This is a genomic window from Ornithinimicrobium sp. INDO-MA30-4, from assembly GCF_021535045.1.
Taxonomy (GTDB): domain Bacteria; phylum Actinomycetota; class Actinomycetes; order Actinomycetales; family Dermatophilaceae; genus Ornithinicoccus.
This window is the reverse complement of sequence record NZ_CP091056.1, coordinates 1954091-2008059: the sequence shown is the minus strand read 5'-3', so window position 1 is coordinate 2008059 and position 53969 is coordinate 1954091. Positions and strand designations below refer to the sequence as shown.

Here is a 53969-nt window from a genome sequence, read left to right as displayed (position 1 = left end):
CTCCGGCGAGCGCCCAATCGCCTCGCACGCAGCTCGGACCCGAGCAAACTGCGCAGCCGCGACCTCCATCGACACAAACGGTAGGTTGAACTCCGAAGCGAACTTCGCGGCCAGCGCCGGGGTCCGTTTCTTGCCGCCACCGCCCATGACGATCGGCGGATACTGCTGCGTCGGCTTCGGCAGCGCAGGCGAATCCTTCACGCTCACCGCAATCCCGTCGTGGCAGAACGTTTGGCCCACGGGCGTCTTCCAGAGCCCCGTCACGATGTTCAGCGTGTCTTCGAGCAGGTCAAACCGCTCTGGGCCACTGCCAAACGGGATCCCGTATGCCTGGTGCTCGGCCTCGAACCACCCCGCACCGAGCCCCAACTCAAGTCGACCGCCACTCATCTCATCAACCTGGGCGGCTGAGATCGCCAAGATGCCGGGATAGCGGAAGGTCGCCGACGTCACGAGGGTGCCCAGTCGAATCGTCGAGGTCTCGCGCGCTAGGCCAGCCAAGGTGACATATGAATCGGTAGGCCCAGGTAGTCCGTCGCCGCTCATCGCCACATAGTGGTCGGAGCGGAAGAAGGCGCTATAGCCAGCGGCCTCAGCAGCCAGCGCTAGTCGCAACTGATCCGCATACGACGCGCCTTGTTGTGGTTCAGTGAAGATCCTCAAGTCCATGCGTTCATTATCTAACGATCAACCAGGATCAGCACTTCAACGAGCGAGGTTCCCATGACGACCACCACCCCCGACGAGGCTTTCGTTGCACGTGTTCGTTCATCCGGCCCAGACAGTGAAGCAGCCAACCTGCAGGGGTGGTGGGTCACCACACTCGGGCCAGACATCCTGGAGGCAGTGCTTGCTGGGGTGGCGACCCGACCCGATTGGATCGGCATCGATCTGGAGCACGGGGCGTTGACCGTGGCCGACATCTGCCCGATATTGCGGGTCACGTCGGCTGCCGGAGTGCCGGTGCTGGTGCGGATGCCGGGCCACGAATCCGCGGCCATCGCGCGGGTTCTGGACGCTGGTCCGGCTGGGATCATTGTGCCTGCCGTGAACTCACCTGAGCAGGCCGAAGCCATCGTCTCGGCAGCCTGCCCGCCGCCCGTCGGCGCTCGCGGGACCGGCTTATCGCGCTCAGGCTTGGCGCTCAACCCCGCTCCAGTCGCCGACCCATTGCTCCTGCTGATGATCGAAACAGCCGTGGGGTATGCGCAGCGCGCCGACATCGCTCGAGTCGCCGGAGTCGACGGCCTATTTGTCGGGCCTTACGACCTTTCCGTCTCCCTTGGCGAGCCCGGGCCAAAGAATGAAACGGTGCTGAACGCCATACGCGAAATTTTGTCCACGGCAGCGCAAGAGAAGGTCGCGAGTGGCTACTTCGCCGGCGATGCTGAGTTGATTCGCGCACTACCAGAGGTGGATGTCTTAGGTGTCGATAGCGATGTCAGCGCGATCCGAAAGGGCCTGGCCTCGCTCTTTAGCGGCGGCTGAGGGAATCTCAGCAGCCGACCAACCGTTGACATACGTGGTGCCCGGCGTCAGGTCGGGTCTCACATCAACGTAAGGCGAATCGATGAAGCAGTCCTGGACCACGTTCAACATTGGCAACCTCAGCGGCAAAACCGCCATTGTGACCGGTGGAAATGCCGGTCTGGGGCTCGCCACAGTGCACCAATTGCTGATGCACGGCGCCGATGTTGTGGTGGCTAGCCGCAGCGTCGAACGCGGCGAAAAGGCCGTCGCAGGCCTGGGTCCACAGCGCGGCACGGCAGAGGTCCTGCAACTCGACTTGGCCGACCTGGCTTCAGTTGAAGCCTTCGCCAATGCAGTTAAGGCTAGGCACGACAAGATCGACCTGCTGATCAACAACGCGGGCATCATGATGACCGATCCGGCTGTCACCAAGGACGGCTTTGAGTTGCAGTTGGCACCAACCACCTGGGCCACTTTGCGCTGACCGGCCACCTGATGGAGCAGATCACGAACACCCCGGGGTCGCGCATTGTCAATGTCAGCAGCCTGGCTCACCGCTGGGGCGACATGGACCAATTGCCTGACGCTGGCTTGGATGAGCCCTACAAGAAGGTCAAGGCGTATGGGCGCTCCAAGTTGGCCAACCTGCTCTTCACCTTTGAGCTGCAGCGCCGCTTCGCAGTGATGGGGGCCGACACGATGGCTATCGCCGCACACCCCGGGTCGGCCGGCACCGGGTTGGCTAACCACTTGCTTGATGGCCGCTACACCAGCAAATTGCAGGCACCCTTCAAGGCCCTGCTCACCCAGCCAGCCGAGGCAGGAGCATTGCCGACGCTGCGTGCAGCGACGGACCCGGGCGCATTCGGTGGCCAATACTATGGCCCTGACGGTATGGGCGAACAGCGCGGCGCCCCAGTCATCGTCGCGGCCAAGCCGGAGGCTTACGACCTCACGCTAGCTTCGGACCTGTGGTCGCAGTCGGAGCGCCTGACTGGCGTCTCCTACCTCAACTAGGCGATCAACACGCCTTTACTTCGGCGGCCCGCAGGGTGCGCAAACGTTGCCGCCGGCCAGTTTGATGAGGTCTTGCTCTGACCAGCCACGCTCACTCAACGCGCCGAGCAGCGCTGGGTAGGTCGAAACATCTTCAAGGCCGGTCGGCAGCGTGGGGGTGCCGTCGTAGTCGCCACCGAGACCGATGTGGTCGACCCCAGCGGCTTCGCGCAGGTGCTCGACGTGCTTGACCACATCGTCCAACGTCGCGATCGGCTTGGGGTGTCGCAGGGCGTAGTCGGCTGACCAGGGTTAAAGCTTTCCAGGTCGGTGGCTGTCACACCTGCCTCGGCAGCGGCCTGGCCAGCAGCAACGCGCCAATCCCAGCAGTCCTGATTGACGAAATCCGGGACGAACGTCGCCATGCAGGTGCCTTCGTTTTCGGCCAAGCGCACCAGGACGTCATCGGGCACGTTTCGCGGGCTGTCACAGATCGCGCGAGCGCTGGAGTGGCTGAAAATCACCGGCGCCAAGGTGACGTCAAGAGCGGCGTGCATCGTGGTGGCAGCGACGTGCGAGAGATCGACCAGCATGCCAATACGGTTCATCTCACGCACAACCTCTCGGCCAAAGTCGTTGAGCCCGCCAACAGCGGGTTCGTCTGTCGCCGAGTCAGCCCAGGGAGTGTTGTCGTTGTGGGTGAGCGTCAAATAGCGAACGCCCAAGGCATACAGCATCCGCAAAACTCCGAGCGACTCGCCAATTTGGTGGCCACCCTCGGCTCCGAGCAGGGAAGCCACTTTGCCCGAAGCCACCACCCGCTCGACATCATCAGCGCTGCGAGCTAACTCAAAGTCGCCCGAATAGCGCTTGATCATGGCGTGCGCGGCATCAATCTGCTCCAGCGTCTGGATCAGCGCCTCATCGCGGGTCAACGTCGATGGCACATAAACCGACCAAAACTGAGCCGCAACTCCCCCTTGCCGTAGCCGGGGAATGTCAGTGTGGGTTGCGGTTGAGCCCGCAATGTCGAGTTGAGACCAGTCATACCCCGCACTTTGGCGCGCCTCCCACAACAAGTCATTGTGGCCATCAAAAACGGATAGGTGCTGTTCATGGGGCTAGTCTGCCGTGTCGTGACGTGGGTCGGCGTCAAGGGTTGCGCGTGGGCATGTTGTACCAACCAGCGCGCAGCGCAGCAATAGGCCTTGGTGTGCTGTGTGGCGCCGTGTCCTATCTCATTTCCGAATCCTTAGGAGTCCAATGAACAAGCAAATGTCATTGTCCCCCGGCGGCCTGATCGTTCGCGGCATCCTTGCCCTGATTCTCGGTTTCATCGCCATGACCTCGCCGTTCGCTACGTTGCTGGCGTTCGTCTTTGTATGGGGCTTCTGGGCTCTCATCGAAGGTATCTACATGCTGGTCGCTGCCTTCCAGACTGAGAGCGGCGCCTCCCACCGCGCCTACCTGATCATGGTTGGCATCTTGGCGCTTCTCGCCTCGTTCTTCGCCATCTTCCAGCCCGGTAAGAGCGCTGTCACGATCGCGATCTTGATTGGCTTCTGGCTGATTGCCCGCGGAGCCTTCGACTTCTTTGGCGCTTTCGCCGCCAAGCGTTCTGAGCCTCGCTGGTTGCTGATCACCTTTGGTGTGCTGTCCTTCATCACCGGTCTGATCTTCCTGTTCGGACCCGTCATCAGCATCGCGTTCCTCTCCGTATGGGTTGGCGCTTTCGCCTTCGCCTACGGCGTGATGGGCGTCATCGGCGGCATCATGCTCAAGGTCAAGAGCTAACAACGACCCTGCTCGTCCGCTCGGCCCGTCCCTTCTTTAGGGGCGGGCCGTAGTTGTCTCCGAGCTCTCATCCTGGGCGTCCTTGCGGCCCAGAAGCCGAGCGGCCAGCGGGAAGATCAGCACGCTGGCAGCCCCACTTGCGACCAAGATCGACGCAACACCAGAAGGCATCAGGTCGGTGCTGACGGCCACCGAGGTAACAGCGACGATGATCGGCAAGCCAGTTGCTCCATACAACGACAGCTGGACTCGTTCGCGGTTAGTCGTCAGCCCCGAGCCAGTGGAGGTGAAGCGCTCGACGAGGAAAATTGGCAATCCGCGAGCCCCTACAATCAGTAGCAACACGGCCAATAGCGTCCACGGTGCGGAGCTGACGGCTTCAAGGTCAATGTTGAGACCGGAACTGACAAAGAAGATCGGCACCAGCAGCCCGTATGCCAGGGTGTCCAGTTTTTCTTCGAGGTGTGGGTCCGCGTCTGGTCCGAGGCGACGCAAGATCGCCCCGGCTGCAAAGGCACCTAGCACCACGTCCAACTCGAAAGCGGCAGCCAAGGCCATCAGACTCATCAACAGCAGGACCACGGCTCGCACGATCATCTGCGAGGTGCCGCCCGAGCCGGCAGCCAGCATGCCGCCCAGCCAGGGGATCTTGCTCAGCAGGTGTTGAGGCACACGCCCCACCACTGCGGCCAAGATTACGAATAGCACCAGCACGATGGCTGCGGAGCCGATGCTGTGGCTGCTCAGCAGCAGCGCCATCGCGATGATCGGCAGCAGTTCGCCAACCGCTCCGTGCACAAAAACAGCCTGGCCCATCGGAGTGCCCAACATGCCCGTGCTCTTCATGATGGGCAACAGAGTGCCCAGCGCAGTCGAGGTGATGGCAATAGCGACCGCGACTTCGGCGGTGAACACATCACCGGGGACGATGAACGAGGCAATCGCGTAGCCGATGATGAGGCAGGCAATCCAGGTGCGGACCGCCGAAGCGCCTTGCCGACTCTTCAAAACCAAAGGGTCAAGCTCAAAGCCCGCCAGCAAAAGAGCATTCCGAGCCCCAGCTCGCTGACTAGGGCAACCCCGCCTTCAGTGCTTGCGAGTCCAGCGACATCGGGACCGAGCAGGACACCAAACACCAGTAGCAAGACCACGTCGGGGACATAGCCCCTTGTCAGGCGACTTAGGACTGGTGAAACGAAGGCGGCCAGGAGGATCCAAAACAGCGAGAAAATCTCAGCGTCGATAGAGCTCGAAGTCTCGAATGGGATGACGGTCATTAAGTCATTGTGGTGGTTTGTCGGGGGTTTGCGACAAGATCGACGTGATGACGCCGCCAGCAGGTGTCACTGACGAGGATGTGGGGCAACGCAATGCCAATTCGTGAAGAGGCTTGGGCACAGGGCACTCCGGCGTGGGTGGACCTGTCTGTGACAGATATCGAGCGTTCGAAGAAGTTCTACTCCGCATTGCTGGGGTGGGAGTTCGAAGGAGGCGAAGAAGAGTTTGGTGGCTACCTCAACGCAACGGTGAAGGGCCAAACCGTCGCAGGCATGGCCCCACCCATGGAAGGCATGGACGAGCCAGTCCACGCATGGACGACCTACCTCGCAGTCGATGACTCGGCAGCAACTGAGGCTGCTATTTCAGCGGCTGGGGCACAGGTGCTTTTGGGTCGATGCAGGTTGGCCCGATGGGCACGATGGCGGTCTATGCGGACCCCACTGGTGCCGTGTTTGGGACCTGGCAATCGGGCACACACCGGCTACAACCTCTACAACGAGCCTGGTGCCGTGCTGTGGAGCGAAGCGATGGTCGGCGACTTTGATGTTGCGCGCGAGTTTTATCCTCCGTCTTTACCTACGTCTACCAGGACATCCCCATGGAGAATGTGAAGTACGCCATGGTGGGAGTGCCAGGCCACGACGACCCCGTTGCTGGGATCGGGCTGAGCGAAGGCATGCCACCGCACTGGGCATTGACCTTCGCTGTCACGGACGCAAAGGCGGCGGTCGAGGTGGCGACTGCCCACGGTGGTGAAGTTGTTGCCCCTGTTGCTACGACCGAGTTTGGCCAACTAGCGGTCTTACGTGGGCCCGATGGCGAGATGTTTGCGGTGATGGGCTCGGCGACTGAGTCGGCCACGGCTAGCAAAACTGAACGTTCGCTGAAAGATTCGTCATCAGTTAGTCATATTTTCTCCCCTGAGGTAGGGCTAGGGTCGAAGTTGTGAATACCGTGCTGGTTGTCGATGACGACGACACTGTGCGTGAGGTGGTCGTGGCGTACTTGCATCGTGCAGGCCTGCTGACGACGCAAGCCAGTGATGGTCTGCAAGCCGTCGCAGCCCACGCAAAGGAGTCACCGAGGTTGGTGATTCTCGACGTGATGATGCCGGGCATCGACGGGCTTGAAGCTTTGAGTCGCATGCGCCAGCAAGCCCCAGAGGTGCCGGTCATTTTGCTTACGGCCAAGGCCACCGAAGACGACCGGGTAGCGGGCTTGAAGTTGGTGCGGACGACTACGTCACCAAACCGTTCAGCGCGCGTGAGTTGGTGCTCAGGGTCCAAGCCTTGCTGCGTCGCAGTGAAGACGGAGGCTCAGTGGGGGCTGACGTTGGACCGGCTTTAGCCATCCGCGACGGGGATCTGACCCTCGACCGGCGGGCGCGTACCTTGCATCGTGGCGGGCTGGCGCTCAACCTGACGACTCGTGAGTTTGACCTTGCCGCGTTCCTGATGAGCCACCCAGGTGTGGTGGTCGGTCGCGATGAGTTGATGGAGCGGGTCTGGGGCTGGGATTTTGGCGATGACTCCACGGTGACGGTGCACGTTCGCCGGCTGCGCAACAAGATTGAGGTTGATCCGGCTTCTCCGCGCCGACTGGTCACGGTCTGGAGCAAGGGGTATCGCTGGGGACAGGCGGCCTGATGCCGGAGCTTGAGGCACTTGCACTGGCAGGCGGGATGGCAGCAGTTGTCGGCATCGTCGGCGCTTTTCTCACTATTCGTCTGGCCCAGCGGTCCGTTGCTTGGGCAACGTTGATTGCACCCTTGGTCGTGGTCGCGAGCCTCGCCGCCGGGATCTGGGTGACGGCCCGGGCCATGTTTTTGTCTCCGCACGACTTGGCTCTGGTGGCTTGGCTCCTGGTGGCTTCCATCCCGATTGCTCTGGCCTGCGGGTTTGTCGTTTCCCGCGCCGTGCGCAAGATCGATCGACAGGTGCTTGTGGCTGCGGCCGAGCGTGATCGAGAGCAGTCTCTAGCCAAAACGAGGACTCAAATGGTCACCTGGGCGTCGCACGATCTGAAGTCGCCGCTGGCTGGGATTCGCGTCATGGCAGAAGCTCTCGAAGACGGTGTGGCACCTGACCCAGATGCCTACCACCAGCGGATTCGCAGTGAGAGCGATCGGATGGCTGCCATGGTGGATGACTTGTTGGAGATGTCGCGGCTGCAAGAAGCACCGTCGCCCGGGAGCCTTGAGCGGCTAAATCTGGTCGAAATCGCCCGAGATGTCGTGGCTGCTCAATCTCCGGTGGCGGCCGAACGGGGGGTTTCCTTTGCCGTGGAGACCCCGCATAGCGTGGTTATCGAGGCAGATAGCGCTCGGCTGAGCCGAGCCCTCACCAATGTGGTGCGCAATGCAGTGCTGTATACCCAGCACGGATCACGGATCGCCGTGAACGTGAGTGCGCCGACAAGTGATGGCGGTAGCGCCAGCCAAGCCAAAGTCGACGTCACCGATGGTTGCCAGGGGTTGAGCGATGAAGACTTGGCGCGCATGTTCGAGCCGGGTTGGCGCGGCAGCGTGGCGCGGACACCCGGGTCCGCCTCGGGGACAGGCGTGGGGCTGACGATGGCGCGTGCGATCGCCCAAGAAGCAGGCGGTGACGTCAGCGTGCGGCGGGCCAGCGCCGGAACGGGCTGCGTCGTCACCCTGGTGTTGCCGACGGCCGACTCACATTAGTTGGGGCACTGAATAAGTCCTGACTCACCACCTGTGAGAAAACGCTTGCACTATCAGCAAAGATGCTGGGAGCATAGCCTCAGATCCACTAATGGGGTTGGGTCTTTCACCAGGGAGAATCATGACAACCAGGACTACAAGCGCGGCCTCCACGGCAGTGCCTTTCTCCACCCAGGGATGAAGGTGCCCTTCATCATGGTGGTGACCTGTTTCGCCGCATGGGGTATAGCGGCAAACATGACGGACCCGATGGTGGGTGCCTTCAAGTCGGTCTTCGACATGTCGCTGCTGCAGTCGGCGTTGGTGCAGTCGGCTTACTACGGTGCCTATTTTCTGCTTGCTATCCCGGCAGCCTTCTTGAATTCTCGTTTCTCCTACAAGGTCGGTGTGCTGGTCGGCCTTGCTTTGGCCACGGCCGGTGGCGCGCTCTTCGTGCCAGCAGCGTCCGCCATGACCTTCAACTTCTTCCTGTTGGCACTCTTCACCTTGGCCGCTGGCCTGTCGGTGCTAGAGACCTCAGCGAACCCGTTCGTGCTTTCGATGGGCCCCCGCTCCAACGCCACCCGGCGGTTGAACTTCGCACAGTCGTTCAACCCGATCGGCACGCTCTCGGGCAGTGCCATCGCCGCTATCTTCATCTTGCCCGCGATTAGCAGCCCTGAAGACCGAGAAGGCCTTTCGGCCGAGGCAGCGCAGTCCCAAATGCAAGACGAATTGCTCGCGATCAGCACGCCATACGTGGTGCTGGCTGTGGTGTTGGCGATCATCTTGGTTGGCATCTTTTTGACCCGGATCCCGGGACAAAAGGCCTCCACGAGTTTTGAGGTTGATCCTCGCGGTTCTGGGTCGCGGATCAGCCGCCTCTGGGCCAACAAGCCCTACGTGTTTGGCGTCGCTGCTCAGTATTTCAACGTGGCGGGTCAGACCTGCATCTGGACCTACACCACCGTCTATGTCGTCGACACACTGGACAAGTCCCAAGGCGAAGCCGGCCGCTGGCTGATTGCCAGCCTCATCATCTTTGGCATCTCGCGCTTCTTGATGGTGTTCTTGATGGGCTTCATCGACAGCCGCAAGCTGATGATCACCATGTGCCTGATCGGCATCGTGCTGACGATGACTGCGGTGCTCTTCCCCAGCGTCCTAGGCGCGGTCGCGGTCGTGGCCAGCTCGGCCAGCCTGTCGCTGCTCTTCCCAACGATCTACGGCTTGGCCTTGCAGGACCTCAGCGCAGAAGATCAGAAGTTCGGCGCTGCCGGCCTGGTGATGGCAATCGTCGGTGGCGCCACGCTGCCCCTGGTGGCCGCCGCGATCGGCGACGCTTCTGCGGTCAACTACAGCTACATCATCCCGGCGGTCTGCTTCGCGCTCATCGCTGCCTATGGCGTTTACACGCTGAAGGCGATCGACATCAACGTCAAGGATGACGTAGACCCAGCCGCTGGTCCGGCGCCCCGAGTGCTCTGAGCCTAGACACAAAAATCGCTCATCCCGCCATGGTGGGATGGGCGATTTTTGTTGCCGCTAGGTGCTAAAAGCCAAACTTGCGCGCAGTGTTCTTGATCGACTCCGCGCTCGCGTGCAATCGGGAAAGCTCATCAGGCGACATCGGTAAGACCAATCGCTCATCGGCGCCTTGCTTGCCGACCACGGTCGGCACCGAGAGGCACACGTCTTTGACCCCCAGGTAGTCATCAACCCAGGTCGAGACGGATAGCACCCGGTTTTCATCACGCAAAACGGACTCCAAGATCCGCACGCAGGCCAGGGCAACGGCGTAATTTGTGGCGCCCTTGCCCGCGATGATGCTGTAGGCCGAGTTCAACACGTTGTCGGCAATCGCGTCGCGCTCGGTGATCGTCAGTTTGGCGTGATCGCGCTGCCATTCCAAGAGCGGGACACCACCGACGCGTGCAGCGGTCCACAACGGAAATTCAGTGTCTCCGTGCTCGCCGACAATATAGGCGTGCACGCTTTGGGCGGCCACGTCGATGTGCTTGCCGATCTCATAGCGAAAGCGCGCCGTGTCGAGCACGGTGCCAGACCCAAAGACTTGCTGGCGTGGCAGACCGCTCACTTTCAGTGCAGCCATCGTCACCACATCGACCGGGTTGGTCACCATCAGGTATGTCGCATCCGGTGCCACTTCAAGTAGTTGCGGCATCAGTGTCTTGGTCAGGTTGACCGTTCCCTCAGCCAACTCCATCCGGCTCTGGCCAGGCTTCTGCTTTCCGCCAGCGGTGATGACGACGACCTGAGCATCACGGCATACCTCAATGTCGTCGCTCCCGACGATCTCGCCCACCGGGCTAAATGCCAGGCCGTGCGAGATGTCGGCGGCTTCGGCCTCAACCTTGGTCTTGTCAATGTCGTATAGAGCGATCCGGCGAGCGATGCCTCGCAAGAGCGCGGCGTAGGCAAGGGTCGCACCAACGGATCCAGCGCCGACGATGGCGACCTTGGGAGGGCCTACTGGCGGGAAACTCATGCCCTCAGTGTCGCAGGTCAGTGTTGACTCTGCCCTCGTGCGCCACTGTGAGGTGTGGTTAACCCATAGAGTGGGGTCAAGCAAAGGTGATTGACCCCGTGTGTGGTAGGAAGGCGTCGAGTGGGCGTGCAAAAGTTGAGCAGAATCGTCTGCGCCGCGCGCTGATCTTTGGGGCTGGAGAAGGCGGCGAGCAGATTGCCCGATCAGTGCAGTCAGCGCAGACCGCCGAGTGGCAAATCGTTGGTTTTTGGACGATGACCCGGTCAAGTTAGGCACCAGTGTTTCCGGAATCGACGTTGTCGGCGCCCGATCCGACCTGGCTGAGATCGCTCAAGCTGAAGCCATTGACGTGCTCATCATCGCAGCGCCCGGGCACCCCGATCTGACGAGCGATCTAGCCCGGTATGCCCGTCGGTTTGGACTGGCCGTCAAGATCGTTCCGCCGCTGGAAGAACTGCTGCGCGACTGGGTTGATGTCCGAGATATCCGAGAGCTGAGCTTTGACGACCTTCTGGGGCGTCGACACGTCGAAATCGATCTCGAGATTGCCCGGCAGTCCGTGCAGGGTCAGACGATCCTCGTGACCGGTGCTGGCGGGTCGATTGGGCGTGAATTATGCCAACAACTGATGTCGATGGGGCCAGCGCTTCTGCTCATGCTTGACCGGGACGAGTCGGCATTGCACGGCACGTCCTTGGCGCTGGGCATGGGCGGAAAGTTGAATCGCCGCGAATTTGTCCTCGCTGACATCCGCGACGCCCGGCGAATCGACCAGATTTTCGAACAAGAGCAGCCGGACGTGGTGTTCCACGCAGCTGCCTTGAAGCACGTCCAGTCGCTTGAGCGGCACCCTGGTGAGGCGATTCAGACCAACGTAGGGGGCGGGTTAAACGTCTTGCGGGCAAGCGCAGCCGTGGGGGTCAACCGTTTTGTCAATATCTCCAGTGACAAGGCTGCCGACCCGGTAAACGTGTTGGGCCGTTCGAAACGTATTGCCGAAGGCCTCACCTCGTGGTTCGGCCAAAAATATCCCGGTGAGTTTGTCTCGGTTCGGTTTGGCAATGTCCTCGGTAGCCGTGGCTCGGTCTTGGAGACCTTTCGTTCTCAGTTGGCAAAGGGCCAACCGCTGACCGTTTCGGATCCAGACGTCACTCGTTTCTTGATGGCGATCAGGAGGCTGTGGCCCTGGTTATTCACGCTGCGGCAACAGGGTCAAGCGGGCAGGCCCTCGTCCTCGATATGGGTGAGCCGATCCGCATCATGGATATCGCTGAGCACCTTATCGCGGCGGCTGGCGGCAATGGGACAATTACCTTCTCTGGGCTTACGGAGGGCGAAAAACTCCACGAAGTGCTCTTGTCCGCTGGTGAGACAGGCTCAAGTCCATTCCACCCGCTCGTGACACACGTGGATGTCCCGTCGCTAGACCCCGAACTGTGTCTTGAGTTGGATCCTTATGTGTCCTCGGAAGTGGCGCATCAGCGACTGGCCGATCTTGTCAAGATAATTTCCCCTGCTGTTTCCTGATACTCCTGCCGCTATTGGCCGAGTAATTTCATGACGCATTCTGCAATAAGCCATTCCTAATAGGCGATCGCCAAGGTAGGTTGCTCAGACGACCCCTGCGTCTAAGCACAGCGTTGTGTCTTGGAGCGAACAAAAGGAGAAATTCGTGAGTCATCCGAATCCACCGCGCCGCCGTAAGACGGTGGCGCTGAGTGCGGCCATGGGCCTCGCCCTCACCATGTCAGCTGGGGCGACACTGCCCTCCTTGGCCGCTGGAGCGGCTCCGGCCGAACGAATCGCTGTGAGTGATGAGGTTGAGCGACTCGCTGGCGCTGACCGCTACGAGACTTCCTTCGAAGCTGCCATTGAGAGCGGCGGAGACGTTGTCTTCCTCGCCTCCGGTGAAGTGTTCGCCGACGCGCTCACTGCTCGGACACCGGTCAACGAGCCCACTCCAGGCCTCACCCCTCAGATTGATGGCTCCGGCTCCCAAGGCGTCCCTGTGCTGCTGACTCCATCGGATTCTCTTACTCCCTGGCTTGCGGAGTACGCCGCCGGACAGGTTGAGACGCCCGAGCAACTGACCGTTGTCATCGTCGGCGGCGAAGGGTCTGTTGAGGCCGGGGTCGAGGAAGAAGCCATTGCTGCCGGATACGACGTTTCTCGCATCGGCGGCGATGACCGCTACGACACAGCTGCGCTCCTCTCGGAGGCCTTCAACGACGGGCCAGTTGAGGTTGCCTTCGTGGCCGCTGGCGAGGACTTCCCCGACGCATTGTCCGGTGGCGCCTTGGCTAGTGCTTGGGTGCGCCCATGCTCTTGAGCAAGGGCAGCGGGTTGAGCGAGGCGGCCGCAGAACAACTAACCGCGTTGGAGCCACAGTCGGTCGCGCTGCTGGGTGGCGAGGGTTCGCTCTCGGCTCAGGTGATAACTGACATTGAAGCCCTGGGCTACCCGGTAGAGCGCATCGCGGAGACGACCGGTATGAGACATCAGCTGCAGTGGCTGAGTTTTCCCGCAGGACGTCGAAGTTGCCTGGGTCGCATCTGGTGAGAACTTCCCTGACGCGCTGAGCGCTTCGGCTGCGGCGGGAGCCTACGGCGAGCCAGTTGTCCTCAGCGAGCAAGAGGGGCTCCCTAAGGCAAGTTTCCTTGCCCTAGACCGTCTCAGCCCGTTCGGCGTCTACCTCGTTGGTGGCGAAGCCGCTCTGGCGGCTGAGGTCGAAGAGCCCATCGTGTTAGGCGCGCCAGCCTGGGCCGACTCGCTGCACGCTCAGGTGCTGTCCTTTAACGACTACCACGGACACCTCGAAGTTGATGAGGGTGCAACGCTCACCGAGACCCAGGACCCCGAGCAGAATTTGGTCGGCGGCGTTGCCAACTTGGCGACAACGTTGAACGCCCTGCGTTCTGATGTCTATACCGATCAGTCGGTGACCGTGGCCGCTGGCGACTTGATTGGCGGCTCGCCGTTCCTCTCGGGCATCTTCCATGACGAGCCTTCGGTTGACAGCCTGAACGCCATTGGCCTCGACTTCAGCAGCGTCGGTAACCACGAGTTCGACGAGGGCACCGAAGAGTTGCTGCGCATGCAAAATGGCGGTTGCCACCCGACGGACGGCTGTGGCAACGGCGAAAACTACGACGGTGCTGACTTCCAGTGGTTGGCCGCCAACGTGGTGGAGAGGGATAGCGAGACCGGCGAGACCCTGCTGCCCGGCACCGCGGTGCAAAACATGGGTGGCGTTGACGTTGGCTTCATCGGCATGACCTGGAAGCCACGCCAACCCTGGTCAGCCCGGCTGGTGTTTCCTCCGTCGAGTTCCGCGATGAGATCGAAACGGCGAACGAAAAGGCCGCGGAGCTACAGGACCAGGGCGTCGAGTCAATCGTGGTGATGATGCACGAAGGTGGCTTCGCAACTGGTGGCTACAACAGCTGCGAGGGCATCAGTGGCCCGATGGTCGCCATTGCCGAAGGTCTTGACCCATCGATCGACTTGATCGTGACCGGTCACACGCACGAACCCTACGTGTGCAACATTGCAGACCCGGCCGGCAACGACCGTCTGGTGACCAGCGCCAACCAGTATGGCCGGGCCGTGACCGAGACCAACCTCACGATCAGCCGCAGCACGGGCGACGTTGACCGCGACGCCAGCTTTGCTGAAAACTACTTGGTCTTGCAGGGCAATGAAGACCCCGAGGTCGCTGCATTGGTTGATGGCTGGGCAGCCCTCTCGGATGAAGCTGGCGCAACCGTCGTCGGTAGCGCCTCGGAAGACATCACTGGTGACTCCAGCGGTGACCGTGGCATCGAAACTCCGATGGCTGACTTGATCGCAGACTCGATCCTGTTTGGCACGGATGGAGTCGACGAAGGCGAAGCTGAGATTGCCTTCATGAATGTCGGTGGCGTGCGCTCCAGCCTGCCCGCCGGCGACATCACTTATGCCGATGCATACGCAGTGATGCCGTTTGGCAACCTGCTGGTGTCGATCGACATGACTGGCCAGGACGTCAAAGACGTGTTGGAGCAGCAGTTCGTCGAGGACCGTAGCCGTCAGACGTTGGCGCTCGGTGTTTCGGAAGGCTTTAGCTACACCTGGGATGCCAGCCAGCCCGTTGGCTCCAAGGTGAGTGGCATGGAGTTGAACGGCACTCCGCTGGTCTTGGGTGACACCTACCGGGTGGCAACGCTGAGCTTCTTGGCTGAGGGTGGCGACCAGTTCACAGCCTTCACCAATGGCACCAACCTCTTGGGTGGGCCCGAAGACCTGGCCAACCTGGTTGATTACCTTGAAGCCAACAACCCGGTCTCGGCACCTGAAGATCGCGTCTCGGGTCTGTAACCCCCGGTTAGAGCAACGCGGCACCAGATAGCGAAAGCGGCCTCCACCTTTGGGTGGGGGCCGCTTTTCGCGTGGGGTGAGCCGACTGACTTCGCGTGTCGCTGCCCTCACATACTGCGGTGTTACTTATCAGCGGAGGCTCAGGATGCTTGCTGACGGCGTGCCCGAACAGGAATACGTCAACCGCTAACGCCTGCTGTTGAAGGTGCCGCGGGCCTTAGGGGGTCCGCCGCATCGTCATGTAAAAGAATTTCCCACCGGCTGCAACCAAATTGAAGAAACTCGCGAAGTAAGAAGCAGCAGGGAGTCACTCGGACTTCCTATTTCATGGAGGAGATCTACATGCGTTCCATCGCTTGGGGTGCCGCCGCCAGCCTCGCTCTGGTTGCCACCGCCGTTCCCGCTCTGGCTCAAGACACCTCGGACGTGTCGGTGCTACACGCTGTTCCCGGCCTGACCGTAGACGTCTATGTCAACGGCGAGGAGACGATCCCTGACTTTGAGCCCGGCACGCTGACCGACCCGCTGGAACTGCCCGCTGGCAGCTACGACATTGACGTTTATGCTGACGGAGACACTCCCGACTCGGCAGAACCAGCCATCTCGGCTGAGGGCATCGAAGTGCCCGGTGGCGCAAACCTCACGCTGGCCGCTCACCTTGACGCTGAAGGCACGCCGATGTTGAGCGCATTCGCCAACGACACATCGCAGTTGGATGCCGGCCAGGCTCGGCTGACGGTTCGCCACACGGCTGCCGCCCCTGCTGTTGACGTTCGTGCGGGTGAGACCCCGGTGATCGAGGGCCTGACCAACCCCAACGAAGAGGTCTTGAACCTTGACGCTGGCTCGGTGAGCGCGGACGTCGTGCTGGCTGGCACCGATACCGTGGCGATCGGTCCGGCTGACGTCGACCTAGCTGAGGGCACCAACACCATCGTGTATGCCTGGGGCTCGGCAGAGGACGAGAACCTAGCGCTCGCAGTGCAGACCATTGACGGCTTGCACGGTGACCCGGCTGGCGTGCCGACCGGTGAGGCAGGCCTTCTGGATGGCAACGCTTCCCTGTGGATGTTTGGGCTGGCCTTGACCGGCGCAGCTGGTGCAGTCGTCGCCAGCCGTCGTCTGAGCCGCGAGAGCGTCTGATCTGACGATGAGTCAACGTGAGCGCTCCGGCCCATCCAGAGCGGTGTGGGCCGGAGTGCTCGCGGTTTCTGTGGCGGCGCTAGCCGTCGGCGGCTACTCGGTTTCGTCTGCAGACGAAGACATTGCGACTGTGGGCTCCATCAGCGTGATGCCCGAGCCCAGCGCAGAGACGACGCCGACGCAGACCGATCCAGCTTCCGGCACTGCCCCCGAAATCGGCCGCTCTTCAGCTGATCCGACCAGCCAGTCTGCGCCCAGCGTGATGGCACCCACTCGGGTGTCTGTGCCGGCGCTTGACATTGACGCGCCCATCGACGCTCTCGGAGTTGAAGGCGACCAGATGGCAGTCCCGGCAGATGGTGATCGCGTTGGTTGGTACAAGTTGGCGCAACCCCAGCCATTGACGGTGGATCGACCGTCTTGGCCGGGCATGTCGACACTACTGAGGGGTTTGGGGCTATGGCGCCACTGCGCCAGGCTGAGGTAGGCACCCTGATTGACGTGGAACTGGCTGACGGCACTACTCGGACCTACGAAGTCGTTGGTCGCGAGCAGTTCGACAAGGGCGATCTCCCAGTAGCGGACCTCTTCGAGCGGGCGGGCCCCGAGCGGTTGGTTCTCATCACCTGCACCGGCGAGTGGCAAGCAGACGTGGGCAGCTACACCGACAACGTGGTAATTGCCGCTACACCGGTGCCTGACGAGTAGCCACAAGAATCCCTGAGGAAATGGCCAACTGGGACTCGATATGGTGGTGTGCGTGACTGAGAGGATTCGTACTTCAAGCAGCGGCGCTGATACCGATGCCGAAGTCGCGCGCTCCTTTCAGCGCGGCGACGAGGGCTCTCTGGCTCAGGTGTATCAGCGGTGGGCCTCGCTCGTCTTCGGGTTAGCCAAAAAGGCTGTCGGGCCTTTCGAGGCCGAAGATGTCACGCAACAAGTCTTTGTTGCGGCCTGGCAATCCAAAGACCGGTTTGACCCCGAATACTCAGCGTTAGGTGCCTGGCTAGTGGGCATAACTCGGCACAAAATCGCCGACAGCCTGCGCCGAGGTCCGAGCAACCGAGAGACGTCGGTCGACCCGATCTCTTTCACGGAAGTGTTGACAGACAGTTCTCGCAACACAGATATGGCACCCGAGCGGATCGACGTGCTTTTGACGTTGGCGCAAGAGTTAGAGCGGATCGGCGACCCGCAACGGCACATCCTGGTGCTGTCGTTTATCCACGACATGACGATGGCGCAAATCGCAGAACATCTCAGCATGCCGCTGGGAACGGTGAAGAGCCACCATGCTCGCACCCTGCGCCGACTGCGCGTGGAGATGGAGGTGAAGAATGCACATTGACGACGACCGCCTTGTGACCTGGGCACTACACAGTCCCACCTCGCAAGAAGCATCTCACCTGCTCGAGTGTGCTGACTGTCGGCGGGCCGCGCAAGGCCTGAGTTATGCCCGCGAAACTTTGAAGGTGGCCGGCCCAATGACCGAGATGCCACCGACCCGCGTGTGGGACCAAATAGTGGAGCAAACGACGGGGACAGGCCTCGCCAAAGACGGCCCTGTGGAGCTAGCGGATGACCATGCTCACCTGCCCACCAGGAGGTCGTTGGGTGCTCTTCGCGGCAAGCCGGAGAGCAAACCGGGCGTGTCCCTTGGGTGGCTGGCTGCAGCAGCGGGCGTAGGCGCCATCGTGGCGCTGGCAGGTTCCGCCCTGTTGAACCAGCGGCCAGAGGAGTCGCTGGTCGCAACCGCGGAGTTGGACGTGCTCAGCGGTGCAGACCAGCCAGCTCAGGCCGAAATTCTCGTGATCGATGGTCAGCAGGTGCTGCGGATCGATCAAGCGTCGGCGCCTGATCTAGAGGGCCAATACCTCGAGGTGTGGTTAATCAATCCGGACAGCTCTGGCCTGATTACCCTCGGTTTATTGGACGGTGAGTCTGGAGACTTCGCCTTGCCCGCGAACCTGTCCACGGCCGAATTTTCAGTGGTCGATGTGTCGGTGGAGGCCTACGACGGGGATCCGACACATAGCGGTGACAGTGTGTGGCGAGGGCCGCTGAGCTCCTGATAGGTCGAATGAGTTGGACGATCGACCAACTTGTGCCATTCTCGGGGATATACCGATGAATGGAGCCGCTGATTGACTACCCGCCGCCGCTGGGCAGCACTCGCCGTGTTGGTGCTGCCAGTGCTGCTGATCAGCATTGACATGACTGTGCTCGGTATTGCCGTGCCCGCGCTAAGCGAAGACCTCGACCCCTCCACGGCACAACTGCTGTGGATCATCGACATCTACTCTTTCCTGTTGGCCGGGCTGCTGGTCCTGATGGGCAACCTTGGCGATCGCATCGGCCGCCGTCGACTGCTCATCATTGGTGCCGCTGCCTTCGGCGCCGCTTCTGTCCTCGCTGCGTTCTCCACCTCTGCCGAGATGTTGATCGCAGCAAGGGCCTTGCTTGGTTTCGGAGGGGCTACCTTGATGCCCTCCACGCTCTCGCTGGTGCGTACTGTCTTCCCAGATGACCGTGAACGCCGCAGCGCAATCGCCGTGGGCTGCGGCTTTTGCCGGTGGCACAGCGATAGGGCCAGTCATTGGCGGATTCATGCTGGAACACTTTTGGTGGGGCTCGGTCTTCCTGATCAATGCCCCGATCATGGTGTTGCTGCTGTTTGGAGCCGTGATATTGCTGCCCGAGTCTCGCAACCCAAACCCTGGGCCGTTCGACGTGGCTTCAGCCGCCTTGTCGATTGCCGGTATGTTGCCGCTGGTCTACGGCTTGAAGGAGTTGGGCGCGCACGGGGTTGGCGTGGTGTCTATCTCCGCCATGCTGGTCGGCATCGCGTTGCTGTGGGTCTTTGTGCGCCGCCAATTGACGCTGGCCGAGCCACTGCTCGACGTCAGCCTCTTCGCCAATCGAGTCTTTACCGTCGCCATCCTGACCAACCTGCTGAGCGTGTTCTCGATCTTGGGTCTGCTGTTTTTCCTGCCCCAGTACTTGCAGTTCGTTGAGGGCCTCTCGCCGCTGACCGCCGGTCTCTGGATCCTGCCGTTCGCCCTGGCCTCCGTCGTTGGTTCGCTGGCCGCCCCGGCACTGGCGCGGCTGTTGACGCTGCGCGTAGTTATTGGCGGTGGGATGTTGCTAGCTGCCACTGGGTTTGTCGTTGGCGCGCTCGTGATCGACTCCACCGGACTTATCGCCCTGGGCTTGTGGACCGCAACGATCGGGCTAGGTATTGGTTTGGCTGAGAGCCTGACCAACGATGTGGTGGTCTCCTCGGCTCCACCCGAGCGCACCGGCAGCGCTGCCGCGGTATCCGAGACCGCATACGAGATGGGCGGTGCCATGGGCACGGCAGTCCTGGGCACACTCGGGCTCGCGCTCTACAGTGCTGGGCTGGCGGATGCCTCAGGTGAGGTGCCTCAGCAGGTGATCGAGACCGGGAGCGAAACGCCAGGCGGCGCACAGTTGGCAGCCGACGGCTTGCCGGGTGTCGTTGCCGACAGTTTCCTCGCGACGGCTGCCGAGTCCTTCACCTCAGGTATGGCGGTGGTCCTGCTGGTCGCAGGCCTGGTCGCGGCTTACACCGGGTTGCAAGCCTTGATCGCGCTACGCACGCGGCGAGTATCTGCGCAGAAGTCGGCAACGAGCGAGGTTGTTGTATGACAAAGCGAGTTCATGTGCCGGTTGCGATGCGGAGGGCCCAACTCGTCGAGGCAGCCATGCGGGTGATGCGCCGCGATGGTGCTGGGCTCTCACCACCCGAGCGGTGGCCAAGGACGCCGAAGTGCCGCTAGGCGCCGTGCACTATGCCTTTGACTCAAAGACCAGTCTGATGCGGGCTGTCTATGCGGAAGATGTTGAGACGGCGGCGGCGGTGCTGGGCGGTGCGCTCAGCCTCAGTGGTGACCCGCACGAGGTGCTGCGCTGTGCGATGCAACGGTATGCCGCGTCGCTGCGGACCGACCCCCAGGCCGAGTTGGTGTTTCAAGAGCTAGGGCTGATGGGCGTTCGTGATGAAGAGTTGACCGCGCTCGCAGCGGAAGCCGTTGTGGGCTTCCGCACCGAACTGGCCCGGTTCTTGACCCAGGTTGCGGCCGATGCTGAGCACGTCTGGGATGCGCCGGTTGAGGTGCTGGCTGAGTCGCTCTTTGGCAGCCTGATCGGGCTGGCTCAGAACTGGCTGGGCACTGGTGACGATGCCTTGCTTGATGCCTGCCTGGATGACGTAGCCCTACACCTAGGGCGTCGTCTCAGCCCCGTGTGATGCCGTCGGTCAACTGCGCCATCCGTGCTTGAACTGCTGGGATGGTCTCCTGCTCAAACCATGGGTTGGCCTTGAACCAACCGATATTGCGAGGCGATGGGTGCGGCAGCACGATGGTTGCCGGCAAGAACTCGGCCCACCGACCCACGGCCTGGGTGACACTTGAGCCGGCCTGCGGCAGATAGCGCTGTTGGGCATAGCGCCCAATGAGAATGGTGAGCCGATCAGCCGGCAGTAGTGACATCAGCGGATCATGCCAGGTGGGCGCGCACTCTTTGCGTGGTGGCGCATCACCCGACTTCGCCTTGCCTGGGTAGCAAAACCCCATGGGCACGATCGCGACCTGAGCCTCGTCATAGAACTGCTCTGCCGTCATACCGAGCCAGGTGCGCAGCCGTGCGCCACTGGCGTCATCCCACGGGACGCCACTTTCGTGGACCTTGCGGCCGGGGGCTTGACCAATGATGACGACTCGAGCGGTGGCGCTAGCCCGCACAATAGGCCGAGGCTCATGGGGGAGTTGGTTGGAGGGCTGCCACGGCTCATCGCGACAAATCCGACAAGCGCGGATGGTGTTGAGCAACGAGGGAACGTCGTGGCTGGTCCGCGGTTGCTCATCCATGGGCTAAGCCAACAGGTGTGTGGCTGGCTTAGCAACCTCTTCGCGGGCATCGACCGTTGACGGCCAGGTCCAGGACAGGCGGGCGATCATCAACAGCAGGACAACCTCGACGGCGCTGCCCAGCAAGTAGTAAACCCAGGTTTCGCCGATGCAGAGGCCAGCGATCACGACGGCGTAGATGATGCTGGTGGCGATGTTGGCGCGGCGGTTGAGCCGGGGCTTGCGAGCAGCGAAACCACAATCATCGCAATGGGAATGAGCACAAAGACTGTGGAGAACACCAGGAACCCCTGATTGATCGCCAGGCCAATGCCGGCGACTTCGCCAGCGCGTGCGCCTTCGATGATGTCGGCGCGAAAGAAGCCGAAAATATCGACATAGGCAAAGACCATCAGCATCGCTGTCCATAGGCCAGCGAGCACCATCTTGGGGTTGACCTGTTCGTCGTGGAGCAGTGCGGGGTTAGTTTTCGTCTTCATATCTCAACCTTGTGGTGAGCCCACCCTGCGCGCACCGGCCAGCCGACTACTTCTCACCTAGCCGAAAGGCTAGATTCGCGGTGGCTGACTGGCGGGTGTGAAGACGCGGCTGTCTCCGTAGGGTGAGCACATGCGCACAACATTGGCTCAGTGGTGGCGGGAGCCGGCAGTCGCCGACCCTCCGCCAGCAGCCACCCGCCGTGACCAGGTCATCGCCGCCGTGGTTGTCGTCGCGACGCTGTTGCAGGCGCTTTTCGACCCCAACCTGGCCTGGTGGCCGCTCGCGGTGGCCTTCGGCCTGGCACTTGCTGGGCTTATCCTGATTCGAGTCCGCCGGCCCTTGTTGGCTACGACGGTTGCGTTCGGTGGGTTTGCCCTGCTGGACGCAATGGCGCTCCTGGTGGGTGCGGAGCCGATCGTGCTCTTCGCCGGTGTAGTAGTCGTCCTATTTCCGTATGCGTTGTTCCGCTGGGCTTGCGTGCGTCACGCGATTGCGGGGCTGCCCTTCATGGTTGCTGCGGTGGCGATGGCGACGCTGACTGGCTCGCAAACCGGCACGGAGGCGGCCTCCGGCGCTGCCGTGTTGGTGTTCTTCTCGGCGCTCGGCCAGGTCGTTCGATATCGGGCTGCCTCCCGCAGCCAGATGATTGACCACATCAAGCTGCAGGAGCGCCAAGAGTTGGCCCGAGAACTGCACGACTCGTTGGCGCACCACGTCTCGGCCATTGCTATTCAGGCCCAGGCCGGGCTGGCCGTGATTGACGCCCCACCGCAAGCCCCGGCGCGTTCGGCCCTGCAGTCCATCGAAACTGAAGCCGCCCAAGCGCTCGCCGAAATGCGCTCCATCGTGGGCGCGCTCCGGGACCAAACCCAGGCGGCAGGGCTCACCCCCGGTCGCGACGTAGCCGCCATTCGGGCCTTGGCGCAGCGGAGCACCGAGCGCGTGAACATTGACGTGCAGATCATCGGAGACGTTCAGTCCGCCTCGGTTGAAGTGCAAGGCGCCCTCTTTCGCATTGCCCAGGAGGCGGTCACGAACGCGTTGCGGCACGCCCAAGGGACCAGCGAGGTGAGCGTGGTCGTGACCTCAGACGCATCGAGGGTTGAGCTCGTGGTCGGCGATAATGGCCAGATGCCAGATCGATTTGGCACCGGCTACGGCCTCATCGGTATGCGGGAAAGGGCTGAACTCTTGGGTGGGCAATTCAGTGCTGGAGTGTGCAAGCCGCATGGCTGGGAAGTCCGCGCCTCCTTCCCCTTGGCAGGTGGTCAGCGATGACAATCCGGGCGCTTATTGCCGACGATCAAGAGATTGTGCGCAAGGGCATGGCGATGATCTTGGGCGCACAGTCGGGCATTGAGGTCGTGGGCGAAGCCCGTGACGGCGCCGAGGCGGTGCGACTGGCGCGACAGTTGCGCCCCGATGTCTGTCTCTTCGACATTCGGATGCCGGTGCTCGATGGGATCGAAGCCACCCGCCGACTAGCCGGACCTGGGGTGGATGACCCGTTAGCCGTCATCGTCATCACGACTTTCGACACGGACGATTACATCTACGGTGCCCTACAAGCCGGCGCTCGCGGCTTCTTGCTGAAGGGGCACCGGCCACCCAAATCGTGGAAGCCATGGAGGCGGCCGTGCGCGGCGACGCCCTCATCGACGCGGCGGTCACTGCCAGGTTGCTGCGGCGCTTGGCCACGCAGCAGCCCGCGCCCAGCAACGAAACGCCACCGCTTGACCCGTTGACCGAACGCGAAGAAGCGGTGTTAATCGAGGTGGCGCGCGGGCGCACCAACGCCGAGATCGCTGGTGACCTCTTCATCAGCCTCAGCACCGTGAAGTTTCACGTGGCTGGCCTGCTGACCAAGCTTGGCCTGCGCAATCGCGTGGAATTGGCGATGTGGGCCTATCGGAACCGGCGCCTCACTTAGTCCTTGGGCGTCGCATGCAGAACAGTTTGTGAACCGACGCCAGGTGGCACAGAGCCCCAAAGGCTCCGAGGGCACGGGAAGCCAGTAGCTCAACCACAGCGCTGTCGAAGTACGGCAGCCGATCTTCCTGACGGTAAAGGGCCTCAGCCAGCAAAATCTTGCGCGAGGTCGAGCCCTCTGTTCGTGACACCTAGATCCACGTCGGATTCGGAGGCTCTCCTGAGGAGTACCTTGATGATGTCCTCGGAGGCCGCCCGATTGCGGTTGGTAGCGACCCAGACCGATTCGGCGCCACCGACCTCCACCTCCGCGGGTCGCGCAGAGGGCAGTAGTTCGCTCTCAGACGCCCCAACTTCCCCGGCTATCAGAGTATTTTCCGTCCCCAGTGTATTCGCGACTATCCGCACGACCTCTCGTGCGGCACGTGTAGCCGTAAACGTTTGTCCCTGGAGAGATTCCGGGCAATCGCGCCCATTCAGTCGGTAAGTCTCATATTTGGCGACCTTGTCCCGGAGGCGGTCGTAGCGCCAACGTAACTGTTGGTCGCGATTTGCGAATGATCCGGCGCTTCCTGTTTTTTTGATATATGACTCGCCAAAAACTGCCAATAACTCGTCGTCTAGTCTCCGCACCTGTGTAACTGTTGTCGGGGTATCCATTAGCAGGCGAACCTGATCGCTTTGGATTGCACTGAGGGACTGATCCAGGTCTTCAATGCTAGAAATTCCACAGGCCTCAGTGAGCTCCCGAGCGAATTCCATTCCCTTGACGGATGCCGCTTTATCATTGGGGAATCTATGGGTGAGGTAATCACTGAGCGCTGCGGAGTCCAGGAGAGTGCCGGAGTTGGAGTCGCCAGCCTCCGTGGACTCCACATGCGGTTCTGATTTGGCGTCCTGTGGGTAATCCGTATCGGCTGCTTGCGAACTTCCTGAGGGTGGATTAGCAAGCAGGCGGTCAATCGCGATGAAAATTTCATCGAGTGCTTGCCGTGCGTCGGCAGCCGCCCCGAATAACTGATCGATCGTCTCTTGGCCATCACTGCTAATAGCGGCGTAAAGCTTGCCCTTGTATCGGCGCGAATGCTCAAACTCCGCCCATGCGTGGGCAGCCACAGTCCTGATTTGGATCTCTAGGCCGCCGATATCATCGAAATACTGGGAAAGTTTGCCACCGGAAATTAGCCATTCGCCGTCCGCGTCTTTTCGTTCTCCAGTGATGATGAAATGATGACAGTCGTACCCTCGTTGTCGATATTCTCGGCCTTCGCCAGGGTTTCGGTCCTCTTTCGTTATAAAGCGGTCCCTTATTAACTCTTTAGCATGCTTCTGATCGGTAACGCTGTACGTGATGATCCGGACTGCGACTGTGTCGGTAACGTCTTTCTGCGGGTTCGTGTAGTTCTTGGTCAGGCATTTTTCGTCGAACGACCGGATTGACTTCGCCCTAGCCGTGACATTGTGCGCGTGGATGGGGGCTTCGGCGAGTAGCCGCACAAGGTAGTCCTCGATCTCTTTGGCTGCAACAGGCAGCCAGTCCCACACCTGGTAGTCCACTCCAGCCATGACATCCCCTTTGTAGGTGCTTCTCACCCAACCCGATTCGTATGCTACCTAGCATGTGCTTATAGGTCTCGCTCTACTTGTTGGCGGGAAAAGCGTGTCTCCCCAGCCGGAAGGCAGCGCGGCTAGGCGCCACCTGCATCAACCCCGGTATTGCATGGTTCATCTGCTCAGCTCCCGGTGGATGTGTTCCCCGATCATGGTTGCTGTCCCGGGGTGGCAGAGCACGACAGCTGATCCACCAAAGCCACCGCCAGTCATCCGCGCGCCCAGCGCACCGGCCTCTCGAGCGTCTTCAACAACCCGATCAAGCTCGGGAGTCGAGATGACAAAGTCGTCCCGCATTGAGGCATGTGACTCAAGAGGGCTTCACCAGCAGCGGTCAGGTCCCCGGAGAGCAGACCAGCAGCCACTCGGGCCACTCGATCTGTCTCGGTGATCACGTGGCGCACCACGCCCTGGAGTTCAGCAGCGGGCAACGTGGTTAGCGTCGCTTCGAGATCAGCCAGGGCGATGGCGGCTAGCGAATCAACACCCAACAATTCTGCTGCCCGCTCGCACGCTTCCCGGCGGCCGCCATATTGGCCATCGATGAGCGAGTGGTTGCTGCGCGTGTCCACCACCAGCAGTTCTGCTTCCGCTGGCCAACTGATCTGGTCGATATCAAACGATGCGCAATCCAAGAGCATGGCGTGGCCGGCGCTTGCCCGCATTGCCGCTGACTGGTCCATTCCACCGGTTGGCGCACCGGCAAATTCGTTTTCTGCCCGTATGCAGGCAGCCGCCAGGGCGCGCCGCGCCCCGTCATCGTCCACGCTGGTCCATGGCCAATCCGCAGGGGTCTGGCTCACCTGCGCCACGGCCAAGGCTGTGCTGCAGGTCAGGGCGGCTGAGGAGGACAGCCCAGCACCAACCGGCACGCGACCATCGACATACAGATCGATGGCGGGCACCTCCCAGCCGGCCTCGCTCATGGCCCAGATGACTCCAGCCACATAGGCCGCCCAACCCGCGACCGACCCTGGGGCCAACGCTTCGAGACTAAATCGCACAGTCTGCCCGCCGTGGGCTGATGAAACGTGCACTTCTGCCGATGCTGCCTCGTCGTGGTCTGAGGGTGCCAAACCAACCGCGACCGCGGTGAGGTGCGGCAACGCAATCGGCAAGACGGGGCCGCCGTTGTAGTCCAGGTGTTCGCCGATCAGATTGACTCTGCCGGGGGCGCCCCAGACGGCGCTTGGTTCATGCCCGTAAGCCTGAGCGAATTGCCGACGAGTCGCCTCGGCGTGCTCGATGACAGGGTGACTTCAATCCACTGTGGCTGCGACACGGCTTAGACCTGGCCCTCTGCGGCTGGCCCCAGATCGGGGATCTGAGCAAACCGGTCAGCGACCATTTCCGGGTGGTGTCAGAGATCCAGGCTCCCTGCGCGGACTCTGAGCCAGCGAGATACTTCAGCTTCCCTGGCGCTCGCAGCACGCTAAAGACCTGCAAGTGGAATCGTGGCAAGGCTTCCCGCTCGACACCCTCGCGGTGCTTGCCAAATGGCGCGGCAAACCAGCCAGCAATGTAGGGGGCCTGAATAACCTCACCCTCCTCGCCCTCAAAGAAGCGGTCCAAGCGGCGCAAGATAGCTGGATACATCGCGGCCAACTCATCGCGTTCCGCGGCGTTGGTCTCGGCGAAGTCCAAGATGTGGCGGTGCGGCACGAGATGAACCTCAACCGGCCACTTCGAAGCGGCCGGCACAAAGGCAGTCCAGTGTTCCCCGCGCGCAATCACTCGCCGTCCAGAGCGCACCTCGGCAGCCAAAATATCGCCCAGCAAGTCTGTGCCAGTGCGCGCATAGTGCGCTGCGGCTTGAGTGACGTGCTGGAGAGTGCGCGGCGGGACATAGGGATAGCCGTAGATCTGGCCATGTGGGTGCGCCAGTGTGACGCCGATTTCGCGGCCCCTATTTTCGAAGGCAAAGACTGTCTCAACCGAGGGGATCTGCGAAATCTCGGCTGTGCGGTCCGCCCAGGCCTCAATCACGGTGCGGGCGCTGTGATCACTCAAACTGGCAAACGAAGCTTCGTGATCACTGGTGAAGCAGACAACTTCACAGTGGCCGGCAGCCGGGCGCTCGGGCCATAGCTCCTCACCATCGACGACGCCGCCCGGTTGTGGGGTTTCGCGGACATCAAGAGAGGGGAAGCGATTCTCAAACACGACGACGTCGTAGGAGTCGGTAGGGATCTCGGTGCCTTCGCCGCCTGGTGCCGTCGGACATAACGGGCACAACTCTTTTGGTGGCAAATGCGTGCGGTTCATCCGGTGCGAAGCCATCGGGATCCACTCACCGGTCAACGGGTCGCGACGCATACGGGCGCCACCAATGGCTGGTGGCAATCCGCGCTGGTCGTCAATCGTGCGTGTCTCACCCTCTGTCCACGGCGCTGACCCATCAAAGAAGATCAACTCTCTCCCGTCAGACAGGCGGGTGGAGGTGCGAGCAATATCGGCACTCATTCGGTGATGTTTCCTATCTCGTTGGGGGCGACCACCGCAGTCATCACTTTGCCGACGTGCGCGGCGAGCATGGTCTGGTCTTCATCGGTCATGGCTGCATCCGTGATCAGCACGTCGATTTCGTCGAGGGAGATGACGGTAGCCAGGCCGACAAGCCCGACTTTGGTGCGGTCAGCGACGACAACAATCTGAGCGGCAGTTTCGATGAGCGCCTTGTTGGTGGTGACTTCAGCGATGTTAGGGCTGGTGCAGCCTGCCCGTTCGCTAATGCCGTGCACCCCAAGAACAGCCGGTCGACGTGAAGTCCGGTGAGTCCGGCAACCGCCACCGAGCCGACGAGAGCGTCTGACGGCGTGCGCACCCCACCGGTCAAGACGAGTGTGCGGTCGCGTCGCTCTGGGTCGTGCATGGTCTGAGCCACCGGCACCGAGTTCGTCACGATGGTCAGATCGCGCACCGGCAATAGTGCCTCGGCCACGGCGAGGGCCGTGGTGCCCGCCGAGATCGCTACCGATGAACCGGGCGGGACCAGCGAGGCGGCGACCTTGGCAATAGCCAATTTCTCTTCGCGGGAAGCGCCGAGCTTGCTGGCGAACGATGGCTCGATACTTGACCCCGAGGTGTCCGCCAAGGTTGCGCCACCGTGGACGCGATGTGCCAAACCTCGGTCCGCGAGGCTGGCGATGTCCCGGCGGATGGTCATGTCGGAGACGTTCATCTCCTCGACCAGGTCGCTCACTCGCACCGCTCCTCCCGCCGCATCTTTTCCAAGATTTGATGCTGCCGTTGCTTGGCCAATGCGCTCATGAGGTGCTTCCTTCGCGAAGAACAGCGACGCCACCAGCTAACAGCAGCAGCGAAGAGCCATCGGTTGACTCTGTTCCGGTGATGAGGTCGTGACCGACGACCGGCACGGCAACCTCTTGGTCTGTGGTTCAGCACGAAGAGGTATGACGCTTGCTCGCCGACGCGGCGGACGGCGTCCACTCCTTCGGGTAGCCCTGGCACGGTGGGTCTGACTCCGCTGTCATCGCTGAGGGCAGCGATCAACGAGTCGATGCTGGCGTCATCGGGTGAGGTCGACACATACCAAGCGCTGCCGTTTCCTACGGTGCGGCGAGTCATTGCAGGGCTGCCCTGGGATGGGCCGTCTGCGTAGTCGGCGAGGACTTCGGTCCCGTCATCGGCACGGCCGCGTTCGGTCCAGATTGAGCCGCTGGCGTTGCCAGCGAGCTGGATCCGTTCGGAAGTTGACCGTAAGGCAGCGGTCTGGCCAGGCAGCAGCGGCGCGAACTCGTCAAAGTGAACCCCGAGCAGTTCCGCGAATCCGCCGGGGTAGCCACCGAGGCGAACGTGGTCCAGCTCGTCAACTGTCCCGGAAAAGTAGGTGATAACTGCGTGAGCACCTGATTCGACGGCCTTGGTGATGTTGGCGATCTCAGCGTCAGTCACCACATGGAGTCCGGGGGCGAGGATCACGTCGAATCCATCGAGCGAGTCGCCGGGCGCGACGCCCTGGACGCTCAAGCCGGCCCGCCAGCAAGCGGCATACCAGCGGTTCACCTCGGTCATATAGCGGTGGTGCTCGCTGGGCGTGGAGTCACCATCGGTGGTCCAGAGTGAATCCCAGTTGTGCACAAGCGCGACGCGGGACTGCGTGCGGCTGCCCTCGACCTCGGAGATTTTGCCGAGGACCTCGCCTAGTTCGCAGACCTCATGCCAAACACGAGAGTCTTTGCCGGCGTGTGGCACCAGCGCGGAGTGGTACTTTTCCGCGCCAGATCGCGAGGCTCGCCATTGGAAGAAGGCCACGGTGTCAGCTCCTCGAGCGACATGGCTCAGGCTGTCACGCAGCATCTGACCGGGTGCTTTCGCCAAGTTCACGGGCTGCCAGTTCACTGCGGACGTCGAGTGCTCCATCAAAACCCAGGGTTTCCACCGGCCAACCCGCGGATGATGTCGGCGGACAGCGCCAACTCAATCTCGGGCTGATCCAGGTGCGATCCCAGGTAGTGATCGTTTGAGATGACGTCTTGATGCGGAGCCCACTGGTGGTAATCGAGTCCGTCAAAGGCGTGACCCACCATGAAGTTGGTGGTGATCGGGATGTCGGGAGTGATCGAGCGCAGCAGGTCGCGCTCCGCGAGGTATTGGCGCAGCGAGGCGTCAGAGCAAAGCGTCGCCAGTCCAACTCGGCACCCGGGTTGGGGATGGCAGTCGTCGTGCGCGGAGGTATGACGTCGGCCCAGTCGGCGTAGCGCTGAGACCAAAAGTCGTGCCCCAGGCATGGTTTAACGCATCAAGTGTGGTGTAGCGGTCCTTGAGCCAGCCGCGGAAATCGTCAGCAGAGATGCCACAGAAGCACATGAGGTTGTGACAGCCGAACTCATTGCCGACGTGCCACATGCGAACCGCCGGGTGATCGCCGAAGCGAGTCGCCAACTCCTTAACCAGCGCCAATGAGCGCTCGCCGAAGTCGGGGTTGGACGGGCACCAGGTCTGCCGGCTGCCGTGTAGAGCTGTAGTCCTTCGCGGGTGACTGGCATTGCGTCTGGGTAGAGGCGGGCGAGCCATGGCGGCGCGGATGCGGTGCCGGTGGCTAGGTCGACCATGATCCCGGCTTCGTGCAAGGTGTCGAGAATCGACTGCAGCCGTTCAAACTTGTAGTCGCCAGGCGTGGGCTCCCAGAGGGCCCAGGAGAAGACGCCGACGGTAGCGAAGGTAAAGCCAGCCTGCTGCATGAGTGCAACATCTTCGGCCAGGGTGGCTTCTGGCCATTGCTCTGGGTTGTAGTCCGCACCGAGGAGGACGCCGCCTGGCTGCCAAGAAGTCATGGGGAAATCTTCGCCGCAAAATCAACACAAGTCAACAGTTTTCGGGGTCTCTGTGGGTTCTGGTTGCTGACTCCTGGTGGTTTACCAGGTCTGGGTTTGGAAAAAAGGGTTGACGACTCGCCCATTCTGTTGGATTCTGTTCGTATCACGTTGATTCATGTTCCTTATTGATTGGCGTGCGGACCACTCAATGCCGAGTCAATGGAGGACCTATGCCGCACCCCCCAGGCAAGATGCCAAGCCCCGCCGCCCTCAGTCGATCCTCGGGAGGATTGAGCACACCGCTCTCCCGCCGAACACTCTTCAAGGGTGGCGCTGGCCTTGCAGGCCTCGCAGGTTTGTCAGCCTGTGGAGCCCCAGACCCCAATGCCGTCAGATACGGATCGCGCTCAACGGAGGCGATCCCCAAAGAAGCCTTCGACAACGTTTTCGCAGCCTTCAAGGCCGAGACCGGCCTCACGGTGGACGTGAACGCGACCGACCCCAACACCTACCAAGAGCAGATCAACTCCTATCTGCAGGGCAACCCAGATGATGTGTTCGCCTGGTTCGCCGGCTTCCGGGCCAGGTTCTTTGAAGACGTTGGGCTCGCTGCTCCGATGACCCACATTTGGGATGAGGTGGGTGACAACTTTACCGACGCATTCCGCACCGCCTGCCAAAACGAAGCAGGCCAAGAGATTGTTTTGCCGTTCTACTACTACCCCTGGGCTGTCTTCTACCGGCCCAGCGTGTTTGAGGCCAACGGCTACTCAATCCCTGAAAACCTCAGCGATTTTGAGTCGCTGTGTGAGGACATGCAGGACACAGGTCTCAACCCGATCGCCTTTGGAGCCGCCGATGGTTGGCCACAGATGGGCACCTTCGACTACCTCAACATGCGGATCAACGGCTACGACTTCCACATCGAGTTGATGGCCGGCCAGCAACGCTGGGACTCAGAAGAGGTCAAGGCCGTCTTTGAGCAGTGGAAGGACCTGCTTTCCTACCACCAGGAAGGTGCCTTGGGGCGCACCTGGCAAGAAGCTGCACAGTCCTTGCAGCAGGGGGAGAGCGGTATGTATGTGCTGGGGCTCTTCGTTAACCAGCAGTTCGCCGAGGGTGAGGACCGAGAGGACCTCGACTTCTTTAACTTTCCCGAGTTCAACCCCTCCATTGGTGCTGGAGCGGTTGAAGCACCCATTGATGGCTTCATGCTGCGCAACGACCCGGAGAACCCGGACGGTGCCGACGACCTCTTGCGGTTCTTGGCGTCGGCTCAAGCGCAACAAATCTACGTCGACACTGACCCGCAGATCGCCGCCAACGTCGAAACCGACACCAGCGGCTATGACCAGCTGCAGATTAAGTCGGCTGAGTTGGTGGCCAACGCTGACAACATTTCGCAGTTTATGGACCGAGACACTCGGCCTGACTTTGCTGCCACCGTCGCGATCCCTGAATTGCAGCGGTTCCTCGCGAACCCTGAGGCGATCACCGACATCACCAGCTCCATGCAGGCCCAAGCCGAGTCAATCTTCGGCTGAGCGCTCCTCCCACTTACTCCCAGGAGGACTCATGTCCACCCAAGCACCATCCGCGTCGCGCTCAGCGACAGATCCGCCTCCCAACAAAAAACTTGAACTACTCACAGGTCGTGACCGGGCGGTTTTGGCCGTCATGGTCATCATCCCGGCACTGTTCGTCGTTGGCCTTGTCTGGCTGCCCGCGCTGATCAGCGTGTTGCTGTCGTTTACTCGATGGAATGGCATTGGCCCGGTCAGTGACATTGATTTCGTCGGTGTGCAGAACTACGTCGACTTGGTCACGATCTATCCATCGTTCTTCCCAGCGGTGCAAAACAACCTGCTGTGGCTCGTGGTCTTCTTCTTCATCGCGACCCCGCTGGGTATGTTCATGGCCGTCCTGCTGGACCGCGAAATTCGTGGCTCCGTGTTCTATCAGAGTGCGCTCTACCTGCCGGTGGTGCTCTCACTCGCCTTGATTGGCTTCATCTGGCAGTTGATCTACTCCAATGACCAAGGCCTGCTCAACGCGGTGCTTGGCACCCAGATTGACTGGTTTGGCGACGCCGACATCAATATTTATGCGGTGCTGGTCGCTGCCTCCTGGCGACACGTCGGCTACATCATGCTGCTCTATTTAGCAGGTCTGAAGGGTGTTGACCCCGCGCTGCGCGAAGCTGCCGCGATGGATGGAGCAAGCGAAGCTCGCACCTTCTTCAGCGTGATCTTCCCGGCGATGCGACCCATCAACGTGGTCGTCTTGGTGATCACCGTGATTGAGGCCTTGCGTGCCTTCGACATTGTGTGGGTGATCAATAAGGGGCGAAATGGCCTTGAGTTGCTCAGTTCGCTCACCGTCTCCAATGTCATCGGTGAAGCTTCCCGCGTGGGCTTCGGCTCCGCTATCGCAACGATCATGCTGCTCTTCAGCCTGGTCTTCATTGTGATCTACATGATTTCGATCTATGGAGAAAGGGAGAACCGATGAGCACTGCCACAGTGACAAAGGACCCCGAGGTCAGGGTTGCCCAGAAGCGCAAACTCACGCCCACCCGAGTGCTGCTGTATGTCTTCCTCACGTCAATGGCGATTGCCTGGCTGTTCCCAGTGTTTTGGGCGGCCTACAACTCCTTCCGTGACTACGCCTACACGGCGCAAAACGGCTATGTGTCCTTCGGCGGGTTCACGCTCGACAACTACGTCAAGGCTTGGGCTGATGGAAACTTCGCCCAGTTGTTCTTGAACTCGGCGATCATCACGATCCCGGCTGTGATTGTCACGCTGTTCTTCTCGACGATGGCTGCCTTCGTGCTGGCCAGGTTCAGCTTTTGGTTCAACCTGCCGATGCTGATCTTGTTCACGGCCGCCAACTTGCTGCCACAGCAGGCTTTGCTCATCCCGCTGTTCCGGATGTTCCGTGAGGTCGGCATGCTCGACAACTATCTGTCGGTCATCGTGGTGCACATAGCCTTCCAAACCGGTTTTTGCACCTTCGTGCTGAGCAACTTCATGAAGGCACTACCGCAGTCGCTCACCGAAGCAGCCCTGGTCGATGGGGCCAGCGTCTGGCGTCAGTACTGGCAGATCATCTTGCCGCTCTGTCGTGCGCCGCTAGCAGCCCTTGGCGTTCTGCAAGTGACCTGGATCTACAACGACTTCTTTTGGGCCGTTGCCTTCCTGACCAGCGGCGACAAGTTCCCGATTACCTCGGGACTGCAGAACCTGCGCGGTCAGTTCTTCACTGACTACAACCTACTGAGTGCTGGGTCGATCATGGTTGCCATTCCGACCATCGTGATCTTCTTCGTCCTGCAGAAGCAGTTCGTTTCCGGCCTGACCCTCGGCGCAGACAAGGGCTAATGTTCAGATGACGACAACGACACCAGTGAGGGATCGCGTGACTGTTGCTTTGCGAGCAAACGGGGTCAGTTTGGTTTTGCAGGACGAGCCAAACCAGTTGCCCGAGATCGTGCACTGGTCCCGATCTAGGTGTCGAGGGTGCTGGTGGTGTTGAGGCGCTGATGAAGGCTTCAACACCGCCTGTTCCCCGCAGCGCTTTCGACAAGCCAGTTGCGCTGCGGTTGCTGCCTCTCGAGGTTGACGGCTGGTCAGGAAGGCCTGGCCTGGCCGCTCATCGCAGTGGTGCGGCATTCTCGCCGAGTTGGTCTGACGTGCAGGTGCACCAGGTTGATGCCCAAACGGCGAGCATTGAGGCGACTGATGAGTCCTTCGGTTTGGGATTGAACACCGAGGTCAGGCTCGACGATGCGGGCATCTTGATCATCAATCACCACGTCACCAACCTCGCCGACGGGGTTATCGACCTGGCTGGTCTGATGTCTGTCGCGCCGATTCCACCGACGGCGTCGGAGGTGCTAGACCTCACCGGTCGCTGGTGCGGGGAGCGGCGCATCCAGCGCAGCGACCTGCAGATGGGGGGCCGGATTCGGGAGTCACGCCGTGGGCGGTCTGGGCATGACTCAGCCTTTGTAATGGTGGCTGGCGAACCAGGATTCACCGAACGCCACGGCGAGGTTTTCGCTACGCACGTGGCTTGGTCCGGTGACCATCTACATGGTCGATCGGCTCCCGGAAGGGGCCGGCCGACATGCGGGGATTTTGGGCGGAGGCGAGTTGATCCGACCTGGAGAAGTCCGCCTCAAGACCGACGAGACATACTCGGCCCCGCCGGTGCTTTTTGCCTGGAGCGATCAAGGTCTTGACGGCTTGAGCGACCGGTTCCACCAGCACTTGCGGGCCCGGACCAATCACCCGCAAACTGTCCGCCCGGTGACGCTCAACACGTGGGAAGCAATCTATTTTGACCACGACATGGAGCGGCTAGGGCCCATCATTGACGCTGCCGCCGAGATCGGCGTGGAGCGCATTGTGCTCGACGATGGCTGGTTCACCGGACGCCGCGATGACACTGCTGGACTGGGTGACTGGGCCGTAGATGCTCAGGTCTGGCCCCAAGGGTTAGCGCCCTACGCGGAGCGCGTCCGATCACACGGTATGCAGGTGGGCCTGTGGGTAGAGCCCGAGATGGTCAACCTCGATTCCGATCTCGCGCGGGAACATCCCGACTGGGTTTTGCGGCACCTGAGCGCACCAGCACCAAAGAGTGGCGGTTCCAGCAGGTGTTGGACCTCAGCAACCCGGGTGCCTACGAGCACGTGCTCTCTCAGCTCGACACCGTGCTGACGAACTGCGAGATCGACTATCTGAAGTGGGACCACAACCGCGACCTGATTGAGGCGCTGGATGTTGACGGGCAACCCGCTGTCCGCCGCCAAACGCTAGCGACGTATGCGCTGATGGATGAGTTAGTAGCCCGTCACCCGGGCTTGGAGATTGAGTCGTGTGCTTCAGGTGGCGGACGCGTCGACCTTGGCATCTTGGAGCACACGGTGCGGGTGTGGGCCAGTGACTCCAATGACCCGTTGGAGCGACAGAGCATTCAGCGCTGGACCGGGCTCTTGCTGCCCCCGGAGCTCGTCGGCACCCACGTGGGCCCGACCACGTCGCATACCTCAGGTCGGGTCACTGACCTCGACTTTAGATGCCTGACTGCGCTGTGGGGTCACGCCGGTATCGAATGGGACATCACCAAAATCAGTGATGAAGAACGATCCCGCCTGGCCGGCTGGATATCTCTGCACAAGCGCTTGCGACCATTGCTGCACGCCGGGCGGACCATCCGGGGCCCAGAGCTGGACGGGGCTTGGCTGCATGGCGTCGTCTCGCACGATCAAACGCACGGAGCCTTCTCCTACGTCCGGCTCGTTAGCGGCGCTGCCGCGATGCCAGGGCTGGTGCGGCTGCACGGGTTGGACCCCAAGCGGACGTATGCGGTTCGCGCCCTCGATGTCACAGGCCGCGACGAGGTGCGTATCGCCGGACAGGCAGCGGCCACGCCACCCTGGACCCGCCACGGTGTGACCTTGTCGGGAGATGCCTTGATGCGTCGTGGTCTAGCGATGCCCGTGCTCGACCCGATGGCTGGCTTGCTGTTTGAAGTCAGCGCAACCGATCACGAAGGACGCTGAGAGCTGCAGTAATGCCAGTGCTCAAGGTTGGCTCGATGTCGGGCGCGAAGAACGGCGAATGGTTGGACGGGACCGGGTCATTGCCGTCGATAACCTCGGCAGGCATGCCACCAAAGAACCAATAAACACCCGGCACGTTGATGGCCTGCGGTAGGTGGCCGAAGTCCTCGCTGCCCATCCGGGCTGGGACGGTGCTGACTTGCTCATGGCCCAGGGCTTCGCTGAGGACCTGCACGGTTCTGGCCGTTTCGTCTGGTTCGTTGACCAGCAGCGGGAAGCGGTAGAGCTCGCGAATGGTTGGCGCCGGGGCCCCTGAGGCGGTGGCTTCGGCTGCCAGCACACGCCGCAACGCGGTCAGCACCTCTGATCGGACACCCTCATTAAGGGCGCGCACATTGATCGTGAAGTGCGCGTCCGCGGGGATGATGTTTTCCTTGAGGCCAGCCCAGACTTTGGCCACGGTCACTACAGCAGAGTCTTGAGCGGCGACTTCGCGCGAAACGACACTCTGTAGCCGAACAATCATGTGCGACATCAGCAAGACCGGGTCAATCGTGTCTTGTGGGCTGGACCCGTGGCCGCCGCGACCGTGCACCGTGACTTCCCAGGAGTCGGCCATTGCCATCGCTGGGCCAGAAGTCAACTCCACCGTGCCGGCCAGTCCTGGCCACACGTGTTGACCGAAGACGACCTCGGGCCGGGGCAGGGCATCCCAGAGACCGTCGGCCACCATGGCCGCGGCTCCAGCGCTGGTTTCTTCGCCAGGCTGGAAGATAAAGATCACGGTTCCCCGCCAGGAGTCGGTGTCCTGGGCTAGCACCGTGGCCGCTCCGATTGCGGCGGCAATGTGCATGTCGTGACCGCACGCATGCATCACCGGCACCTCAGTGCCATCGGGGAGCGTGCCCGTCGCGGTGCTCGCGTAGTCCAGACCAGTGTCTTCGGCTAACGGAAGGGCATCGATGTCGGCACGGAACGCCGCGACGGGGCCCGGCCCGTTAGCAAGGACCGCAGCCAAGCCGGTCCCGCCGTGCCGCGTGACGGCATACCCCAGGGCGGTCATTCGCTCTTCGATCAGCGCGGACGTGTCGTGCTCAGCCATGGACAACTCGGGGCTGGCATGGAGTTGGCGGTAGAGGTCATGCAGATCGCCGAGGAGTTCAGCGTTAATCGGTGTGCTCATGTCTGAGCAGTCCTCCAATAGTTGTCGTTACGTCTGAATGACCTTTACGGTCCCCCGCAATGGCGCTCGAGCTAAGTGCGACTGCTGGTGGGCTCTCGCTGCAACTCCGCCGTCTTCTGAAGCTTGTAGACCCCGAGATCGTCAGCTCCGTTACGCGTACCCGAGAGACCAGCCGCTTCAACTGCGAGAGCGATGAGCCTTGAGGAGACAGACTCGGGTAAGACCCTGATGGCCTTATCCAGCAACGCGCCGATCTGGGCAAAACCGTCACGGGACCGGACTGCCACAGCCAGGAGGTTGACGGCGTTCTGCCATACCCACGCGGAGCACGAACTGGGTGGTGCGTTGCGACGCTGCATCTCTGGATGTTTGAGGTAAAAGAGGCGTTTCGAGGCTCCCGAAACGAAGGCGCGCGGCACTCGTGTCGACGTGCTGGTAGAGGGACCGCGATGCTCAATCTCGAGGGCGGGCTCGACAATAATTCGGAGGCCGAGTTTGTGCAGTCGATATCCCAGTTCGGAGTCCTGGCCGTAGACGAAGTCGGGGTCGAAACCACCCGCCCTCAATATGAGATCCCGGGGTGCTGAGTTATTGGCGGCCCAACCGATCCAGTTCGCGTTTTCTGGTCGCGCGTACGCCGCTGCGAGGCTTCGTCGATTTGCCGAGCGTCCATAGGCTTCGGCATAGGCGTTGTTTGGAAAGACATCGCGGGTGGGGCCAATCACGCCGGTTGGCTGGGAACTCCCGTGGTGGACCATGTGGCCACTCACGAAGTTCGGTCCCGGCGTGAGGTCGTCGTCACACCGAATCACGATGCGCCCACGCGCATTTTCAAAGCCTGCGTTCATGGCGTGGGTGACACCTTGGGGCAGCTTGTGGACTAACACTCGAAGGGGGAGAGTGTTTGTGTAGGTCTCCAGGATGTGTTCGCTATCGTCAAGCTGACCGTCAACGACTACTAGGACCTCCCATGCCCCCGAGTAGTCCTGGGCTGAGAGAGCATCAAGAAGCTGCGGCAAGCGGTGTTCCCCGCGATGAGTAGGAATGATCACCGTGCACTCGGTGGGAGTTGTCTGAACTGGGTTGGACAATGCAACTCCCTATTCGTTGGGTGGCGGGCCAGCCGGGTTAGGGCTGGAGTGCCGATGACGCCGCCGGGCAGAGCATCCTACGGAGGCAGGCTACCGGCTCACGCGTCGCCCGTCGTGGAAGCAGGATCCTAGGAGCCTTCTCTACATTTCAGCGTTGATGGGTGTCACGATTCTCCAGTCCCTTCAGGAGTTGTGGGCCGGCTTCAATGACTTGCACCTCGTCCGCCAACATCACGGCGTTGTCGTTGAAGGCGGCCAACACGGCAGCAATAACTGCGTGCTGTGCTTCGCGGGTTTCGAATTGCCGCGCCCCAGACCAAAAGCGCATCTCGACGGTCAAGGCACCCTTGTTTAGCTCAGTCAACAGGGCCTGCGGCTGCGGCGTTGCCAACACCTCGGGCAGGTCGGACATGGCCTCAACGGCGATGCGCTGGGTGCGCGCGGGGTCTGCTTCGGCGTCCACCTGCACGGTCACACTCGTCCGGACTGCCTCATAGCCAGTCTGCACAGTGACCACATCGGAATGCATGACCTGGTTGGGCACCAATACTTGGCGGCCATCAAAGGTGCGCACGGTCGTGCTGTTGAGCGAGATGTCGGTGACTTCACCGCGTACATCACGAACGGCGATCTGATCGCCGACGGTGTAGGAGCCACGAGCCAAAATGACGATGCCAGCGAACATGTTGCCCAGCACGGTCTGGAAGGCGATACCAGCCGCGATCGAGATGACTCCAACGCCGCCGAGGATGTCCACGGGTTGGACGCTCGGAAAGATGAGCGTCATCGCAGTGAGGAAGCCGAGGAGCAGGATGCCCCACTGCACCAATTTGCTGAAAACGTCGACAGCGCTGGGGCCTGCACCGCGCCAACGCAGGTATGCCTTGGCGACGTAGCGCGCGGCATAGCCCAAGATGACTGCGGCAACGAACGCCCCGGCACCTAGGCTGAGCGTCTCCCACGAGACGGGCGGCAACCCTAGGGATTCGGTGACCCCGGTGACGACGACATTTGGTGTGTCTGACAGGTCGGACTCATCCGGTGCCGGGGTGGTGCTACTCATTATTCTTTGCGGCTAAGGCGCAGGCTGGCGTACCCCCGGCAGCATGCCGCGATTTTCTGCCACCCACTGATAGACCACCTCGGCCACTTGGTCGATCACTGGCAAGCTCAGCACGGCACCAAACGGGACCGCCAAGGGCGGCCATCAAGCAGGGCCGCGCGATCGCCCGGTGCCCGGCATGCACTGATCCGTCTGCGCGCACGTATTGCGCCGCGGCGTCGCAGTCGGCTTCGGTCAGCCCGTAGGCGTCAAGATCCAGGTGCTGATACGGCTCGATCGCGAAGTGCTTGAGTGGGTCGAAGACCCGGCGGAGCACGTTGGAGGACGTCGTGCAGAATCCGCAATCCCCATCGAAGATGAAGACTGGCTTGGGAGAATTGTCTGCTGCCATACGCCATACCTTGGCATAGCGGTGTGATGGTCTGGCAAGGCGCTCGCTAATGTTCGTTGGTATGCAGCTGGCCAGGGTTGTCGAGGCGTCGCAAGAGCTTGCCCAAACTTCGTCCCGAAAGGGCAAGGTTGAGGCTGTGGCGCAGGTTCTGCGTGAGGCCGTTTCCGAGCCGGCCGTGGTGCCCGTGGTGACTGACTACCTGTCGGGGGTGTTACCCCAACGCCGGATTGGGGTGAGTTGGCGCTCGCTGCGGGAGTTGCCGCCACCGGCGCACCAACCCAACCTCGGAGTTGCCGAGGTCGATCAGACCTTCTCGGCGATAGGGCAATGCGGGGTGCTGGCTCCCAGTCTTTGCGGCGTGAGGCGCTGGATGTGCTGTTTGCTCGTGCCACGGCAGCGGAACAGAAGTGGCTGCGGGGCCTTTGACGGGTGAGGTCAGGCAAGGCGCAGGCGACGGCATCATGATTCAGGCGATCACTGCCGCCTCTGGGGTGGCTGACGCGGTGGTCCGTCGAGCGGTGATGATCGCCGGTTTTGCTGCGCCGGTGGCGGCGATTGCGATGAGCCAAGACAGCCCGACTGCCGCGCGGCAAGCCCTGGAACAAGTCACTCTGCAGGTCGGCAGGCCTCTTCGGCCGATGCTGGCGGCCGCGGCTCCGAGTGCCGCGGAGGCGATTGAGGCGCTGCAACCGCAGGGCGGCGACGTTGCGGTGGAAGCCAAGCTCGATGGCATCAGGATCCAGGCCCATGTCGATCACCGTGAAGACACAGTCGTGCGCCTCTTCACCCGAACTCTTGACGACATCACCGATCGACTGCCTGAAGTGGTGGATACCTTGGCCGCGTTGCCGCTGGAGCAGGCAGTTTTTGATGGTGAAGTGATTGCTCAGCGCGCAGATGGCAGCCCTGAGCCCTTCCAAGTCACGGGCGCTCGCACAGCCAGCAGTGCCGATGTGGCTCAATTGCGCGAGCAGGTGCCGCTGACCACGTATCTCTTTGACGTGTTGCACCTCAATGGCGAAGACCTGCTTGACCAAGGCGGCGCCGAGCGCTGGAAATGGTTGGCGCAGGTAGCCCCAAACCTGATGGTGCCTCGGTTGGTGACGTCGGACTCTGAGGCCGCCCAAGGCTTTTTCGCCGAACTGGTCGCAGTCGGCCAAGAAGGCGTGGTGCTGAAGTCGATCGATCAGCCCTACGCTGCCGGACGCCGGGGTGCGGGGTGGATCAAGTGAAGCCTCGGCATACCTATGACCTGGTCGTTGTTGCCGTCGAGCAAGGCAGCGGTCGGCGCAAAGGTTGGCTGTCCAACATCCACTTGGCGGCGCGGGGTGAGGACGGTGAGCTGGTGATGGTGGGCAAGACGTTCAAGGGGATGACGGACGAAATGCTGGCCTGGCAGACGCGACGCTTCACCGAATTGGCGATAAATACCGATGGGTATGTCGTGCAGGTGCGCCCAGAGCAGGTGGTGGAAATTGCGATTGACGGAGTCCAGCGGTCGACGCGCTACCCCGGAGGCCTAGCTCTGCGATTCGCGCGAGTGTTGCGCTACCGCGATGACAAGCCTGTTTCGGAGATCGCGACCTTGAGTGACTTGCGGAGGCTCAACCACTAGGCTGACTAGATGACCTTGCCGATCAGTGTGATCATCACCGCGCACAATGCTGCCGGGGTGATCACCAAGCAACTCGCGGCGCTGGATGCACAGGTGGCACAGGCCAATGGCGAAATTGTCGTGGCTGACAACAAGTCAACGGATGACACTGCGTCGGTGGTTACAGCGTGGGCCCAACAGTCTCAGGCGGCTGTCCGGGTGATCCCGGCTTCGGGGCGGATGGGCATTAGCCACGGTCGCAACCAAGGCGCGTTGGCTTCCCTTGGTGAAGCGCTAGCGTTCGTAGACGCCGACGATGAGGTGCAGCCAGGCTGGATCGAGAGCGCACTTCTTGGCCTGGAAACGCACCATCTGGTGAAGGGGAAGACCTGGTGGCCTGGGCCAAACGGTGAACTGCGCGGCAGGCTAGTGAATGCCCGCGGCCAACTCTCGGGTGGCAACTTTGCCATCAAGCGGGAGGTGTTCTTCGCGATTGGCGGGTTCGATGAATCCCTGCCGCGTTACGGCGGGGAGGACACTCTTTTGACGTTGCGCGCCAAGCAAGAAGGTGTGCGGATGACCACCGGAACGGGGATGCATCTTGCTTTTAATCCGACCCGGACAACACTTCGATTGCTGCCCAAATTGATGCGGAGTGGGATGGCCGAGACGGTGATTTGGTCCCGCCACCCGGGCTACTTCAACAAGCCGCTCAATGGCCGCACGGTCGCTCTGGATATTGCTGTGCTTCCGCCCTACTTTCTCACCCAGATGGTGAACAAGAAGGGGGTCTCGGCGCGATCACTCGTGCGCACCAGCGTCACGACGGTGGGCCACTTTACGGCTACCTCCGGCTAGTCCGTCCCGGCAAGGTGGTCGAGCCCATCGATATTGGGCCCGACCCCAGGATAAAAGACCAGAGCTAGTTCTTTTCCCCGCGCACGAAACGCATCCCGCGACCCCAGTTGCCTACTGAGTCCAGCAACTCAGTCACCAAACGGTCCTGGTGGGGACGCGGCGCAGCGACACCGTCCTTCATGTCTTCACGCAGCGTCAGACTCACGGTGGCGCGAACCGTGGCCAGGCTCAACTGACCCAAGACCAAACGCAAGGCGTGCGCCGAGCGGACGCCACCGGTGCCACCGTAGGAAATGATTCCAGCTGATTTGTCGGCCCACTCGGAGTGGAGGTAGTCGATGGCGTTCTTCAACGATGCGGGCATTGAACTGTTGTATTCAGGGGTCACGAACACGAAGCCGTCATATTGTGCGATGGTCCGCGACCACTTCTTGGCGTGTGGGGTGGTGTACTCACCGCCACCAGCGGGCGCTGGCTCGTTCAGGAGTGGCAAGTCGAAGTCGACCAGGTCGAGCAGGTCCACGCTCATGTCGTCGCGGCCCTGGGCCATTTCGTGCGCCCACTGAGCAAAGCCCGGGCCAATCCGGTTGGGGCGGGTGCTGCCAATAATCATCGCGATGCGTAGAGGCTCCATGTTGGACATTGTGCGGCACAACGGCTCCCGAATGCCATCCACGTGGGCCAGCCGTATGCTGGCGAGGAGTAGGCAACCCCTGAAGGAGTCAACGATGACCAATATCGCCCACAACTTGTCCCGCACCGCGTCTGAGCACCCAGACCAGCCGGCAATCATCCTCGATGCGCACCGCGCGAGCTATGCAGAGATAGAAGGTGCCGCGGCCAAGATGGCCACCTGGTTGAGCGATCAGGAGTGGCTGCTGGCGACCGTGTTGCCCTGATGCTGCCCAACTTGCCCGCTTTTCCGGTGATCTATTACGGCGCGCTGCGCCTTGGTGCGATTGTGGTGCCGATGAATCCGCTGTTTAAGCGGCGCGAGATTGAGTTCTACCTGCAGGACGCGCAAGCCAAACTTATCTTTGCGATGCCCGGCGAGGAAGTAACCGCAGCGGCTGAAGCCACCGGGGCTACCCACGTGCCGGTCGGCTTGGAAGGTGTTGGACACCTGCTCGCAGAGATGGATCCGACCGCTGAAATCGCTGAGCGTGCAGGCAGCGACACGGCCGTCATTCTCTACACCTCAGGCACCACGGGGCGGCCCAAGGGTGCTGAGTTGTCACACGACAACCTGGAGACCAATCAGCACAAGACCGCCGCCAACCTGCTTCACCTCAGCACCGAAGACATGGTGATGGGCTGTCTGCCGCTCTTCCACGTCTTTGGCATGACCTGTGGCATGAACGCTGCCTTCGCCAACGGTTCGACGTTGACGATGATCCCACGCTTTGACCCGGCCAAAGCTCTTGAGGTCATTGAGCGCGACAAGGTGACTGTGTTTGAGGGCGTCCCCACGATGTATGGCGCGTTGCTGGCTGCTGCTGCGGCTGCAGAAACCGAGCCAGACCTGTCCAGCCTGCGGACGTCGGTATGCGGTGGCTCTTCATTGCCTGTTGAGGTGCTGCGCAAGTTTGAAGAGCACTTCGGCTGCGTCATTCTTGAGGGCTACGGCCTCTCAGAGACCAGCCCGGTCGCCTCATTCAACCACCCAGACAAAGAGCGCAAGGCAGGCTCGATTGGCACCCCGATTGAAGGGGTCGAGATGAAGCTGGCCCAACTCGATGGGTCGGACACAACGGAGGGTGAGATCGGCGAGATCTGCATCCGCGGCGAGAACATCATGACGGGCTATTGGGGTCGCGAAGACGCGACTGCCGACGCTATTGACGACGATGGGTGGTTCCACTCAGGCGACCTGGGCACCAAGGATGATGACGGGTACTACTTCGTGGTCGATCGGATGAAGGACATGATCAACCGTGGTGGCCTCAACGTGTACCCCGCGAGGTCGAAGAAGTCCTCTACGAGCACCCCGCCGTCGCGGAGGTGGCTGTCGTGGGTCGCCCCCACCCCGAGTTGGGCGAAGAAATCGCTGCGTATGTCGTGCTCGCTCCGGACCAGAAGGCCACCGGTGAAGAGATCAGTGCCTACGTGAAAGAGCGGGTCGCCCCTATAAGTACCCCCGCGACGTTCACTTCATTGAGGCGTTGCCCAAGGGCGCAACCGGCAAGATCCTCAAGCGCGAACTGAAGGACTAGCTAATCTCTCTATCTTTTGCCCTTCCCAGTGTCTGTCGCTAGTAACGGGCCGGGGAAGGTTCAGGCTCAATCACTCAGTGGAAGGGGAATGCACGCTACCTCAATCGAGTCGCTTGGGTGACAAATAGACTTGGCGAAGAGAATCCAAGAAAGCCTGCTGACCGAAAACTTGTAGCGCTTTCCCGCGGGTTATCTTTGCGTGCTCAAAGGCTGAATCAGGGTCACGCAGCGCTTCAATGACGTATCTGGCAAACTCTCTCGGCGTGTCAGCCACGCCTGCAAACCAGTCATGGGTCCCGATACCTTCAGCTCCCACGGTGGTTGAGACGACCGGCAGCCCACGAACGATAGGCTCCACAGTCTTGAACTTCACGCCAGCGCCGGACAGCAGTGGCACCACGGTGAGGCTGACACTGTCGTACGCGTCATCGAGCCGCTCGACGAAACCGACTACCTGGACACCATCAGTATTTTGTAGGTGCTGCATTAGGTCAGCTGGCATACCGGCGCCAGCGACGCGAAGGGTAGTAGCGGGAGCCGACTGCCGCACGACGGGCCATACGCGGTCAACAAACCACCGAAGACCTTGCTGATTCTCTGCCCTAGCAAAGTATGCGAGGAATAGCACCACCGAGGCGGAGGGAGGGGATTGCAGAGGCTCATTGCCGCTGGCCAGTGGTGGCGGCACGACGACGATATGGTTTTTGGTCAAGGCTGGGTCCAACAGTTTGCGGTCTTTCTCGCTGAAAACCACGACAGCATCGGCGACAGCGACAACTCGATGCTCAAATATTCGGGCGATGTGATGGCGCACCCTCCACCTCACCTTCTCCTTTTTACTCTGAGCCGCATCATGCCGCCTACTGAAAGACTGCGAGGTGACGTCGTGAAAAGTGACGACGGTCTTGGCATCCTTGTTAAGCACGCGAAGAGTGACCAGCCGCGTCCATGCGGTCCACTGAAAGTCCAAAACGTCGGCCTCCGCGACAGTCCGACGGACTCGGCGGTTGAGCCAGATATCCAGTGCCGCGGGCAGGTATGCGGTGTCTGGATCGATCCTCTTCAGAGCGCCGAATGCCCGATAAGTCAAGGTCTGTAGGTGGCTGTCTATCCGGCCCACTAGCGAGAACTCGGCGGCATGGCGGGGATCCTCCAGGGCTCGGTCATTCGAGGGGTAGGGAGGCACAAGATAGGTGACGTGGGCGCCCAATGCCTCGGTCAGTGCCAGGTGAAGACGCCAGACGTAATTCCCCCCGGCATGCTGGATACCCGCGTGCGGTAGGACAGGGGTGATGGAGCAGATCCGCAATGTGTTAGCAGGCAAAATACGGCTCCTTTGTGTTGGACGCCCGAGCGTCGGCGGCAACAACCATTGAAAATCTATCAACGCAATTACCGTCGGCCCGCGCGGCTGGCAGGGTTCGGGTCTGTAGCATCGTGAAGCATAATGGTCTTCTATGGAGCCACCTTCTATTGCGGTTATCATCCCGGTTCGAGATGGCGCAAAACTTATTCATCGCCAACTCGCTGCCTTGAAGGCTCAGTCCCACAAGGACTTCGAGATTGTGGTGAGCGATAACGGTTCGACCGATGACACTGTGGCGGTGGTGCAGCGCCAGCAGTCGGAGTTCAAGTCACTGCGATGTGTGGACTCTAGCGGCACCCCTGGCGTTGCCCACGCGAGGAATGTAGGCATCGCTTCGACCGAGGCGGAGATCGTCTTGATTTGTGACGCGGACGACGCGGTTTCGCAGACTTGGGTGGAAGCACACGTCGACACCCTCCGCGAGTTTGATGCCAGCACGGGTCCGCTATGCCTCACGGTCGAGGGTGAACTGACAGGGTCGACGTGGTTCAACGAGGCAGTCCCCGTCTCCCTGGGGCATAAGAGCTATTCGCCTGGGTGCAACATGGGCTTCAGAAAGGCCGTACTCAATGCAGTTGGCCCCTTCGACGAGACATTGAGGCGAGGTCAAGAAGACGTTGATTATGGTTGGCGTCTAGTTGTTCTTCCCCGTGAGGTTGTGAACGCGGTCTGAGGGTGTTTGGCCGTCGATGCCGGTGTGGGGTCTGTGGTGATTGTAGTGATGGATCCAGTCTTGGTAGGTCGCTGCTCGGTCTTCGTCGCTCGCGTATGAGGCGGCGTAGGCCCACTCGGCAGCGAGGGTGCGGTTGAAGCGTTCGACTTTGCCGTTGGTCTGGGGCCGGTAGGGCCGAGTCCATCGGTGTTTGATCGTGCCGAGCGCAGCAGCGAAGTCGCGGGAGCGGTAGCAGGAGCCGTTGTCGGTCATCACGGCCGTCACCGTGATCCCCGCGGCTTGAAGAACGCGTTGGCGCGTTCCCAGAACGCGGAGGCGGTCTCTTTGCGTTCGTCGTCGAGGATCTCCGAATAGGCCAGCCGGGAGTGGTCGTCGACGGCGTGGTGGAGGAACGCGTAGCCGCGTCCCTTCTTCTTGTTGTTGCGGTTCCCGGCTTGCCGCCCCAACATGCGATGCCCGCCCCCGTCGGGGATGCGGCCCTGCTTCTTGATATCCACGTGCACGAGCTGACCCGGCTCAGCGAGCTCGTAACGGATCGGCTTCGCCCTCCGCACCCGGACACCGCTCGACTGATCGATATGGGTCAGCAACGGCATCCGAAAGCGGGCGAGGACCCGTCCGACAGTTGATCGATGCAGCCGGAGATGAAACGCGATCCGGTGCGGTCCCCACCGGCGGTTGACCCGCAATCCGACGATTCGCCGTTCGACGCGCTGCGGGAGACGCGAGGGCGACGTCCGGGGTCGGGAGCTGCGATCGACCAAGGATGCCCCGACCCGATAGCGGTCGGCCCACCGTTTCGCCGTCGCCGGTGAACACTGAAACCGTTCCGCGGCCCGACGAAGGGACCAACCCCGATCAACGATCAGGACCGCGAGACGACGACGCCCTTCCGGCGTCAAGGGAGCGTTAGCGGAGTCACGAAGACCTCCGTGTTTGGACAGTGAGTGTGGTAACCCACATCCTGCACGGAGGTCTTCGCTATCTCAGACGTTCACAACCTGCCGGGGAAGAACATCTAGTCGGCGAGGGGTTCACGATTGGGCACTCCACGGAGGCCGCCGTCGCCTACGAGCAGCGCCCAGGCATGCCCAGTCGGATAAAGCAGCAATTCCGGTATGGACGGGCGCTCGTAGATCTCTACTCCAAGCATGCGGATGCTGGCATTCGAAATCAGTCCTTGAAGTGGCGAGCGAGGTGGTGGTTGGAGTTCGGGAAGCAGGTTGGGCGCCACCCCCGGCGCAACGCCTCAAATGGCGTGGTCCGGGCTGCCTTCCAGGCGGGCCGTATCTGGGAGTCCGCACGGCAGGGCATCAAGACGCCAATGAATTGAACACTTGCGAGGCCACTTCAGACTCGTTCAGCGAAAGGATGCAACCAATTTCCGACGATCATGTCACGCGTAGGCCGACCGACTACCCCCTTGTGACCGGCGTCCCCGGGTCAGTGTGATCATGGCGGTCTATAACGGCGAGCCTTTCGTCGCTGAGGCCATCCAAAGGGTTCTGGATCAATCCTTCGGCCATTTCGAATTGGTCATTGTTGATGACGGATCCACTGATGAAGCTCCCCGCACGCTGATGAGCTTTGCCGACTCAAGGATTAGAGTCATCACCCTGGAAAGTAACGTCGGCAGAACTCTCGCGTTTGATCGCGGCCTCAAGGAGGCAAAGGGTGAATATGTCGGTTTCATAGGTGCGGACGATGTTGTCCTGCCAAATTGGTTGGCGGCCCTGTTGGGGGTCTTGGATGCGGATCCCAAACTCGACCTCGTGTCCTGCTTCATGGAACGGGTGACAGTAGAGGGCCGACGGACCGGTGAACTGGTTGTGGGACCAGAGAAACACGAAGACGTAGTGGCTGGCTTGCTCCTCGGGCCAAACATTAGCCACGGCGGAGCGATTGGGCGCGCTGCTGTTCTCGTTCCCGCAGGCTTCACTTCTCCGCGGTGGGTCGCCGAAGATTACTATCTTTGGGCACAGTTGTTGCTCGCAGGCTCCCGATTCTCCAACGTTTCGGAAGTCTTCTACCTGTACCGTCAGCACGAGCGGCAAGTAACTCGGAGTGAAAAACCTGCAATGTATGAGGCTCATCGCGAGATTCAGGGCATTCTAGTTGACGGGCTGTGGCCCAGTGCTACGGCTGAGGAACGGGCTGAAATTGTTGAGTGGTTGTACTGGACCTTCTGTGTCCGGCAGCCCTCGAGTGTCCAGGACCCGATGGTCATGGACCGTGCGCTTCGAGTCACTCGCTACCTCATTGAGAATCGTCCTGACAACGTTTCAGAGGCAGTGGTGCAGGGTTGGCGGCAACGAACGATAGATCAGGATTTGATCGCGTGGGGAGGCCGAGTAAGCATTGGGCCACTCTTAGGTGCGGCTTCTGAGATCCCGCTTCGAAGGTTGCCCCGTGTTCTCGCGCGATCGATAGGAGCTTTTGCTCGCGCGAACCGGCCGGACTCTCGGGCGTAAGTTCCGGCGGGGCCGGTGCACCCGGCGTGTGCGAAAATAGCAGCGAGGCTGCAGTATTTCTCGCAGTCGCGGCGTAAGCCCTTGCGATCTCAGTTCGATATCCGCAGTTGTGACCCGCAGCCAATGACAGTGAAGAGTTTGATGAAGCGCAGACGCAAAGCCGGAATTGCTGAGATAGCGAAGGACATCAGGGGTCTCCGGCATATATTCACGCTAGTTCCATGGCGCATGCGTTGGCGCGCCATCGGCCTATTGGCCATGGCTTCAATTGCCGCCCTTCTTGACATCGTTGCCGTCCTCATGATGTTGCCACTGATGCAAATCTTGACAACTCCGGGCGAATTGCCCGCGAACGTTGAGCGGTACGTCGTGCCCGTCCTGGGTACTGACAACCGTGCGTCGGTTCTGCTTGGTGTTGCCTCGCTCGTCACCTTTGCCTTCATCCTGAAAAACGCCGCCATGATCGGTATTCGCTGGTGGAGTCTGGGCATCGCGAACAATGCTCAAGCGGCAGCCCAAGCAGAATTGCTACGGCGTTACCTCTCGGCGCCGTATGCGGCGCATCGTCAACGATCCAAGGCCACTATCTTGCAGGCAGTGAGCGGCGCCATCCCCTTGGCGCTTACCCGCGTCATGCAGGGGTACATTACTGTCTTAGTGTACGGCCTCACGGTATTAGGATTGTTTTTAGCCCTGTTGTTCGTCGCACCTTTAGGGTCACTGGCGGCCCTCGTTATATTCGGCGGTACAGCTCTTTTGATATCGCGTTTCCTCAAGCCGCGAGCGCTAAGAAATGCTCATCGAGCGCTAGAAGTCGACACTGAGGCTTGGAGGGTGCTCAATCCGGCAATCGAGGGCTTTCGTGAGTCACGGCTTCTTCGCAAAGAGGCTTATTTCGCCGATGAATATAGCGGAAATCGTGAGCGGGGTGCCAGGCTGGGTCAGGTCCAGGGGATCCTCGGGGAATTACCGAAGTATTTGTTGGAAATCGTAATGGTTCTGGGTATCTTCATCGTGGCGCTTGTTCTTTTTGGCACGGCTGATGAAGCACGCGCGTTCGGACTACTTGCAATGTTTGCGGCTGCCAGCATCAGGATTATTCCTTCACTAAATATTGTGGTTGCCACATACAATGGCATCGTTGTTGGGCGCCCTTCGTTGGGCCTTGTCATTGGCGAGTTGGAGGCTTTAGAGCACGATGCATCGACAAGCCGGCACGCCAATGAACAGCAGGTAGACATCGCTCCAGCTGACATCGTTGTGTCGGAACTTAGTTATCGCTACCCAGACGGCGATGGAGATGTGCTCAGCGACGTCACCGTCACCATTCCGGTAGGTACGACGATAGCCCTCGTGGGTAGTTCTGGCGCAGGAAGACAACCTTCGCCGACATATTGGCGGGCCTTTTGGCTGCAACCGCTGGCTCGGTCGTGGTGGACGGTCGGGACGTGGCTGACTATCCGAGGTCTTGGCTCAGGAATGTGGCAATGGTTTCTCAAAAAGTTTACCTTTGGGAAACGACGTTGAAGCGCCTGATTACTTTTGGAGAGCCGGACGATGAGGTGGATGAAGTTCGTCTAGCGGCTGCGCTGAGAGATGCCCAGCTGGATGCCTATATTGCTTCTTTGCCGAAGGGGCTCGAGACGATGATCGGTGAAGCAGGCGCTCGTCTTTCGGGTGGACAAGCTCAGCGAGTGGGTATAGCGCGAGCCCTTTACGCGAACCCCATGGTGCTGATCCTCGACGAGGCAACGAGTGCCCTTGATAATGAAACTGAGCATGAAATAAGCAAAACGATTGATGCCCTGCGGGGAAAGATAACGGTGGTAGTCATCGCACATAGGCTTTCAACGGTAAAGAATGCTGATGAGATCCTCTTCTTTTCAGAGGGTCGCCTCAAGAGTCGGGGGACTATGCAGCAACTACGCGTCAAGGATGCTGAGTTCGCTCGTCTGGTTGAACTCGGGTCGCTGGCCTGATGGCTTCCGTGAGTGCTTTGGTGACGGTCGGTATTGTTGCCTTTAATCACGCCGAATTTATTGTAGATGCTCTTGAGTCGACTCTGCGCGAGGAAAGCTGCCGGGTCATCGTGGCCGATGATGCATCCACGGATGGCACCCAGGGTGTCGTCCGGAAGTGGCTTCTTGGGTTAAGCGACCAAGACGCTATGCGATTCACCTTGGTTTTCAACGATGACAATGTTGGGCTTAACGCGACGCTCAATCTTGTATTTGCCGAAGTGACCACTCCTACTTCGTCTATCTCGCGGGCGATGACTGGCATTTGGAGGGTCGGCTCTCGCGCCAGGTTGAACTCATGGAATCCACTGGTGCCGTTCTTTCATACGGAAACGCACTGAGGGCGAACCGAGATGGCCAATTCTTCCGCGAGGATTTCTATCAGCGCCACCCCCTATGGCGAGCTAGGGTGGGGAGTGAAGACCCCGTTCGAGTTCTTTTGGAGCAGGGTAACTGGATTGCTGCTCCTACTGTCATGTTCAGGGCCGATACCCTGCGTCATATAGGTGCCTTTGATGAGTCGATTGCTTACGAAGACTTTGATACCTATGTACGAATGGCGCATGCCGGAGATCTAGTCTTTGTGGAGGGTGATGCTCTGGCTGTCCACCGTGAGTTGGATAGCAGCCTCGGAGTCCAGATCTTCAGGCCTAACAGTTTGCGATGGATAGAGTCGATCGCCCGAACGGAACTAAAGATGTTGGCGGCTAGACCAGACCTTGCCGAGGGGGTCGCCGAAAGAACCTATGTGAGGGTTTTGCAGGCCAGCAAGGTAGGGGCCAATCGGCGTTGGGTTACCAAGTCGATGAAGACCTTGCGGCCGTATCTCAAAGGGCGCAGCAGACGAACGTGGATACTGCACCGTGTCATCGTTGGGTTCAGAGGTAGTTAGAGCCAACCGCGATCGCGGGCAATCATGGCGGCTTCCACCCGCGTGGAGGCCGCCGTTTTTGTGATAGCTGATGATAGATAGTTGCGCACGGTGCCAGCGCTGAGGTGCAGGGTTGCCGCGATCTCAGTGACGGGGACGCCGCCCAGGGCCGCGCGCAGCACGTCGCGCTCGCGGTCGGTCAGGGGTTGGCTCCACCGGCCAGGGACTCGGTGGCCAACGCGGGGTCGACAACGCGGCCGCCGGCAAAGATCCTGCGCACGGCTTGGGCCAATTCGTCCGCGGGGGTGTCTTTGACGATGAACCCGCTAGCACCCGCCTCTAGCGCTCGCCGCAGATAGCCGGGGCGGCCAAAGGTAGTGACGATCAACGACTTCACCTGCGGGTATGCGGTGCGCAAGGCGGCAGCGGTAGCGATGCCATCGAGTCCTGGCATCTCCACATCAAGCAGGCACATCGGGTTGGTGTTCGGCAACGGCTGCCACCACTTCATCGCCTCGACCGACTTGGGCCACGACTTCGAGGTCGGGCTCAAGCGACAACAGCGCAGCAAGAGCGCCGCGAACCAGGGCCTGGTCGTCGGCGAGCAACAGTTTGATCGCTGGGCCGCCACTGGTGTCGCTGCTCATCAGAGAGTTACCTCCACTCGGGTGCCGGGCCCATCGGAGTTGTCGCGCAGGACCAATGTGCCCCCAGCAGCATCGACTCTCTCACGCAGCCCCGCAGACCGTTGCCTTCGGTGCGGCCGGTGAGGCCAGACCCGTCGTCGACCACGACGAGTTGGCCAGCGCTCAACGACACCGAGCAATTCTCGGCGCCAGAGTGCCTGGCGACGTTCGTCACTGCCTCGCGCAGCGCCCAGGCCAGCACTGTGCGGTTTTGTGGCTCTACGACGTTCGGGTCATCTGGCACGTCGGCAGTGATGTCGGCTGATACCAGTATTTCCCGAGCGGAGCGCAACTCATCGGGCAGCCACGCGACCCGCAGTCCCTGCACCGAGGCCCGGACTTCAGAGAGCGCCTTGCGGCTGATTTCGTGAATCTGCCGGACTTCCTCGGCGGCCGAGTCTGGCTGGACCGCAATAGCTTTTCGGCCAGCTCTGACTTCAACGAAATGATCGTCAGACTGTGCCCCAGGATGTCGTGGATGTCGCGAGCCATCCGTTCTCGCTCAGCGCTCCGGTCAGCCTCCCGCTGGAGTTCTTGTTTTGCTCCTGCTGACCGTCAAGGATGCGCGGCAGCCCAGTGACGAGAGCGATGCCCCCGTTGAGCAAGAGCATGGTCCACGCCTGCGGATCCAGGAAAATGATGACGCCAAGCGTGTAGCCGAGGGCGCCAACGGTCACGGTGAGCGAAAACCGGACACTGGTGTTGTACCAACTGAACGAGATGACGAAGGGGGCCATTGCCGGGACGATCCAGATGAATCCCCGAGGCCGGTCAACATCCCAACTCCCAAGATGCACAAGCCCATGGCCGTCGCATACTTGGGTTGCATCGTGCCGAAGCGCCAAACAAAGCCATGCACGTAGAAGCCTGCAAAAACTGCGACGAGGCCGAGCGCCAGCGCTCGCTGCCAGCCATCCGTGACTTCCAGGATGCCAGCGATGCTAAAGATCAAGAACGGCAGCCAGATGACTGCCATGAGCCAGCCCCAGCGGTCCCACCCAGTTTGCTTGGCCGGAGCGTCGGCTGCGGACTCGATCGTCTCGTGGCTCACTGCCGGCCCCGGCCCCGACGTACGAGCCAGGTCGCCAAAGCCGCGAAGATCAGAGTCCATACGACGACATTAACGACAGGGATCCAGAGCGCCTCTTCGGTGACGACACCATCGACCCCGACGGAGAAGCCTTCGGTCAGGGGGTAGCGAGCCAAGGCGATGTAGCCATACAGCGGCGTGAACTTCGCGAAAGTCAGCAGCGCCCCGCTCAGCGGGAAGAAGATATTGCCGAGGAAGGCAAGAATCACCAGCGAGCCACTGGCCGCGCTGACCGCTGCCTCTGAGCGGAAGGCCAGACCAAAAATGAGGCCATAGAGAGCGAACATGATCGCGCCGACCACAAGGATCAGCAGGCTGAGCAGCCACACCTGCAGTGAGTCTCCTTGGCCCCGGTCACGAGACCGGCAATATAGACTAACCCAATCGGGATGCAGCAGATCATCAGCGCCACGGCTGACTTGATGGC

General features: G+C 61.0%; 62 protein-coding genes and 12 pseudogenes (2 of these 74 running past the window's edge). 43 read left to right on the top strand and 31 right to left on the bottom strand.

Annotated elements, in window-relative coordinates; genetic code table 11:
• Nucleotides 1-669, bottom strand: partial view of an LLM class F420-dependent oxidoreductase gene (locus tag L0A91_RS12055; protein ID WP_235244651.1) — the 5' portion only. The gene continues 264 nt to the left of window position 1, outside the view; the window shows 669 of its 933 coding nt (coding positions 1-669); the start codon lies at nucleotides 667-669; its stop codon lies off the left edge, out of view.
• Nucleotides 670-723: 54 nt separating this feature from the next.
• Between L0A91_RS12055 and L0A91_RS12050 the strand changes: the two genes are divergently transcribed.
• The 3 genes from L0A91_RS12050 (at nucleotide 724) to L0A91_RS12040 (ending at nucleotide 2487) form a co-directional block, all read left to right on the top strand.
• Nucleotides 724-1488 carry an HpcH/HpaI aldolase/citrate lyase family protein gene (locus L0A91_RS12050; RefSeq protein WP_220122144.1) on the top strand — a complete coding sequence of 255 codons (765 nt, stop codon included), beginning with the start codon at nucleotides 724-726 and terminating at the stop codon, nucleotides 1486-1488.
• Between the two features lie 82 nt (nucleotides 1489-1570).
• Nucleotides 1571-1954: an SDR family NAD(P)-dependent oxidoreductase gene (locus tag L0A91_RS12045; RefSeq protein WP_235244650.1), complete on the top strand. Its 384-nt coding sequence runs from the start codon at nucleotides 1571-1573 to the stop codon at nucleotides 1952-1954.
• 11 nt (nucleotides 1955-1965) lie between these two features.
• Nucleotides 1966-2487: a hypothetical protein gene (locus L0A91_RS12040; RefSeq protein ID WP_235244649.1), complete on the top strand. Its 522-nt coding sequence runs from the start codon at nucleotides 1966-1968 to the stop codon at nucleotides 2485-2487.
• Nucleotides 2488-2502: 15 nt separating this feature from the next.
• Here the strand turns inward: L0A91_RS12040 and L0A91_RS19120 are convergent, their stop codons facing one another.
• A complete protein-coding gene (locus tag L0A91_RS19120; protein WP_311197812.1) occupies nucleotides 2503-2721 on the bottom strand; it encodes a membrane dipeptidase in 219 nt (72 codons plus the stop codon).
• A 173-nt stretch (nucleotides 2722-2894) separates the two neighbouring features.
• A pseudogene (locus L0A91_RS19115) lies at nucleotides 2895-3542 on the bottom strand (dipeptidase); the annotation flags it as partial.
• A gap of 187 nt (nucleotides 3543-3729) precedes the next feature.
• Between L0A91_RS19115 and L0A91_RS12030 the strand changes: the two are divergent.
• Nucleotides 3730-4260, top strand: coding sequence for an HdeD family acid-resistance protein (locus L0A91_RS12030; RefSeq protein WP_235244648.1), 531 nt, complete (start codon nucleotides 3730-3732; stop codon nucleotides 4258-4260).
• A gap of 36 nt (nucleotides 4261-4296) precedes the next feature.
• Here the strand turns inward: L0A91_RS12030 and L0A91_RS12025 are convergent, their stop codons facing one another.
• A complete protein-coding gene (locus L0A91_RS12025; protein WP_235244647.1) occupies nucleotides 4297-5268 on the bottom strand; it encodes a cation:proton antiporter in 972 nt (323 codons plus the stop codon).
• Nucleotides 5265-5537, bottom strand: coding sequence for a hypothetical protein (locus tag L0A91_RS12020; protein ID WP_235244646.1), 273 nt, complete (start codon nucleotides 5535-5537; stop codon nucleotides 5265-5267). Before L0A91_RS12020 ends, L0A91_RS12025 begins: the two co-directional genes overlap by 4 nt.
• Nucleotides 5538-5600: 63 nt before the next feature.
• Between L0A91_RS12020 and L0A91_RS12015 the strand changes: the two genes are divergently transcribed.
• From L0A91_RS12015 to fucP, 6 genes are all read left to right on the top strand, one after another.
• Nucleotides 5601-6152 carry a VOC family protein gene (locus tag L0A91_RS12015; protein WP_235244645.1) on the top strand — a complete coding sequence of 184 codons (552 nt, stop codon included), beginning with the start codon at nucleotides 5601-5603 and terminating at the stop codon, nucleotides 6150-6152.
• Nucleotides 6140-6490: a VOC family protein gene (locus tag L0A91_RS12010; RefSeq protein ID WP_235244644.1), complete on the top strand. Its 351-nt coding sequence runs from the start codon at nucleotides 6140-6142 to the stop codon at nucleotides 6488-6490. The genes L0A91_RS12015 and L0A91_RS12010 overlap by 13 nt, the downstream gene beginning before the upstream one ends.
• Nucleotides 6487-6888: a response regulator gene (locus L0A91_RS19110; protein ID WP_311197811.1), complete on the top strand. Its 402-nt coding sequence runs from the start codon at nucleotides 6487-6489 to the stop codon at nucleotides 6886-6888. Before L0A91_RS12010 ends, L0A91_RS19110 begins: the two co-directional genes overlap by 4 nt.
• Entirely contained in the window at nucleotides 6861-7187 is a 327-nt protein-coding gene (locus L0A91_RS19105) for a winged helix-turn-helix domain-containing protein (RefSeq protein ID WP_311197810.1), read from the top strand. The genes L0A91_RS19110 and L0A91_RS19105 overlap by 28 nt, the downstream gene beginning before the upstream one ends.
• Nucleotides 7187-8224 (top strand): sensor histidine kinase KdpD, encoded by a 1038-nt coding sequence (locus tag L0A91_RS12000; RefSeq protein WP_235244643.1) that lies wholly within the window; start codon nucleotides 7187-7189, stop codon nucleotides 8222-8224. Before L0A91_RS19105 ends, L0A91_RS12000 begins: the two co-directional genes overlap by 1 nt.
• 195 nt (nucleotides 8225-8419) lie before the next feature.
• Nucleotides 8420-9691: an L-fucose:H+ symporter permease gene (gene fucP / locus L0A91_RS11995; RefSeq protein ID WP_235244642.1), complete on the top strand. Its 1272-nt coding sequence runs from the start codon at nucleotides 8420-8422 to the stop codon at nucleotides 9689-9691.
• A 64-nt stretch (nucleotides 9692-9755) separates the two neighbouring features.
• Here fucP and L0A91_RS11990 read toward each other — a convergent pair whose 3' ends face one another.
• Nucleotides 9756-10712 carry an L-lactate dehydrogenase gene (locus tag L0A91_RS11990; protein ID WP_235244641.1) on the bottom strand — a complete coding sequence of 319 codons (957 nt, stop codon included), beginning with the start codon at nucleotides 10710-10712 and terminating at the stop codon, nucleotides 9756-9758.
• Nucleotides 10713-11340: 628 nt separating this feature from the next.
• On the opposite strand from L0A91_RS11990, the pseudogene L0A91_RS11985 reads away from it, so the two are divergent.
• The 14 genes and pseudogenes from L0A91_RS11985 to L0A91_RS11925 all read left to right on the top strand — a co-directional run bounded on the left by L0A91_RS11985 (nucleotide 11341) and on the right by L0A91_RS11925 (nucleotide 20481).
• A pseudogene (locus tag L0A91_RS11985) lies at nucleotides 11341-12239 on the top strand (polysaccharide biosynthesis protein).
• 145 nt (nucleotides 12240-12384) lie between these two features.
• Nucleotides 12385-13041 (top strand): cell wall-binding repeat-containing protein, encoded by a 657-nt coding sequence (locus L0A91_RS11980; RefSeq protein WP_235244639.1) that lies wholly within the window; start codon nucleotides 12385-12387, stop codon nucleotides 13039-13041.
• Entirely contained in the window at nucleotides 13032-13271 is a 240-nt protein-coding gene (locus L0A91_RS11975; protein WP_235244638.1) for a hypothetical protein, read from the top strand. Before L0A91_RS11980 ends, L0A91_RS11975 begins: the two co-directional genes overlap by 10 nt.
• A gap of 16 nt (nucleotides 13272-13287) precedes the next feature.
• Nucleotides 13288-13383, top strand: a pseudogene (locus L0A91_RS19980) (hypothetical protein); the annotation flags it as partial.
• A 69-nt stretch (nucleotides 13384-13452) separates the two neighbouring features.
• Complete coding sequence (locus L0A91_RS11970; RefSeq protein WP_235244637.1) at nucleotides 13453-14115, top strand: hypothetical protein; 663 nt, start codon at nucleotides 13453-13455, stop codon at nucleotides 14113-14115.
• Nucleotides 14115-15068 (top strand): bifunctional UDP-sugar hydrolase/5'-nucleotidase, encoded by a 954-nt coding sequence (locus tag L0A91_RS11965; RefSeq protein WP_235246620.1) that lies wholly within the window; start codon nucleotides 14115-14117, stop codon nucleotides 15066-15068. The genes L0A91_RS11970 and L0A91_RS11965 overlap by 1 nt, the downstream gene beginning before the upstream one ends.
• Before the next feature lie 342 nt (nucleotides 15069-15410).
• Nucleotides 15411-16211 carry a DUF4397 domain-containing protein gene (locus tag L0A91_RS11960; RefSeq protein WP_235244636.1) on the top strand — a complete coding sequence of 267 codons (801 nt, stop codon included), beginning with the start codon at nucleotides 15411-15413 and terminating at the stop codon, nucleotides 16209-16211.
• A 7-nt stretch (nucleotides 16212-16218) separates the two neighbouring features.
• A complete protein-coding gene (locus tag L0A91_RS11955; protein ID WP_235244635.1) occupies nucleotides 16219-16698 on the top strand; it encodes a hypothetical protein in 480 nt (159 codons plus the stop codon).
• Nucleotides 16671-16919, top strand: a complete 249-nt coding sequence (locus L0A91_RS11950) for a class F sortase (protein ID WP_235244634.1) — start codon at nucleotides 16671-16673, stop codon at nucleotides 16917-16919. Before L0A91_RS11955 ends, L0A91_RS11950 begins: the two co-directional genes overlap by 28 nt.
• A 52-nt stretch (nucleotides 16920-16971) precedes the next feature.
• On the top strand, nucleotides 16972-17559 hold the full coding sequence (locus L0A91_RS11945; RefSeq protein WP_235244633.1) for an RNA polymerase sigma factor: 588 nt from the start codon (nucleotides 16972-16974) through the stop codon (nucleotides 17557-17559).
• Between the two features lie 136 nt (nucleotides 17560-17695).
• Nucleotides 17696-18283, top strand: a complete 588-nt coding sequence (locus L0A91_RS11940) for an anti-sigma factor (RefSeq protein ID WP_235244632.1) — start codon at nucleotides 17696-17698, stop codon at nucleotides 18281-18283.
• A 141-nt stretch (nucleotides 18284-18424) separates the two neighbouring features.
• A pseudogene (locus L0A91_RS11935) lies at nucleotides 18425-18706 on the top strand (MFS transporter); the annotation flags it as partial.
• Nucleotides 18707-18734: 28 nt separating this feature from the next.
• Nucleotides 18735-19880, top strand: coding sequence for an MFS transporter (locus tag L0A91_RS11930; protein WP_235244631.1), 1146 nt, complete (start codon nucleotides 18735-18737; stop codon nucleotides 19878-19880).
• 103 nt (nucleotides 19881-19983) lie between these two features.
• On the top strand, nucleotides 19984-20481 hold the full coding sequence (locus L0A91_RS11925; RefSeq protein WP_235244630.1) for a hypothetical protein: 498 nt from the start codon (nucleotides 19984-19986) through the stop codon (nucleotides 20479-20481).
• Here L0A91_RS11925 and L0A91_RS11920 read toward each other — a convergent pair.
• The 3 genes from L0A91_RS11920 to L0A91_RS11910 are packed head-to-tail and all read right to left on the bottom strand — an operon-like array spanning nucleotide 20468 to nucleotide 21582.
• Nucleotides 20468-21103 (bottom strand): uracil-DNA glycosylase family protein, encoded by a 636-nt coding sequence (locus L0A91_RS11920; RefSeq protein ID WP_235244628.1) that lies wholly within the window; start codon nucleotides 21101-21103, stop codon nucleotides 20468-20470. The genes L0A91_RS11925 and L0A91_RS11920 overlap by 14 nt on opposite strands.
• A gap of 3 nt (nucleotides 21104-21106) precedes the next feature.
• The gene (locus tag L0A91_RS11915) at nucleotides 21107-21271 is read right to left on the bottom strand and encodes a hypothetical protein (protein ID WP_235244627.1); all 165 of its coding nucleotides are present in this window, start codon (nucleotides 21269-21271) and stop codon (nucleotides 21107-21109) included.
• Entirely contained in the window at nucleotides 21268-21582 is a 315-nt protein-coding gene (locus L0A91_RS11910) for a DUF6326 family protein (protein ID WP_235244626.1), read from the bottom strand. Before L0A91_RS11910 ends, L0A91_RS11915 begins: the two co-directional genes overlap by 4 nt.
• A gap of 130 nt (nucleotides 21583-21712) precedes the next feature.
• Between L0A91_RS11910 and L0A91_RS11905 the strand changes: the two genes are divergently transcribed.
• Together L0A91_RS11905 and L0A91_RS11900 are read left to right on the top strand one after the other, a co-directional pair.
• On the top strand, nucleotides 21713-22861 hold the full coding sequence (locus L0A91_RS11905) for a sensor histidine kinase (protein WP_235244625.1): 1149 nt from the start codon (nucleotides 21713-21715) through the stop codon (nucleotides 22859-22861).
• Nucleotides 22858-23513: pseudogene (locus L0A91_RS11900) on the top strand (response regulator). Before L0A91_RS11905 ends, L0A91_RS11900 begins: the two are co-directional and overlap by 4 nt.
• A 143-nt stretch (nucleotides 23514-23656) precedes the next feature.
• On the opposite strand, the gene L0A91_RS11895 reads toward L0A91_RS11900, so the two are convergent.
• The 8 genes and pseudogenes from L0A91_RS11895 to L0A91_RS11870 all read right to left on the bottom strand — a co-directional run.
• Nucleotides 23657-25078, bottom strand: coding sequence for a GTP pyrophosphokinase family protein (locus L0A91_RS11895; RefSeq protein ID WP_235244624.1), 1422 nt, complete (start codon nucleotides 25076-25078; stop codon nucleotides 23657-23659).
• A 159-nt stretch (nucleotides 25079-25237) separates the two neighbouring features.
• Entirely contained in the window at nucleotides 25238-25420 is a 183-nt protein-coding gene (locus L0A91_RS19975) for a hypothetical protein (RefSeq protein ID WP_397333720.1), read from the bottom strand.
• Nucleotides 25333-26241, bottom strand: coding sequence for a hypothetical protein (locus L0A91_RS11890; protein WP_235244623.1), 909 nt, complete (start codon nucleotides 26239-26241; stop codon nucleotides 25333-25335). Before L0A91_RS11890 ends, L0A91_RS19975 begins: the two co-directional genes overlap by 88 nt.
• A gap of 18 nt (nucleotides 26242-26259) precedes the next feature.
• A pseudogene (locus tag L0A91_RS19970) lies at nucleotides 26260-26370 on the bottom strand (galactokinase family protein); the annotation flags it as partial.
• Nucleotides 26318-27586 (bottom strand): galactose-1-phosphate uridylyltransferase, encoded by a 1269-nt coding sequence (gene galT / locus L0A91_RS11885; RefSeq protein WP_235244622.1) that lies wholly within the window; start codon nucleotides 27584-27586, stop codon nucleotides 26318-26320. The pseudogene L0A91_RS19970 and the gene galT, both read right to left, overlap by 53 nt.
• Before the next feature lie 158 nt (nucleotides 27587-27744).
• A pseudogene (locus L0A91_RS11880) lies at nucleotides 27745-28289 on the bottom strand (DeoR/GlpR family DNA-binding transcription regulator); the annotation flags it as partial.
• Nucleotides 28290-28321: 32 nt separating this feature from the next.
• Nucleotides 28322-29224 (bottom strand): beta-galactosidase trimerization domain-containing protein, encoded by a 903-nt coding sequence (locus tag L0A91_RS11875; protein WP_235246619.1) that lies wholly within the window; start codon nucleotides 29222-29224, stop codon nucleotides 28322-28324.
• 105 nt (nucleotides 29225-29329) lie between these two features.
• A pseudogene (locus L0A91_RS11870) lies at nucleotides 29330-30327 on the bottom strand (beta-galactosidase); the annotation flags it as partial.
• A 305-nt stretch (nucleotides 30328-30632) separates the two neighbouring features.
• On the opposite strand from L0A91_RS11870, the gene L0A91_RS11865 reads away from it, so the two are divergent.
• From L0A91_RS11865 to L0A91_RS17590, 6 genes are all read left to right on the top strand, one after another.
• Nucleotides 30633-31946: an ABC transporter substrate-binding protein gene (locus tag L0A91_RS11865; RefSeq protein WP_235244621.1), complete on the top strand. Its 1314-nt coding sequence runs from the start codon at nucleotides 30633-30635 to the stop codon at nucleotides 31944-31946.
• A 31-nt stretch (nucleotides 31947-31977) separates the two neighbouring features.
• The gene (locus tag L0A91_RS11860; protein ID WP_235244620.1) at nucleotides 31978-32913 is read left to right on the top strand and encodes a carbohydrate ABC transporter permease; all 936 of its coding nucleotides are present in this window, start codon (nucleotides 31978-31980) and stop codon (nucleotides 32911-32913) included.
• Nucleotides 32910-33785, top strand: a complete 876-nt coding sequence (locus L0A91_RS11855) for a carbohydrate ABC transporter permease (protein ID WP_235244619.1) — start codon at nucleotides 32910-32912, stop codon at nucleotides 33783-33785. The genes L0A91_RS11860 and L0A91_RS11855 overlap by 4 nt, the downstream gene beginning before the upstream one ends.
• A gap of 161 nt (nucleotides 33786-33946) precedes the next feature.
• Nucleotides 33947-34648 carry a glycoside hydrolase family 36 N-terminal domain-containing protein gene (locus tag L0A91_RS11850; protein WP_235244618.1) on the top strand — a complete coding sequence of 234 codons (702 nt, stop codon included), beginning with the start codon at nucleotides 33947-33949 and terminating at the stop codon, nucleotides 34646-34648.
• Nucleotides 34649-34652: 4 nt separating this feature from the next.
• Entirely contained in the window at nucleotides 34653-35129 is a 477-nt protein-coding gene (locus tag L0A91_RS17595) for an alpha-galactosidase (RefSeq protein ID WP_260115207.1), read from the top strand.
• A complete protein-coding gene (locus L0A91_RS17590; RefSeq protein ID WP_397333719.1) occupies nucleotides 35102-35974 on the top strand; it encodes an alpha-galactosidase in 873 nt (290 codons plus the stop codon). Before L0A91_RS17595 ends, L0A91_RS17590 begins: the two co-directional genes overlap by 28 nt.
• Here L0A91_RS17590 and L0A91_RS11835 read toward each other — a convergent pair.
• The 4 genes from L0A91_RS11835 to L0A91_RS11820 form a co-directional block, all read right to left on the bottom strand.
• On the bottom strand, nucleotides 35946-37157 hold the full coding sequence (locus L0A91_RS11835) for an amidohydrolase (RefSeq protein ID WP_235244617.1): 1212 nt from the start codon (nucleotides 37155-37157) through the stop codon (nucleotides 35946-35948). The genes L0A91_RS17590 and L0A91_RS11835 overlap by 29 nt on opposite strands.
• A gap of 71 nt (nucleotides 37158-37228) precedes the next feature.
• Entirely contained in the window at nucleotides 37229-38248 is a 1020-nt protein-coding gene (locus tag L0A91_RS11830; RefSeq protein WP_235244616.1) for a glycosyltransferase family 2 protein, read from the bottom strand.
• Between the two features lie 148 nt (nucleotides 38249-38396).
• Nucleotides 38397-39311 (bottom strand): mechanosensitive ion channel family protein, encoded by a 915-nt coding sequence (locus tag L0A91_RS11825; RefSeq protein WP_235244615.1) that lies wholly within the window; start codon nucleotides 39309-39311, stop codon nucleotides 38397-38399.
• Nucleotides 39304-39702: a thiol-disulfide oxidoreductase DCC family protein gene (locus L0A91_RS11820; RefSeq protein WP_235244614.1), complete on the bottom strand. Its 399-nt coding sequence runs from the start codon at nucleotides 39700-39702 to the stop codon at nucleotides 39304-39306. Before L0A91_RS11820 ends, L0A91_RS11825 begins: the two co-directional genes overlap by 8 nt.
• 136 nt (nucleotides 39703-39838) lie before the next feature.
• On the opposite strand from L0A91_RS11820, the gene L0A91_RS19100 reads away from it, so the two are divergent.
• The 4 genes from L0A91_RS19100 to L0A91_RS11810 are packed head-to-tail and all read left to right on the top strand — an operon-like array spanning nucleotide 39839 to nucleotide 42154.
• A complete protein-coding gene (locus L0A91_RS19100) occupies nucleotides 39839-40135 on the top strand; it encodes a hypothetical protein (protein WP_311197808.1) in 297 nt (98 codons plus the stop codon).
• 28 nt (nucleotides 40136-40163) lie between these two features.
• Entirely contained in the window at nucleotides 40164-40934 is a 771-nt protein-coding gene (locus L0A91_RS19095) for an RNA ligase family protein (protein ID WP_311197807.1), read from the top strand.
• Entirely contained in the window at nucleotides 40931-41317 is a 387-nt protein-coding gene (locus tag L0A91_RS19090) for a hypothetical protein (protein ID WP_311197806.1), read from the top strand. Before L0A91_RS19095 ends, L0A91_RS19090 begins: the two co-directional genes overlap by 4 nt.
• Before the next feature lie 9 nt (nucleotides 41318-41326).
• On the top strand, nucleotides 41327-42154 hold the full coding sequence (locus L0A91_RS11810; RefSeq protein ID WP_235244612.1) for a glycosyltransferase family 2 protein: 828 nt from the start codon (nucleotides 41327-41329) through the stop codon (nucleotides 42152-42154).
• A gap of 64 nt (nucleotides 42155-42218) precedes the next feature.
• Here L0A91_RS11810 and L0A91_RS11805 read toward each other — a convergent pair whose 3' ends face one another.
• Complete coding sequence (locus L0A91_RS11805; RefSeq protein WP_311197805.1) at nucleotides 42219-42830, bottom strand: NADPH-dependent FMN reductase; 612 nt, start codon at nucleotides 42828-42830, stop codon at nucleotides 42219-42221.
• Nucleotides 42831-42882: 52 nt separating this feature from the next.
• Here L0A91_RS11805 and L0A91_RS11800 point away from each other — a divergent pair.
• Nucleotides 42883-44367: pseudogene (locus tag L0A91_RS11800) on the top strand (long-chain fatty acid--CoA ligase).
• A gap of 100 nt (nucleotides 44368-44467) precedes the next feature.
• On the opposite strand, the gene L0A91_RS11795 reads toward L0A91_RS11800, so the two are convergent.
• Nucleotides 44468-45691, bottom strand: coding sequence for a glycosyltransferase (locus L0A91_RS11795; RefSeq protein ID WP_235244611.1), 1224 nt, complete (start codon nucleotides 45689-45691; stop codon nucleotides 44468-44470).
• A 133-nt stretch (nucleotides 45692-45824) separates the two neighbouring features.
• Here L0A91_RS11795 and L0A91_RS11790 point away from each other — a divergent pair, with 133 nt between their 5' ends.
• Nucleotides 45825-46406 carry a glycosyltransferase family 2 protein gene (locus L0A91_RS11790; protein WP_235244609.1) on the top strand — a complete coding sequence of 194 codons (582 nt, stop codon included), beginning with the start codon at nucleotides 45825-45827 and terminating at the stop codon, nucleotides 46404-46406.
• Here L0A91_RS11790 and L0A91_RS11785 read toward each other — a convergent pair.
• Nucleotides 46368-47350 (bottom strand): annotated as a pseudogene (locus L0A91_RS11785) (IS481 family transposase). The gene L0A91_RS11790 and the pseudogene L0A91_RS11785 sit on opposite strands and share 39 nt — an antisense overlap.
• Between L0A91_RS11785 and L0A91_RS11780 the strand changes: the two are divergent.
• The 5 genes from L0A91_RS11780 (at nucleotide 47350) to L0A91_RS11760 (ending at nucleotide 51236) form a co-directional block, all read left to right on the top strand.
• Nucleotides 47350-47739, top strand: coding sequence for a hypothetical protein (locus L0A91_RS11780; RefSeq protein WP_235244607.1), 390 nt, complete (start codon nucleotides 47350-47352; stop codon nucleotides 47737-47739). The pseudogene L0A91_RS11785 and the gene L0A91_RS11780 overlap by 1 nt on opposite strands.
• Nucleotides 47740-47860: 121 nt before the next feature.
• The gene (locus tag L0A91_RS11775; protein ID WP_235244605.1) at nucleotides 47861-48877 is read left to right on the top strand and encodes a glycosyltransferase; all 1017 of its coding nucleotides are present in this window, start codon (nucleotides 47861-47863) and stop codon (nucleotides 48875-48877) included.
• Nucleotides 48878-49105: 228 nt separating this feature from the next.
• The gene (locus L0A91_RS11770; RefSeq protein ID WP_235244603.1) at nucleotides 49106-50404 is read left to right on the top strand and encodes a hypothetical protein; all 1299 of its coding nucleotides are present in this window, start codon (nucleotides 49106-49108) and stop codon (nucleotides 50402-50404) included.
• Entirely contained in the window at nucleotides 50308-50856 is a 549-nt protein-coding gene (locus tag L0A91_RS11765; protein WP_311197801.1) for an ATP-binding cassette domain-containing protein, read from the top strand. The genes L0A91_RS11770 and L0A91_RS11765 overlap by 97 nt, the downstream gene beginning before the upstream one ends.
• A complete protein-coding gene (locus tag L0A91_RS11760; RefSeq protein WP_235244601.1) occupies nucleotides 50856-51236 on the top strand; it encodes a glycosyltransferase in 381 nt (126 codons plus the stop codon). Before L0A91_RS11765 ends, L0A91_RS11760 begins: the two co-directional genes overlap by 1 nt.
• A 547-nt stretch (nucleotides 51237-51783) precedes the next feature.
• Here the strand turns inward: L0A91_RS11760 and L0A91_RS11755 are convergent.
• From L0A91_RS11755 to L0A91_RS11730, 7 genes and pseudogenes are all read right to left on the bottom strand, one after another.
• Nucleotides 51784-52413 (bottom strand): annotated as a pseudogene (locus L0A91_RS11755) (response regulator).
• Nucleotides 52414-52420: 7 nt separating this feature from the next.
• On the bottom strand, nucleotides 52421-52780 hold the full coding sequence (locus L0A91_RS11750; protein WP_235244600.1) for a hypothetical protein: 360 nt from the start codon (nucleotides 52778-52780) through the stop codon (nucleotides 52421-52423).
• A gap of 45 nt (nucleotides 52781-52825) precedes the next feature.
• Nucleotides 52826-52944, bottom strand: a pseudogene (locus tag L0A91_RS19965) (histidine kinase); the annotation flags it as partial.
• The gene (locus tag L0A91_RS11745) at nucleotides 52905-53129 is read right to left on the bottom strand and encodes a hypothetical protein (protein WP_235244599.1); all 225 of its coding nucleotides are present in this window, start codon (nucleotides 53127-53129) and stop codon (nucleotides 52905-52907) included. The pseudogene L0A91_RS19965 and the gene L0A91_RS11745, both read right to left, overlap by 40 nt.
• Nucleotides 53126-53503 carry a hypothetical protein gene (locus L0A91_RS11740; protein WP_235244598.1) on the bottom strand — a complete coding sequence of 126 codons (378 nt, stop codon included), beginning with the start codon at nucleotides 53501-53503 and terminating at the stop codon, nucleotides 53126-53128. The genes L0A91_RS11745 and L0A91_RS11740 overlap by 4 nt, the downstream gene beginning before the upstream one ends.
• Nucleotides 53500-53871 carry a hypothetical protein gene (locus tag L0A91_RS11735; protein WP_235244597.1) on the bottom strand — a complete coding sequence of 124 codons (372 nt, stop codon included), beginning with the start codon at nucleotides 53869-53871 and terminating at the stop codon, nucleotides 53500-53502. The genes L0A91_RS11740 and L0A91_RS11735 overlap by 4 nt, the downstream gene beginning before the upstream one ends.
• On the bottom strand, nucleotides 53850-53969 hold the end of the coding sequence (locus L0A91_RS11730) for a hypothetical protein (RefSeq protein ID WP_235244595.1). 291 nt of this gene lie beyond the right edge of the window; 120 of the gene's 411 nt are visible here — the last part of the coding sequence; its start codon lies beyond the right edge, outside the window; its stop codon occupies nucleotides 53850-53852. Before L0A91_RS11730 ends, L0A91_RS11735 begins: the two co-directional genes overlap by 22 nt.

Excerpts from the sequence above, each read along its gene's own strand:
- L0A91_RS11855 (WP_235244619.1), top strand. The coding sequence starts at position 32,910 with ATGAGCACTGCCACAGTGACAAAGGACCCCGAGGTCAGGGTTGCCCAG.
- L0A91_RS11850 (WP_235244618.1), top strand. The coding sequence starts at position 33,947 with ATGAAGGCTTCAACACCGCCTGTTCCCCGCAGCGCTTTCGACAAGCCA.
- L0A91_RS11905 (WP_235244625.1), top strand. The coding sequence starts at position 21,713 with ATGCGCACAACATTGGCTCAGTGGTGGCGGGAGCCGGCAGTCGCCGAC.
- L0A91_RS12020 (WP_235244646.1), bottom strand. The coding sequence starts at position 5,537 with ATGACCGTCATCCCATTCGAGACTTCGAGCTCTATCGACGCTGAGATT.
- L0A91_RS19975 (WP_397333720.1), bottom strand. The coding sequence starts at position 25,420 with ATGCGGGACGACTTTGTCATCTCGACTCCCGAGCTTGATCGGGTTGTT.
- L0A91_RS11810 (WP_235244612.1), top strand. The coding sequence starts at position 41,327 with ATGACCTTGCCGATCAGTGTGATCATCACCGCGCACAATGCTGCCGGG.
- L0A91_RS11910 (WP_235244626.1), bottom strand. The coding sequence starts at position 21,582 with ATGAAGACGAAAACTAACCCCGCACTGCTCCACGACGAACAGGTCAAC.
- L0A91_RS11865 (WP_235244621.1), top strand. The coding sequence starts at position 30,633 with ATGCCGCACCCCCCAGGCAAGATGCCAAGCCCCGCCGCCCTCAGTCGA.
- L0A91_RS12030 (WP_235244648.1), top strand. The coding sequence starts at position 3,730 with ATGAACAAGCAAATGTCATTGTCCCCCGGCGGCCTGATCGTTCGCGGC.
- L0A91_RS11975 (WP_235244638.1), top strand. The coding sequence starts at position 13,032 with ATGCTCTTGAGCAAGGGCAGCGGGTTGAGCGAGGCGGCCGCAGAACAA.
- L0A91_RS11825 (WP_235244615.1), bottom strand. The coding sequence starts at position 39,311 with ATGAGTAGCACCACCCCGGCACCGGATGAGTCCGACCTGTCAGACACA.
- galT (WP_235244622.1), bottom strand. The coding sequence starts at position 27,586 with ATGAGTGCCGATATTGCTCGCACCTCCACCCGCCTGTCTGACGGGAGA.
- L0A91_RS11955 (WP_235244635.1), top strand. The coding sequence starts at position 16,219 with ATGAGTCAACGTGAGCGCTCCGGCCCATCCAGAGCGGTGTGGGCCGGA.
- L0A91_RS11895 (WP_235244624.1), bottom strand. The coding sequence starts at position 25,078 with ATGGCTGGAGTGGACTACCAGGTGTGGGACTGGCTGCCTGTTGCAGCC.
- L0A91_RS11990 (WP_235244641.1), bottom strand. The coding sequence starts at position 10,712 with ATGAGTTTCCCGCCAGTAGGCCCTCCCAAGGTCGCCATCGTCGGCGCT.
- L0A91_RS11835 (WP_235244617.1), bottom strand. The coding sequence starts at position 37,157 with ATGAGCACACCGATTAACGCTGAACTCCTCGGCGATCTGCATGACCTC.
- L0A91_RS11940 (WP_235244632.1), top strand. The coding sequence starts at position 17,696 with ATGACCGAGATGCCACCGACCCGCGTGTGGGACCAAATAGTGGAGCAA.
- L0A91_RS11770 (WP_235244603.1), top strand. The coding sequence starts at position 49,106 with ATGCGTTGGCGCGCCATCGGCCTATTGGCCATGGCTTCAATTGCCGCC.
- L0A91_RS12010 (WP_235244644.1), top strand. The coding sequence starts at position 6,140 with ATGGAGAATGTGAAGTACGCCATGGTGGGAGTGCCAGGCCACGACGAC.
- L0A91_RS11960 (WP_235244636.1), top strand. The coding sequence starts at position 15,411 with ATGCGTTCCATCGCTTGGGGTGCCGCCGCCAGCCTCGCTCTGGTTGCC.
- L0A91_RS11920 (WP_235244628.1), bottom strand. The coding sequence starts at position 21,103 with ATGGATGAGCAACCGCGGACCAGCCACGACGTTCCCTCGTTGCTCAAC.
- L0A91_RS19095 (WP_311197807.1), top strand. The coding sequence starts at position 40,164 with ATGATTCAGGCGATCACTGCCGCCTCTGGGGTGGCTGACGCGGTGGTC.
- L0A91_RS11860 (WP_235244620.1), top strand. The coding sequence starts at position 31,978 with ATGTCCACCCAAGCACCATCCGCGTCGCGCTCAGCGACAGATCCGCCT.
- L0A91_RS12000 (WP_235244643.1), top strand. The coding sequence starts at position 7,187 with ATGCCGGAGCTTGAGGCACTTGCACTGGCAGGCGGGATGGCAGCAGTT.
- L0A91_RS12050 (WP_220122144.1), top strand. The coding sequence starts at position 724 with ATGACGACCACCACCCCCGACGAGGCTTTCGTTGCACGTGTTCGTTCA.
- L0A91_RS12040 (WP_235244649.1), top strand. The coding sequence starts at position 1,966 with ATGGAGCAGATCACGAACACCCCGGGGTCGCGCATTGTCAATGTCAGC.
- L0A91_RS11760 (WP_235244601.1), top strand. The coding sequence starts at position 50,856 with ATGGCTTCCGTGAGTGCTTTGGTGACGGTCGGTATTGTTGCCTTTAAT.
- L0A91_RS11790 (WP_235244609.1), top strand. The coding sequence starts at position 45,825 with ATGGAGCCACCTTCTATTGCGGTTATCATCCCGGTTCGAGATGGCGCA.
- L0A91_RS11930 (WP_235244631.1), top strand. The coding sequence starts at position 18,735 with ATGACCGTGAACGCCGCAGCGCAATCGCCGTGGGCTGCGGCTTTTGCC.
- L0A91_RS12045 (WP_235244650.1), top strand. The coding sequence starts at position 1,571 with ATGAAGCAGTCCTGGACCACGTTCAACATTGGCAACCTCAGCGGCAAA.
- L0A91_RS11950 (WP_235244634.1), top strand. The coding sequence starts at position 16,671 with ATGGCGCCACTGCGCCAGGCTGAGGTAGGCACCCTGATTGACGTGGAA.
- L0A91_RS11965 (WP_235246620.1), top strand. The coding sequence starts at position 14,115 with ATGATGCACGAAGGTGGCTTCGCAACTGGTGGCTACAACAGCTGCGAG.
- L0A91_RS11775 (WP_235244605.1), top strand. The coding sequence starts at position 47,861 with ATGGCGGTCTATAACGGCGAGCCTTTCGTCGCTGAGGCCATCCAAAGG.
- fucP (WP_235244642.1), top strand. The coding sequence starts at position 8,420 with ATGGTGGTGACCTGTTTCGCCGCATGGGGTATAGCGGCAAACATGACG.
- L0A91_RS11820 (WP_235244614.1), bottom strand. The coding sequence starts at position 39,702 with ATGGCAGCAGACAATTCTCCCAAGCCAGTCTTCATCTTCGATGGGGAT.